Annotated in this window: 41 protein-coding genes and 2 pseudogenes; 32 read left to right on the top strand and 11 right to left on the bottom strand. The window is 54.3% G+C overall.

The window, feature by feature from the left end; all coding sequences use genetic code 11:
* A partial coding sequence (locus tag WLY71_RS10690; protein ID WP_347803521.1) for a caspase family protein occupies nt 1–1703 on the top strand: 1703 nt, incomplete at its 5' end.
* Between the two features lie 6 nt (nt 1704–1709).
* On the top strand, nt 1710–3551 hold the full coding sequence (locus WLY71_RS10685) for a gluzincin family metallopeptidase (protein ID WP_347803520.1): 1842 nt from the start codon (nt 1710–1712) through the stop codon (nt 3549–3551).
* Nucleotides 3552–3599: 48 nt separating this feature from the next.
* Here WLY71_RS10685 and WLY71_RS10680 read toward each other — a convergent pair whose 3' ends face one another.
* From WLY71_RS10680 to dnaA, 10 genes and pseudogenes are all read right to left on the bottom strand, one after another.
* Nucleotides 3600–4646: a hypothetical protein gene (locus tag WLY71_RS10680; protein ID WP_347803519.1), complete on the bottom strand. Its 1047-nt coding sequence runs from the start codon at nt 4644–4646 to the stop codon at nt 3600–3602.
* Nucleotides 4647–4853: 207 nt separating this feature from the next.
* A pseudogene (locus WLY71_RS10675) lies at nt 4854–5051 on the bottom strand (SdiA-regulated domain-containing protein); the annotation flags it as partial.
* A gap of 226 nt (nt 5052–5277) precedes the next feature.
* The gene (locus tag WLY71_RS10670) at nt 5278–7113 is read right to left on the bottom strand and encodes a TniQ family protein (RefSeq protein WP_347803518.1); all 1836 of its coding nucleotides are present in this window, start codon (nt 7111–7113) and stop codon (nt 5278–5280) included.
* 81 nt (nt 7114–7194) lie between these two features.
* On the bottom strand, nt 7195–8136 hold the full coding sequence (locus WLY71_RS10665) for a TniB family NTP-binding protein (RefSeq protein ID WP_347803517.1): 942 nt from the start codon (nt 8134–8136) through the stop codon (nt 7195–7197).
* Nucleotides 8133–10094 (bottom strand): integrase, encoded by a 1962-nt coding sequence (locus tag WLY71_RS10660; RefSeq protein ID WP_347803516.1) that lies wholly within the window; start codon nt 10092–10094, stop codon nt 8133–8135. Before WLY71_RS10660 ends, WLY71_RS10665 begins: the two co-directional genes overlap by 4 nt.
* Nucleotides 10075–10713, bottom strand: coding sequence for a TnsA endonuclease N-terminal domain-containing protein (locus WLY71_RS10655; protein ID WP_347803515.1), 639 nt, complete (start codon nt 10711–10713; stop codon nt 10075–10077). The genes WLY71_RS10660 and WLY71_RS10655 overlap by 20 nt, the downstream gene beginning before the upstream one ends.
* An 833-nt stretch (nt 10714–11546) precedes the next feature.
* On the bottom strand, nt 11547–13970 hold the full coding sequence (gyrB, locus tag WLY71_RS10650) for a DNA topoisomerase (ATP-hydrolyzing) subunit B (protein ID WP_347803514.1): 2424 nt from the start codon (nt 13968–13970) through the stop codon (nt 11547–11549).
* Nucleotides 13971–13975: 5 nt separating this feature from the next.
* Nucleotides 13976–15079, bottom strand: a complete 1104-nt coding sequence (recF, locus tag WLY71_RS10645) for a DNA replication/repair protein RecF (RefSeq protein ID WP_007969883.1) — start codon at nt 15077–15079, stop codon at nt 13976–13978.
* A 20-nt stretch (nt 15080–15099) separates the two neighbouring features.
* Nucleotides 15100–16203 carry a DNA polymerase III subunit beta gene (gene dnaN, locus WLY71_RS10640; protein ID WP_017341709.1) on the bottom strand — a complete coding sequence of 368 codons (1104 nt, stop codon included), beginning with the start codon at nt 16201–16203 and terminating at the stop codon, nt 15100–15102.
* Nucleotides 16204–16242: 39 nt separating this feature from the next.
* Nucleotides 16243–17763 (bottom strand): chromosomal replication initiator protein DnaA, encoded by a 1521-nt coding sequence (dnaA, locus tag WLY71_RS10635; RefSeq protein WP_347803513.1) that lies wholly within the window; start codon nt 17761–17763, stop codon nt 16243–16245.
* Nucleotides 17764–18330: 567 nt separating this feature from the next.
* Between dnaA and rpmH the strand changes: the two genes are divergently transcribed.
* The 25 genes from rpmH to WLY71_RS10510 all read left to right on the top strand — a co-directional run bounded on the left by rpmH (nt 18331) and on the right by WLY71_RS10510 (nt 45124).
* Nucleotides 18331–18465, top strand: coding sequence for a 50S ribosomal protein L34 (rpmH, locus tag WLY71_RS10630; RefSeq protein ID WP_003213577.1), 135 nt, complete (start codon nt 18331–18333; stop codon nt 18463–18465).
* Between the two features lie 16 nt (nt 18466–18481).
* On the top strand, nt 18482–18883 hold the full coding sequence (gene rnpA / locus WLY71_RS10625; RefSeq protein WP_031319201.1) for a ribonuclease P protein component: 402 nt from the start codon (nt 18482–18484) through the stop codon (nt 18881–18883).
* Nucleotides 18876–19121, top strand: a complete 246-nt coding sequence (gene yidD / locus WLY71_RS10620) for a membrane protein insertion efficiency factor YidD (RefSeq protein WP_074872215.1) — start codon at nt 18876–18878, stop codon at nt 19119–19121. The genes rnpA and yidD overlap by 8 nt, the downstream gene beginning before the upstream one ends.
* 2 nt (nt 19122–19123) lie before the next feature.
* Nucleotides 19124–20809, top strand: a complete 1686-nt coding sequence (yidC, locus tag WLY71_RS10615; protein WP_347803512.1) for a membrane protein insertase YidC — start codon at nt 19124–19126, stop codon at nt 20807–20809.
* A 79-nt stretch (nt 20810–20888) separates the two neighbouring features.
* Entirely contained in the window at nt 20889–22259 is a 1371-nt protein-coding gene (gene mnmE / locus WLY71_RS10610; RefSeq protein WP_347803511.1) for a tRNA uridine-5-carboxymethylaminomethyl(34) synthesis GTPase MnmE, read from the top strand.
* A 551-nt stretch (nt 22260–22810) separates the two neighbouring features.
* Nucleotides 22811–24703 carry a tRNA uridine-5-carboxymethylaminomethyl(34) synthesis enzyme MnmG gene (gene mnmG / locus WLY71_RS10605; protein WP_347803510.1) on the top strand — a complete coding sequence of 631 codons (1893 nt, stop codon included), beginning with the start codon at nt 22811–22813 and terminating at the stop codon, nt 24701–24703.
* Entirely contained in the window at nt 24700–25344 is a 645-nt protein-coding gene (gene rsmG / locus WLY71_RS10600; protein WP_347803509.1) for a 16S rRNA (guanine(527)-N(7))-methyltransferase RsmG, read from the top strand. The genes mnmG and rsmG overlap by 4 nt, the downstream gene beginning before the upstream one ends.
* Before the next feature lie 18 nt (nt 25345–25362).
* On the top strand, nt 25363–26160 hold the full coding sequence (locus tag WLY71_RS10595) for a ParA family protein (RefSeq protein ID WP_008155709.1): 798 nt from the start codon (nt 25363–25365) through the stop codon (nt 26158–26160).
* A gap of 9 nt (nt 26161–26169) precedes the next feature.
* Nucleotides 26170–27042: a ParB/RepB/Spo0J family partition protein gene (locus WLY71_RS10590; RefSeq protein ID WP_008027541.1), complete on the top strand. Its 873-nt coding sequence runs from the start codon at nt 26170–26172 to the stop codon at nt 27040–27042.
* A gap of 148 nt (nt 27043–27190) precedes the next feature.
* The gene (locus WLY71_RS10585) at nt 27191–27598 is read left to right on the top strand and encodes a F0F1 ATP synthase subunit I (RefSeq protein ID WP_007948092.1); all 408 of its coding nucleotides are present in this window, start codon (nt 27191–27193) and stop codon (nt 27596–27598) included.
* A 16-nt stretch (nt 27599–27614) separates the two neighbouring features.
* A complete protein-coding gene (gene atpB / locus WLY71_RS10580; protein WP_347803508.1) occupies nt 27615–28484 on the top strand; it encodes a F0F1 ATP synthase subunit A in 870 nt (289 codons plus the stop codon).
* Nucleotides 28485–28617: 133 nt separating this feature from the next.
* Entirely contained in the window at nt 28618–28875 is a 258-nt protein-coding gene (gene atpE, locus WLY71_RS10575; RefSeq protein WP_002555987.1) for a F0F1 ATP synthase subunit C, read from the top strand.
* A gap of 56 nt (nt 28876–28931) precedes the next feature.
* Nucleotides 28932–29402: a F0F1 ATP synthase subunit B gene (locus WLY71_RS10570; protein WP_008027535.1), complete on the top strand. Its 471-nt coding sequence runs from the start codon at nt 28932–28934 to the stop codon at nt 29400–29402.
* A gap of 12 nt (nt 29403–29414) precedes the next feature.
* On the top strand, nt 29415–29951 hold the full coding sequence (locus tag WLY71_RS10565) for a F0F1 ATP synthase subunit delta (RefSeq protein ID WP_008155712.1): 537 nt from the start codon (nt 29415–29417) through the stop codon (nt 29949–29951).
* 21 nt (nt 29952–29972) lie between these two features.
* Entirely contained in the window at nt 29973–31517 is a 1545-nt protein-coding gene (atpA, locus tag WLY71_RS10560) for a F0F1 ATP synthase subunit alpha (protein WP_033059681.1), read from the top strand.
* Between the two features lie 50 nt (nt 31518–31567).
* Complete coding sequence (gene atpG, locus WLY71_RS10555; protein WP_283182329.1) at nt 31568–32428, top strand: F0F1 ATP synthase subunit gamma; 861 nt, start codon at nt 31568–31570, stop codon at nt 32426–32428.
* A 27-nt stretch (nt 32429–32455) separates the two neighbouring features.
* Nucleotides 32456–33835 carry a F0F1 ATP synthase subunit beta gene (gene atpD, locus WLY71_RS10550; protein ID WP_309675973.1) on the top strand — a complete coding sequence of 460 codons (1380 nt, stop codon included), beginning with the start codon at nt 32456–32458 and terminating at the stop codon, nt 33833–33835.
* A gap of 45 nt (nt 33836–33880) precedes the next feature.
* Nucleotides 33881–34306, top strand: coding sequence for a F0F1 ATP synthase subunit epsilon (locus tag WLY71_RS10545; RefSeq protein WP_008155716.1), 426 nt, complete (start codon nt 33881–33883; stop codon nt 34304–34306).
* A 116-nt stretch (nt 34307–34422) separates the two neighbouring features.
* Entirely contained in the window at nt 34423–35790 is a 1368-nt protein-coding gene (gene glmU, locus WLY71_RS10540) for a bifunctional UDP-N-acetylglucosamine diphosphorylase/glucosamine-1-phosphate N-acetyltransferase GlmU (protein WP_347803507.1), read from the top strand.
* 199 nt (nt 35791–35989) lie between these two features.
* The gene (locus WLY71_RS10535; protein WP_178084143.1) at nt 35990–36769 is read left to right on the top strand and encodes a DeoR/GlpR family DNA-binding transcription regulator; all 780 of its coding nucleotides are present in this window, start codon (nt 35990–35992) and stop codon (nt 36767–36769) included.
* A 1-nt stretch (nt 36770) separates the two neighbouring features.
* Entirely contained in the window at nt 36771–38603 is a 1833-nt protein-coding gene (glmS, locus tag WLY71_RS10530) for a glutamine--fructose-6-phosphate transaminase (isomerizing) (RefSeq protein WP_347803506.1), read from the top strand.
* A 294-nt stretch (nt 38604–38897) separates the two neighbouring features.
* Complete coding sequence (locus WLY71_RS10525) at nt 38898–39755, top strand: TnsA endonuclease N-terminal domain-containing protein (RefSeq protein ID WP_347803505.1); 858 nt, start codon at nt 38898–38900, stop codon at nt 39753–39755.
* Between the two features lies 1 nt (nt 39756).
* The gene (locus WLY71_RS10520; RefSeq protein ID WP_347803504.1) at nt 39757–41946 is read left to right on the top strand and encodes a Mu transposase C-terminal domain-containing protein; all 2190 of its coding nucleotides are present in this window, start codon (nt 39757–39759) and stop codon (nt 41944–41946) included.
* Nucleotides 41943–43412 carry an ATP-binding protein gene (locus WLY71_RS10515; protein ID WP_347803503.1) on the top strand — a complete coding sequence of 490 codons (1470 nt, stop codon included), beginning with the start codon at nt 41943–41945 and terminating at the stop codon, nt 43410–43412. Before WLY71_RS10520 ends, WLY71_RS10515 begins: the two co-directional genes overlap by 4 nt.
* A gap of 14 nt (nt 43413–43426) precedes the next feature.
* Entirely contained in the window at nt 43427–45124 is a 1698-nt protein-coding gene (locus tag WLY71_RS10510; protein ID WP_347803502.1) for a TnsD family Tn7-like transposition protein, read from the top strand.
* A gap of 819 nt (nt 45125–45943) precedes the next feature.
* Here WLY71_RS10510 and WLY71_RS10505 read toward each other — a convergent pair.
* Nucleotides 45944–47315, bottom strand: a pseudogene (locus tag WLY71_RS10505) (transposase).
* A 469-nt stretch (nt 47316–47784) separates the two neighbouring features.
* Between WLY71_RS10505 and WLY71_RS10500 the strand changes: the two are divergent.
* From WLY71_RS10500 to WLY71_RS10480, 5 genes are all read left to right on the top strand, one after another.
* The gene (locus WLY71_RS10500) at nt 47785–49125 is read left to right on the top strand and encodes an SAVED domain-containing protein (RefSeq protein WP_347803501.1); all 1341 of its coding nucleotides are present in this window, start codon (nt 47785–47787) and stop codon (nt 49123–49125) included.
* 3 nt (nt 49126–49128) lie between these two features.
* Complete coding sequence (locus WLY71_RS10495) at nt 49129–50697, top strand: nucleotidyltransferase (protein ID WP_347803500.1); 1569 nt, start codon at nt 49129–49131, stop codon at nt 50695–50697.
* Nucleotides 50698–50845: 148 nt separating this feature from the next.
* Entirely contained in the window at nt 50846–52147 is a 1302-nt protein-coding gene (locus WLY71_RS10490; RefSeq protein WP_347803499.1) for a hypothetical protein, read from the top strand.
* Between the two features lie 182 nt (nt 52148–52329).
* Nucleotides 52330–53091 carry a hypothetical protein gene (locus WLY71_RS10485; protein ID WP_347803498.1) on the top strand — a complete coding sequence of 254 codons (762 nt, stop codon included), beginning with the start codon at nt 52330–52332 and terminating at the stop codon, nt 53089–53091.
* A 312-nt stretch (nt 53092–53403) separates the two neighbouring features.
* Nucleotides 53404–54090 carry a trypsin-like peptidase domain-containing protein gene (locus WLY71_RS10480; protein WP_347803497.1) on the top strand — a complete coding sequence of 229 codons (687 nt, stop codon included), beginning with the start codon at nt 53404–53406 and terminating at the stop codon, nt 54088–54090.
* Nucleotides 54091–54836: the final 746 nt, after the last annotated feature.

Below are 54836 nucleotides of genomic sequence, written 5' to 3'. Positions count from 1 at the left end.
GCGCCGAACGGGCAGCCGATCCGGTCGATGGTGGGGCCTGGTACGTGGCCGGCAAGCTCAAGCAATTTTGTGACGCCCATCCAGAGAGTGTCGAGCTGCATGGGATGGGTCACAGTGCCGGGGCGATTTTTCATTGTCATTTCCTGAGCGCCGCGCACCACCTCAGAGTACCGAAATTAGCCACCCTGCAATTCCTCGCACCCGCGGTGCGAGTCGACACCTTCAAGCAGCACCTGCTGGACCTTTTGCACAAGGGTGAGGTGGCGGAGAAGGTGACGATTTTTACCATGAAAAAATACTTCGAGAAGGCCGACGACTGCGCCGGGGTTTATCGCAAGTCGCTGCTTTACCTGATTTTTTATGCATTGGAAGAAAAACGTGGCACGCCGATTCTCGGGCTCGAAGAGAGCCTGCGCGATGATCCTGTGCTCAAGCAGTTATTCTGCCTCGATGGCAAGAACAGCGGGCCGGGTGAAGTCATCTGGTCGCAGTCAGTATCCGACACCGGGCGCTCGGCCAGCCAGTCCACCTCCCATGGCGGCTTCGATGATGACCCGATCACCATGAACAGCGCCTTGTTGCGCATTCTTGGCCTGCCGGATGCCGGTCGGATCACCCCCTATCCACGGGCCAAAGCGCTGTCCCGGACGCGGGCATGGACCGATGAGGTCGATTGGCCTGAGGGCTTCGAACAGTGGCGCCAGAACGCCTCGATTGCACCGCCGACGCGCTACCCGGCGTCGCCGACTACGGTTTCGGTCCAGGCGGTCGGCTCGTCTGCAGTGGCAGGTGGCCGGCGCATGGCGCTGTGCATCGGGATCAATGATTACCCCGAGCCGGAACACCGGCTTGCCGGCTGTGTCGCCGATGCGCAGGTGTGGGCGCAGTCACTGAGCCGGCGCGGCTTTTCCATCCAGATGCTGCTCGACGGCCAGGCCACCCGCGAGGCGATCGATCGAAGTATTCGTGAGTTGGTCACTGAGTCGCGGGCCGGGGATGTCATCGTCATCCAGTATTCGGGTCACGGGACCTTTGTCACCGACCTCAATGGCGATGAAGAGGATAACAATGATGAAGCGCTGTGCCCGGTGGACTTTGCCTCGGGCGCGCTGTACATCGACGATGACATCGCCGAGATCTTCGCCAGTTTGCCGGATGGGGTGAACCTCACTTGCTTCATGGACTGCTGCCATTCGGGCAGCAATACGCGATTTGCGGTCGGGGGAGTCAATCAGCGGCCGCTGGGACGAGACCCCCGCAAGCGTTTCGTACCACCTACCGAGGAGATCAATCGCGCCCATGCGCTGTTTCGCCAGGCCCACGGCGGCGTCTCGCATGCCATGGACAGTGGCGGGGCGCAGGGCATGCGCGACATCAAGTTCGCCGCCTGCCAGGACGATGAAGTGGCGTGGGAAAGCGATGGCCACGGCGAGTTCACCCTGCGCGCCACCCGCGTACTCGACGAGGGCAGTCAGATCACCCATGAGCTGTTCAACCAGCGGGTGGTCAGCGATTTCGGCGCGCAAGCACGTCAGCACCCCAAACTCGACTGCAACGACAACGCCAAAGGTGCGGTGCTGTTGCAACCGCTGCAGAGCATCCTGGTAGCCGGTCCGGGGCGGCAGTCGGGTTCGGAGAATGCCGTGCTGATGCAGATCCTGCAGCTACTGCAACAGCTCTACAGTCAACCGGGCAGGAGGTAACCGATCGTGCCTCAGGAGCCCAAGCGCCCTGGCGAAAGCGTCGACTTTTGCCTGGCGGAGTCATTTGGCTGGCTACCGAGCCCACCCTATCAAAGGGAGCCCGCCGATCCGTTGTATCGACCGCTACGGATCTATACGGTGGACCCTTCGGTACGGCGCCTGGAGGGTTCCATCGGCACCATCAATGTGCCTTTTGAACCACTGACCGCCGGACCCTGCGGTGGTCTGTTCCGGGTCGAACATCGCAATACCGAGCTGGGCCTGGAGTATCGCCAGGCCGACCTGGATGAGCGCGGGGTGCTGATCGCCAACGGTTATGAGCCTTCGCCGTCGGACCCACGCTTTCATCAGCAGATGGTCTATGCCGTCAGCAGCAACGTCTACCTGGCCTTCAAGCTGGCACTGGGACGCGATCCGGGCTGGGGATTTGGCAATGACCAGAAGCGAATGCCGCTGACTTTGCACCCGCATTACGGCGAGAACCGCAATGCGTATTACACCAAAGGCTGCCAGGGTGGCGAGATCCGCTTCGGATATTTCAAAGCCAGCGCCACACCCAGCGATCGATCACTGCCGGGCGGCTACGTCTTCACTTGCCTGTCCCACGACATCATCTCCCACGAAGTCACCCATGCCTTGCTCGATGGCCTGCGCCCATGCTTCAGCCTGCCGATGAGTGCGGACGTGCCGGCCTTCCATGAAGCCTTCGCCGATCTGGTGGCGATTTTTCAACACTTCAGTTACCGGGAAGTACTGATCGCCTCGATCCGTCGGTGCAAAGGCAATCTGATGCAGGCCAGCCTGCTGACTCAGCTGGCTCAGCAGTTTGGTCACACCACCGGCCAGAACGGTCCGCTACGCAGTGCGATAGAGAGCAATCTCGAGCAGCCGCGACAGTACCAGCCGGACATGGAAGTGCACGAACTGGGATCGATTCTGGTCAGTGCGCTGTTCGAAGCCTTTGCGCAGATCTTCGAGCGTAAGAGCGCACGTTATATCCGCCTCGCCACCAACGGCTGCGGGATACTCCCGCCCTATGACATGTCCCACGACTTGCAAGTGCTGCTGTCGGAAAAGGCCAGTAAACTGGCCCGGCAATTCCTCACTATCTGCATCCGCGCCATCGATTATTGCCCACCCACGGCGATCAATTTCGGCGACTACCTGCGGGCGCTGATCACCGCCGACTACGATGTGCTGCCGGATGACCAATGGGACTACCGGGGGGCGATCATCGACAGCTTCCGGCGGCGCAATATTTACCCGCGCAACGTCACCAGTCTCTCGGAAGATGCCTTGTTATGGCGGCCGCCACGGATAACCCTGCCGGACCTGTCAGCCCTGAACTTCGCCTCGCTGCGGTTTGATGGGGATCCGGCGCATTGCGCCAGTCCCCAGGAGCTACGCCGCCAGGCCAGTGTCCTGGGGTTGTATGTCAGCAGACCTGAACACTTGGCCGAGTTCGGCCTGGTAGCTGCCGATGACCCGCGCTTGCAGGGCGACAGCGTCAGCTTGCCGTGCGTGCAGTCGATCCGCACCTTGCGCCGAGTCGGTCCTGATCAGAGCGTGACCTTCGACTTGGTGGCGGAAGTCACTCAGCAACGCCATGTAAAGGCCTGCGAATTGGGCCCGGCGTTTATCTATCAAGGGGGCTCGACCGTGCTCATCAGTCCCCGTGGCGTGGTGCGCTTTGTGGTGTTGAAAGGCGTGACAGGCCGCGACCGGCTGGAACGCCGTCGCCGATTCCTGAGCAGCACCGAGGGCCAGAAATACTGGCGGGTCAGCCAGGACCACTACGTGCAGATCGATGAGGTATTCCGATTGGTGCATGGGGGGCAGGATGCCTGAGCGCCCTCTCAGGATCCTACGCAAGCGTGTTGTGCCCCTTTTGCACTATCAGACGTTTGCCGCAGGCAGGGGAGTGACGTGCGCTGCCCTGAGGAATAGTTCCTTGGATTTTTGATAGCCATAGTCAGTAAGGAAATCGTTGTAGATGTGCAGGTTCAAGGCGATTTTACTCGCGTAATATTTTAGCGGGACCTCTATATCTTCATAGTTGATGTAGTCTATGGAAACAAGATGCTCGATCATCAACACATGATCAAAAAACGATTCGAAGCAGTCGCGTATAAATAGCTCTTTTCTGCTGAAGTTCAGATTATGTGTTCGAAGTCCGGAAATGACGTCTTCGCTCAGGATCGGGACCGAAGTTCCATCTATCATGTAGTAGCGACCTGTCCAGTCAGTCATTTTCATTGCTGCGTGAGACAACGGGTCGCAGAACAGTGATTTAAGTTCATCTTTAGCCGCACTCGCCTGTTTGTGGCGATTCTCCCTATGTTTTTCGGTATTCCCGACCCTGAATTCGACCAGCGCCTTCCAGGCAGCCAGTAGCGCGGCAGGGACGCCAATCACCGTCACGATGATCATTATCAGATCCTTGAGCGTCATGGGCTGTGGGCCCTCTATAATGGGGAATACCGAAGCGGGGAGCTCATTGTTGACAGGGAAATAAATATAGAAAACAAGCCCGAACAGTGCGACAGCCACGTGAGGCAACATTACATGAGGATAAAGCAACACTTTGGCAAAGGTAGATGCGCGATTTGCCTTGTATGCCGTGTTCCAGGCGCGATGTATTTGAAGTGGAACCACTGCCCCGGTTGGCTTCTCGAAATAGGCCTCAAGCACCTTTACCCGTTGGTAATAAGCATCCTGAAATGTTTTCCAGCTGGCCTCAATGCACCAAAATAGCAAGCCGCTGATAAACACAACGAACGAGACAGCAGGTTCTTTGAATATTGCGGAGCCTACAAGGGTGGCGAAGCCGAAGGTAACACTCCAGGCCTTTATCGTCAGGGCGCGGGAGTCGAACGCATCTATGGCGCTCTGCAGGTGGAAATACTCTTGTTGAATGACTTTTGAGTTATCGACGTCTTCCACGTTCACCCCCGCCTGGTTTTCCCGGAGCAACCGAAAAAGTACGGTAATTTCGATAGACCAGTATCGACACGATAGCTGCTTTTTTCAGGGCAAGGATGCAGAAACACGGTTGCCATTTCGGGTACTACCGAGCCCAGCCATCAGTGACCGGCAAAATGTCAGTGAACAGGTTGTCCGGCCCGAGGTGTCAGACGGTGGGTGCGGCGGTTACTTCTTCTGGAACCTGTAGAAAAGATTCGGCTCGCTGACCACATACAGATTGCCCGAACTGTCCATCGTCACGCCTTCGGCTTGCGGTGCATCGTCCTTGAGCTCGGAAATGCCGCGTCTAAGGGGTAGGAAACTGACGAACTTGCCGTCGGCATCCAGTTCGATGAGCGACTTCGATTGATTGCTGAGGAGTAACCGTCCGGCCAACACGCCTTCCTGACCCCGACGCCAAAGGCGATGGTGTCCACCCAATTTAGGTGGACACCATGTCTGGGCTTGGCGGAGCCGGCTAGATGACTTTGCCGGACGCATACCGATTTCGTTACTCTTGCAGTTCCTATCTTAGCGCTCTGAGCTCAGTAAACGCTTGCGCCGATGCAAGGCAACCGGGGGGTAATTGTGGAGATCTGGTCATCATTACTTAGCAATGCTGCGCGGCCTTCCACGACAGGTAGTCGACTAACTTCTTGCTTCGAGGCCAAACGTACTGTCGGCAGGGAGATTTCACTATGGATGGGCCAGCGACTGGCCTGAATCCATTCTCCCAAAGGTGGGGCATGACGTGTTTTGGGGGTAGGCCCAAAAAGACTGACAGCTCGGGGCCAAGTATGTATCTGCGTCTGAACTTCTCAATTGCTTTCGGGAGAACCATTTGCAAGGTACGCCTACCGCTTTTGATGGGGGTACTCCAAAGAATCCCCAGCCGGACCAGCGCGTAAGCGACCTCCTGCTTAACCCCGAGAAGCACCGCCGCTTTGCAGACAGTAATCCCGGGGAAATCCGAAGCCTTCTGAAAGACATTCCAGATCCACTTCTTCAGAGCCTGGGTATTGATTAACCAATGCCCCAACATAACCTTGCCATCACCATCTGAAAAAGCTTGAAGCTGACCGGCCTGAATCGCTTTTATCAGCTCTACCAAGCCTCCACCCGCTGGAAGGTGGTGCTTAGCGAGATAGTTGACCGTAACAAAACCACTTCCCGCTGCAGGCTCAATGCTTTCTGGTCTCAAAGTGCCAATAGAATCGACATCTATCAGCCAGTTTTCGCCATGCTTTGGCCTGCCGCCATAGAACCGGAGCATCCCCGAGCTAATCAACTGTCGAACTCTATCGAGATTGATATGTAGCAGCTTTGCCGCTTGCCTCATGTTGACTGAGCCCTGCATACGCAAAGAAAGCTCTCGAAGCTGGACTACATCAATGACCTTCGATTTACGGCCGCATGAGTGAACGAACTCCCTAGAATCGAGTTCTCCATGATCATGCAATCGCTTGATAAAAGATCTTAGCAAGCCCGTCAATCTTGCAGCCTCGTCGATGGAAACCCAGCGATGATCCTGGATCGTTTTTTCGCTCAGGTAACGATTTCTCCTGGATATCGGTGCGTGCCATTCATCCTTAACGTAAGACTCAAATTCGGTACGAACAAAGTCGAAGCAGGGGGCCACTAAATCATGATGAATGTCTCTGTAGATTGGTCCAAATGCTGATGCAAGCTTCCAATCTTTTTCATTGGATCTTGTATCCCTGAGATCGCTGAGCAAATCCCGAAATGCCCGCGGCCAATTCTCGAGGATTTGGCCGGCCGCCTGCGCTAAATGTCTAGAAACCTCAAGCGACCCAGATCCTGCCACCTTAAGTGGCTTTGTGCAGTCCGATCGCACGCTTCTCACGGCGAGGCGGGACGACAAAACATGAAGCTGTTCATAGGAAAGGGCGTCCAAGCCAGAGTTTCCCAGCTTGAAATTTTCGGACAGCTTTGCTTCAAGTGCAGTGGTCATCCAAGCGCTATGGCTATCTGCAGTGGGGATCTCCACAATCAGTTCAGTGAGGAGATAGCCACAAGACTTACAGCTATTTGCCAACATAGCGCCGTGATTGATCTTGACAGAACAACCTGGGCATTTGTCCTGTAATTGAACCCCATGCAACGAACATGTCGTCACCAGCGTCAGATCCCAGGATTCTTTCCAGTAAGCGCTCTCAGCCAAGCAGCAGGCGCAATACCTCTTGTGACGCAATGACCAGACTTTTAGCGCCTTGGTTTTAGGCTCCCGGAGCTCTTCGGACACCGAAGGCCATGACACAGGCGGCTCAAATCGGCTAAACCAGACAGCTATGTCGCCAGCCTCTGCTTGCTCAAAGGCTTTGATAAGCTCGTCTCCTGCTAAGCCATTGGCACCCGCCAATCGTTGTAAATACCCTAACAAGCTCTCATCGCGCTGAGGGTGTGGGTTGATTAAAAGACCAAACATTCCTGTATATCCGTGAGAACAGTGAGTTACCGAAGGGTTTCTGTAGAGGAGGGAGGCCGGGGTATCTCCCCGGCCTTCTCTTTAGGCCGCGATTAGGTCGAATTTTTCGAACGGCTCATGAAATCCAATCAGAGGCTTGAAGTTAAAGCTGATACTGAATGGATTTCGCTGGTCTGTAGCTTTGCTCCACACCTCATCCAAAAACGCTTCGGCTAGGACATACAGATTTATTCCTTCGAGCTCTCGATGCTGGACGAGCCAAACAGCTCGATCCAGAATTTTGATCAGGTAGTCAATCAAGCCAAATGAAGCCATGTGAAAGCGCCTTAACAACTGAGGCTCTGTAAAGCTGATGGCCTTAACCGGCAATAGGCTAGCAATCACCTCGAGAAGCATTGCAAACTGCGCCGATGTGCATTCGGCATAGCTGAACCGGTTATATTCAACCGTCGCAGAAAACCTTCGTCGTAGTTGCTCGTTTGCCCATAGCAGGCCCTCGGTTCGCTTCAATCCGACGAGTACGAAGGTGATGCTGGTTTCGTTCATCAAGCTCTTGATCCAATCCGCGGCCTCATACGCATCGTTGCGTCGGTAATCCACTAAATGTTGGGCTTCGTCGAGCACCACGACTTCAACCCCCAGATTGGTCATGAGTAGAATGATGCGAGCGAACTTGACCTCCGCAGAATGACCGCGAGCATCCGCGTACGGGTCCTTTAGTGCTGTCAGCATCGCTGTTGCCAAGTTTTTCTTGGTGGGTGACGAGGGAATCTCAACTACCAAGACCGTCCGCTTCCCCGACCCTGGAGGTTCCGTTGCTTTCAATTCCCTAACGTACTCCTTGATCAAGGTGCTTTTTCCCACACCGCTCGGACCTTGGATGACTAAGCCCTTGCTCGCCCCGGTACGCCGGGTATCCCCGTGAACCTCACTCAAGCGCGTCAAGGCTCGCTCAGCCTGCGGGCTGTGAATGAAATGGTGACGCAGAGAGAAGGGAGGGATAATTTGTGCGATAGCGTTCATGGTCGATCACCTGCTGATGGCGGACGGTAGGAAACCTTGAAAGTGGAGGGGGCAGTTGGCGGTGTGAATGACCGATCCACCCACTCCATCTCTGCAACGACTACCGGTGGGGGATTCGCCTCGGCCTTACGACCCTCCCTATCCAACTTGGCCCGTGCTGCTTCCCGTCGCACTCGCAGCTTTTGAGAGCGACGAGCTTCGTCAATGTCTTCTCGCAGCTCTTGGTAGCAACGATGAAGTTCGTCAAAGCTTGGTTGCTCTCCTCCAGCATCTCTAAGCGCTTTCTGGGCCGCCTTCCACATTTCTCGGCTCTTACCAATCAACCGCTTGTCCTTCACCGGTACCTGGAGAAAAACGTTTCTAAACCGGTCATGAACCCAAACATGCCCAGCTTCGTCTCGATAACGAACATTTACCTTCTCATCAGACGTTAAGAGCATTCTCAACTGGGCGAGCTCAGCCGAGTGGTAACCGATGCTGTCAACTTCAATTCCATAGTGATGAACCTTTACGGAGGTTCGTCGAGCAAGAATGCGTTCAAGGGCATCGAGATCCACGGGCAGTCTGACCAAAGTCTGAGCCTCATCAATTGCCCAGGCTTGGGCGGGGGTCATCTTCTTGAGGCCTCGGTGCGGCGTTTGGTGGTAGCCATCCACGATCCATTTAACGACTACGGCTTCCAGTTGCGACAAGGTGAAGCAGGCATGTTTTTCTGACTTGTAATCTCCTTTCTCCTTGATATTGGAGAATGTTGTACCCGGGAGGTTGTGGATAAGTCCCAGATTCTGAGTGCTAAAAAAGCGCTCGACCGCGCCCTTCATTTCAGGTGCCCGGGAGGCGGGATACATAATCTCGATGCCTAGATCGTTGAACCCCAAAATCAAATCATCAGCATGAAATTCGGCAGCATTGTCCGGAACGATCCGCGCCGGCATACCATGGGCTCGCCACTCATTCTTTACTTTCGGAAAGCGTTGCAACAGTTCTGCTTTGGGACGGATCGAACGCTCAATGACTCGTAGAACAGATTCAGTGTTTGGCGCAGACAGGTGGAGGAGGTACCCCATGATCATTCGAGAGTACCTGTCTAACACTATCGTTAGGTAAGGTCGCCCGATAACCAAACCGGTCTCTTCATCCACGAGCAGGACATCCAATAGGGTGTGATCGATCTCCCACCTCTCGAGGATCTGATTTACCTGGAGTACACCCGCAGCTACACGGTGCTTTTTATTAGCGGCATGCTTACCGAGGCGAGCAACATCCACCAAGAAGGGATCTAGCCTGGCAATGTATCTGCGGACGGTCATGCCGCTGGGGAGGATGAACTGTTCAGAGGGCAACCGTTCCCGATTAAGGGCCTCAAGTCTGAGATGGTATTCACCTATGACCTTTGAAACTTTTGGCCGGGTGTCTTTTAGATAAAGTTCATCAATGACTCTCTCCAGTATGCCTTCAAGCTCATCTTTAATGGCGGCTGCCCGGCCTTTTTTATTATGTTTAGGTACCAACCTTATTATGTTGTTTCCAATGTACCTCGATGCCCAACGTCTGACAGTTGATATTGAAGGCGCACATGCATCACCTATTATTTTTGCTATTTTTTTCAATTCTTCCAACATGACTTCTTCACTCGGTAATTTTGATTGGTCCTTCCCCATTACACCCTCAAGATACCGGCGCCGACGTAAGGCTTCTTGGCTGTGATTGGCTGGAAAGCATGTAAGATCAGGGGCTACGTTCCGCACGAATGGCACTTCTCCGAGAAATGGTTGATCCGCGCAAATTTCAATTTCACGCTTTTCATACCCAACGTAGAACTCAGCCTCGGTCAACTTTGTGGGTTCACCTAACTCATCAAAAAAGAGTAGTCGTCGATCAACTAATCTCCGTTGGAGAACCATCAAAACGCCTTTTACGGATACGGCTAATTTTGCTTTAAGCGAAAAAATTTGCATGACGATGCCCTCCTGTTAAGAAGACTTCTGAGTTGTTGCTAATAGTCTGATCAAGACTGATACCAACAATGCCTAAGCCCAATAAACGCCATGCCTCCATATCACCAAAAACCGCAATAAATTCACTAAAAGTCTTCGGCTCGTGGGCATCAAGAAGTTCTCGAACCTCGTCGACTTGGGAATTCGAAAGCATGGGCCCGCGACGGTGGTACATAAGCTTTTGAAGGTTCCTAGCCAACGGTTCGCTATGAATCAGATCATTCGTGACAACAGTAAAATTGCGATTACTGGCGGCAAAATGAACCTTTGCAGCTTCCAGCCGTTGATCGACACTGGCGATCAAAAGCCGCTTTTGCGGCTTCACTTCGAACCACCACTCACTGCCATCCGTAAGAAATACATGGAGGTCAGGAAAATATTTTATGGTTGCCGAGTCGAGCGATACGCTCTCTCGGCTGGGCTGTATGGTGTAGCTGAGAACCTGCGGTGACAGCTCCAGAAGCCGGAAAAACCCACCTTCCAGCTGGGATTCCCAAGGCGTAGGTTTGCCATTTTTCAGGGAGGGAAAGTAGCCTCTGAAATGGCAAGAACGCCGGGTTACAACCTTTCGCACTGACATTGAACACCTCCACAAATCTTTGAGACGAGCACCTGCGCTGCACCCGATAACTCAGGCGCAGAGCGGGCTCCAGAGGGGCTTTCGACAGGCAACACTTCCCCGTCGAGGGCCCTCGCTGAAGTCGATTTTTTGGGAGAGGATTGACAAGCGCCGAAAAAAGGCAGAAATTGCGCGGGTTCGTCTACGCAAGATATACTTGGTTGTAGGCGCTGTCAGAGCCTCTGATTAAGCGTTTCTACATTTCTCGATGCCTCCTTATAGGGTCGTCGACGAAAGCAGCCATGCCGTGAGCTCTATTTTCCAGATAGATGCTCAAAGCAGAAGCTGTTACCGGTGGCCGTTAGGAACTTGCTTCAACAAGTTTACGTAACCGGCTGATTTTATTGGTGCGCTCTTACGGCGTAAGAGCGTGCCAGATTTTACTCCCACCATTCGTCTTTCTCCACGAAAATTTTCGCCATTAAGCTTGACTTTTAATTACACATTCGTGTTATTTAGATTTGAATTCGATACTTCCAGTATTATTCGCGCATGTGCGTTCTCCTTCCTTCATCTCCTCTGTACCACTTTCATCCCAGTCCATCGAATTCCTCTCCAGCCCAATGTCCCGGCGCATTTACTTCATGTGGAGGTCCACTAGTAGGCGCCTTCCTCGGGCGGGCCCAAGATGTATTGCCCCCCAAGCATCTTGCCTGCAGGGTAGAGGGGCGTAATTTTCGAGCGCACAAAAAAGGCCAATTCAGAGAATTGGCCTTTTTTTCGCTTTCCTTTCGGAAGGCGTCTGATCATCTATTTGTGAAAATGATCAACTATTTTGTGAACCTACAGCTGGATCAGAAGTCCAGGTTGGAAACCGCCAAGGCGTTGCTTTCGATGAAGTCACGACGAGGCTCGACCGCATCACCCATCAGGGTGTTGAAGATCTGGTCCGCGCCAATGGCGTCTTCGATGGTCACTTTGAGCATCCGGCGCTGTGCTGGGTCCATGGTGGTTTCCCACAGCTGATCCGGGTTCATCTCCCCCAGGCCTTTGTATCGCTGGATGGTGTGACGCTTGGTGCTTTCGGCCATCAGCCATTCAAGGGCTTCCTTGAACTCGGTGACTGGCTTCTTGCGCTCGCCACGCTGGATATACGCGCCGTCGTCCAGCAAGGTGCTCAGTTGAGCGCCCAGAGAAACAACCGTCTTGTAATCGTTGCTGCCGAAGAAGTCGCGGTTGAAGGTGACGTAGTTCGACAAGCCGTGGGAGATCAGTTCGACCTCAGGCAGCCAGACGTTCCGTTCACGGTCTTCACGCAGGCTGGCTTTGTAAACCAGGCCGGACTTCTCTACGGTGCGCAGGCGAACTTCGTACTGGGCCATCCAATCCTGCATCGCAGCGTGATCGGACAATTGCTCCAGGCTAACGGCAGGAAGGTAGATGAAGTGCTCGGTCAGCTCCTGTGGGTACAGGCGCGACAGACGCTTGAGCGTCTTCATTACCAGACGGAAGTCATTCACCAGACGTTCGAGGGCTGGTCCGGAAATGCCCGGGGCTTCCTCGTTCAGGTGCAGGCTCGCATCTTCCAGGGCCGACTGCGTCATGTACTCTTCCATGGCGTCGTCGTCTTTGATGTATTGCTCTTGCTTGCCTTTCTTGACCTTGTACAGCGGTGGCTGGGCGATGTAGATGTAGCCGCGCTCGATCAGCTCCGGCAACTGGCGGAAGAAGAAGGTCAGCAGCAGGGTACGGATGTGCGAACCGTCGACGTCAGCATCGGTCATGATGATGATGTTGTGGTAACGCAGCTTCGCGATGTTGTACTCGTCGCGGCCAATGCCGCAGCCCAGCGCGGTGATCAAGGTGCCCACTTCTTGCGAAGAGATCATCTTGTCGAAACGCGCCTTCTCGACGTTCAGGATCTTGCCCTTCAACGGCAGGATGGCCTGGGTTCTACGATTGCGTCCCTGCTTGGCGGAGCCGCCAGCAGAGTCACCTTCCACGAGGTACAGTTCGGAAAGGGCAGGGTCTTTTTCCTGGCAGTCAGCCAGTTTGCCCGGCAGACCGGCAATATCCAGTGCGCCTTTACGACGTGTCATCTCACGGGCTTTACGCGCCGCTTCACGCGCACGCGCCGCGTCGATCATCTTGCCGACAACCAACTTGGCTTCGTTCGGGTTTTCCAGCAGGAAGTCGGAGAAGTACTTACCCATTTCCTGTTCGACCGCGGTCTTCACTTCGGAAGAAACCAGCTTGTCTTTGGTCTGGGAGCTGAACTTCGGATCCGGCACTTTTACCGAGATGATCGCGGTCAGGCCTTCACGGGCGTCGTCACCGGTGGTCGCGACTTTGTGTTTCTTCGCCAGACCTTCAGCTTCGATGTAGGTGTTCAGGTTCCGCGTCAGAGCGGAACGGAAACCCACCAAGTGAGTACCGCCATCGCGCTGTGGAATGTTGTTGGTGAAGCACAACAGGTTCTCGTTGAAGCTGTCGTTCCACTGCAAGGCGATTTCCACGCCGATGCCGTCTTCGCGCTGGATGTTGAAGTGGAACACCTGGTTGACCGGGGTCTTGTTGGTGTTCAGGTATTCAACGAACGCACGCAGGCCACCCTCGTACTTGAACAGCTCTTCCTTGCCGCTACGCTCATCCTTAAGGACGATGCCGACACCGGAGTTGAGGAAGGACAGTTCACGAATCCGCTTGGCCAGGATGTCCCAGCTGAAGTGGATGTTCTTGAACGTCAGGTCGGACGGTTTGAAGTGGATCTGGGTGCCGGTGGTTTCACTCTCACCGACGATTTTCATCGGTTCTTTTGGAACACCGTGAATGTAGGTCTGTTCCCAGATTTTGCCGCTGCGGCGAACGGTCAAGACCAGCTCTTCGGATAGGGCGTTCACAACCGACACACCTACACCGTGCAGGCCGCCGGATACTTTGTAGGAGTTGTCGTCGAATTTACCACCAGCGTGCATCACGGTCATGATGACCTCGGCTGCCGAGACGCCTTCTTCTTTGTGCACATCTACCGGGATACCACGACCGTTGTCGCGAACGGTGATGGATTCGTCCGGGTGGATGATGATGCTGATGTCGTCGCAGTGGCCAGCGAGCGCTTCATCGATGGAGTTGTCGACTACCTCGAAGACCATGTGGTGCAGACCGCTACCATCGTCGGTGTCACCAATGTACATACCGGGACGTTTGCGTACGGCATCCAGGCCTTTCAGCACTTTAATGCTCGTTGAGTCGTAGGTATTCGTATTTTCTTCGCTCAATGCCTTCACTCCCGATGGTCGTGGGTCTGGGTGATACGGCCCTGTTCCACGTGGAACAGAGCGACTGGCGTTTCCGTCTGCCAGCCTTCCCTCAATAATTCGTGATCTACACAGGTTATAAACACCTGGCAGCGTAAGTCTTCCAGCAAGCGGCAAAGCGCGCGGCGGTGGTGCTCGTCCAGTTCGGACGGCAGGTCATCCACCAGATAAATACACTGGCCGCGTCGGGCCTGGCTAACCAAGTGCCCTTGGGCAATCCGCAATGCACAGACCACCAGCTTCTGCTGACCGCGAGACAAGATGTCCGCGGCGTTGTGTGCGCCCAATCTAAGACGCAAATCAGCGCGCTGCGGTCCGGCCTGGGTATGACCCATTTGCTGATCCCGCTGAAGGGACCCGGCGAGCACTGCACTCAGCTCTCGGTCTTTGTCCCAACCTCGGTAATAGCTGAGCGTTAAGCCCTCGAGCTCAACCAGTTCGCTCAAGGTCTGTTCAAAGACTGGTTTCAAGGCTTTGATATAAGCGCGGCGGTATTCATCAATTTCAGCGCTGGCCTGGCACAGTTCCCTGTCCCAAACCGCTTGCGAAACGGCGTCAAGTGTACCATGCCGCAGCCAAGAGTTTCTCTGGCGCAGGGCCTTCTGCAAGCGCTGCCAGGTGGACATGAATCGTGGTTCCACGTGGAACACGCCCCAGTCGAGAAACTGCCGGCGAATCTTCGGTGCGCCTTCCAGCAATCGGAAACTGTCAGGGTTGATCAACTGCAGCGGCAGAATTTCCGCCAGTTGCGCCGCGCTGCGAGCGTTCTGCCCGTCGATGCGAATCTGGAACTCGCCTTGACGGTCGCGGGATATCCCCAAGGCGCTGTGCCCACCCTCGGCCAACTCCACCTGCCCAAACACCGTACAGGCGAGCTGCTCGTACTGGATGACCGGTAACAGGCGGGTGCTACGAAACGAACGGGCAAGCCCTAGCAGATGAATGGCTTCCAGAACACTGGTTTTGCCGCTGCCGTTGGCGCCGTAAAGAATGTTGATTCGGGGGGAGGGGGAAAAGGTCACCGGGTGCAGATTGCGCACCGCGGTGACCGAGACGCGACTTAAGGACATCTAGCTTCTGCTGAGCATGATTACAGACGCATCGGCATGACAACGTAGGCCGAGTCGTCGTTGTCAGACTCTTGCACCAACGCACTGCTGTTGGAGTCGGACAGGATCAGGCGAACTTGTTCAGTGGTCATCACGCCCAGCACGTCGAGCAGGTAACTCACGTTGAAACCGATTTCCAGATTGCCGCCGTTGTACTCGACGCCCACTTCTTCTTCCGCTTCTTCCTGTTCAGGGTTGTTCGCCTGGATCTTCAGCTGACCGTTGGCCAGTTGCAGACGGATGCCGCGGTATTTCTCGTTGGACAGAATCGCGGTACGGCTGAAGGCTTCACGCAGGGCCTGACGATCGCCGAGGACCAGCTTGTCGCCACCTTTGGGCAGAACACGCTCGTAGTCCGGGAATTTGCCGTCGACCAGTTTCGACGTGAAGGTGAACTCGCCAGTGGTTGCACGGATGTGGTGCTGACCCAGTACGATACTGACGATGCCGTCCGGCTCAGTCAGCAGGCGCGCCAGCTCAAGGATACCTTTACGTGGCACGATGACCTGGTGGCGATCCGGCTGACCGATATCAGCCTGCATCGAGCACATGGCCAGACGGTGACCGTCGGTGGCCACGGCGCGGATGATGCCCGCCGAGACTTCCAGCAGCATGCCGTTGAGGTAGTAACGCACGTCCTGCTGGGCCATGGCGAAGCTGGTCCGTTCAATCAGACGGCGCAATTTGCTTTGCTCAAGGCTGCACGTCAACGAGCCTGGGCCTTCTTCCACAGTCGGGAAGTCATTGGCCGGCAGGGTCGACAGGGTGAAGCGGCTACGGCCGGCCTTCACCACGAGCTTCTGCTCGTCGACCTTGATGTCGATCAGCGCATCGTTCGGCAAGCTCTTGCAGATATCCATCAGCTTGCGCGCAGGCACAGTGATGGAACCTGGATCGGCAGGCTCTTCGAGTTGTACACGACCGACCAGCTCGACTTCCAGGTCGGTACCGGTCAGCGACAATTGCTGGCCTTCGACAACCAGCAGCACGTTGGAGAGCACCGGCAAGGTCTGTCGGCGCTCGACGACGCCTGCGACCAGTTGCAGGGGTTTCAACAGGGCTTCGCGTTGAATGGTGAAATGCATGGTCTAGTCCCTTGCCTTAATAAGCTGCGCTGGTGTTCATCAAGTGGTCAGTGTACGCAGCAGGTTCTTGTAGTCCTCGCGGATGTCCGCGTCGGATTCCTTAAGTTCGTTGATCTTGCGGCAGGCGTGCAAAACAGTGGTGTGGTCCCGGCCGCCAAACACGTCGCCGATTTCCGGCAGGCTGTGGTTGGTCAGTTCTTTGGACAACGCCATGGCGACCTGACGCGGACGAGCTACCGAACGCGAACGACGTTTGGACAACAAGTCGGAGATCTTGATCTTGTAGTACTCGGCGACAGTGCGCTGAATGTTATCCACAGAGACCAGTTTGTCTTGCAGTGCCAACAGATCTTTCAGGGATTCGCGAATCAACTCGATGGTGATATCGCGGCCCATGAAGTGCGAGTGGGCGATCACGCGTTTGAGCGCGCCTTCCAGCTCACGGACGTTGGAACGAATACGCTGGGCAATGAAGAACGCCGCGTCATGGGGCAGATCGACTTTGGCCTGATCGGCCTTTTTCATCAGGATCGCCACGCGGGTTTCCAGTTCCGGCGGCTCGACGGCTACCGTCAGGCCCCAGCCGAAGCGGGATTTCAGGCGCTCTTCAAGGCCTTCGATTTCTTTCGGGTAGCGGTCACTGGTGAGAATGACCTGCTGGCCACCTTCAAGCAGGGCGTTGAAGGTGTGGAAAAACTCTTCCTGGGAACGTTCCTTGCGGGCGAAAAACTGAATGTCATCGATCAACAATGCATCCACCGAGCGGTAGAAGCGCTTGAACTCGTTGATCGCATTCAGCTGCAAGGCCTTGACCATGTCCGCAACGAAACGCTCGGAATGCAGGTACACAACCTTGGCATTCGGATTCTTCTTTAATAGGTGGTTACCCACAGCGTGCATCAAGTGGGTTTTACCCAAGCCTACGCCACCATAAAGGAAGAGCGGGTTGTAACCGTGCTTGGGATTGTCCGCCACTTGCCAGGCCGCAGCCCGAGCGAGTTGGTTGGACTTGCCCTCGACGAAGTTTTCGAAGGTGAAGGTACGGTTCAGGTAGCTGGTGTGCTTAAGCGCGCCTTCGACCTGCACCGTACGCTGTTCGGCGCGAATCGGAGCTTGTTGCGAACTGGCCCCGGCCATCGGGTCGAAGCTGTCGCGCGATGGCTCTTCATTAACCTCGGCAACTTTTTGCGTCGCACGCTTGGTCGGAGCGGCTACCTGGGCTGGCGCCGTGGCGCTGACAGGTGCTTGAGCGGCCTGAGCCTGTGAAGCAGCGGCGGCCAACGGAGCATTCGGGGCAGCACGCGGTGCCGAACTGCGTTTGCTGCCTATTAATAAGGACAGCGCCGGCGCCATGCCATTGCCATGCTCATCCAGCAGTTCAAGGACGCGGCCCAGGTACTTTTCGTTGACCCAGTCGAGAACAAAACGATTCGGTGCGTAGACACGCAACTCGTCGCCTTCGGCTTCGACCTGTAGTGGACGGATCCAAGTGTTGAATTGTTGGGCAGGCAGCTCATCGCGCAAAAGCTCCACGCACTGCTGCCAAAGTTCCACTGACACGGATATCCCCTAAGTTGAAAGCCGGTGAGGCAAAAACAAGCCGCCATTGTAGCCGACCAAGCCCCGACTTATCCACACGAAGGTTGTGCACCTCCCATGAAGAATCAGTGATTTATACGAAAAAAAGACGACCAGCGGTCTGTGCATAAGCTCTGTGGATAACCGGGTCTAAGGTCGTTGTACAAGTGGGGGGGAAACTCGGTGGATAACCACCCTGTGGGTAAGTACCTCTTTCACACACAGCTTATCCGACAGCGCAGCACAGGCTTACCACCGTTTTCCACCGTAGTTGTCATTCTCTGTACATCACGACTTTAAAGGGCTGATGGCAGTTATCCACAGATGATCGTGTCCCTAGCTTTTATAAGCTTTACAGAAAAGCTTTAAATACTTTCCTTCTTAATTTCTATATCTAGCCAAGGAGCTCGGCAGGAAAAACGTCTGTAGATCTATTTATAAGGAAACGCTGGTTGGAAATTGACCTAGAGGCTTGCTTTCTCTAGAATCCCCGGTCTCTTAAAACGGGGGCCATTCCGGCCCGTTGTGGACGAACCAGGTAACACGACAATGAAACGTACTTTCCAACCAAGCACTATCAAACGCGCTCGTACCCACGGTTTCCGTGCTCGCATGGCTACCAAAAACGGTCGTGCCGTCCTGTCGCGTCGTCGCGCCAAAGGTCGTGCGCGTCTGGCAGTTTGATAATCCGGCACTGGAGGTGAGTCAGGACTTCAGTCGGGAAAAGCGTCTGCTTACTCCCCGGCATTTCAAGGCAGTCTTTGACTCCCCTACCGGCAAGGTTCCGGGGAAAAATCTCCTGCTCCTTGCGCGCAACAACGATCTTGATCACCCCCGTCTCGGGCTGGTTATCGGGAAAAAGAGCGTAAAGCTCTCCGTCGAGCGCAATCGCCTCAAACGTCTGATGCGCGAATCGTTCCGTCTGAACCAGGACTCACTGGCCGGCTGGGACATCGTTATCGTCGCGCGCAAAGGTTTGGGTGACGTAGAAAACCCCGAATTGATTCAGCATTTCGGCAAACTCTGGAAGCGTCTGGCACGCAGCACGCCGGTACCAGCAGTCAAAACCGAAACTGTAGGGGTAGACAGTCCCGATGCGTAAACTGGCACTCGTTCCGATCCAGTTTTATCGCTATGCCATTAGTCCTCTGATGGCCAGTCACTGTCGTTTCTACCCCAGTTGTTCCTGCTACGCGTATGAAGCCATAGAAAATCATGGCCTTCTGCGCGGTGGCTGGCTGGCCTTTCGTCGTTTAGGTCGCTGTCATCCGTGGAATCCCGGTGGTTATGACCCGGTTCCATCTATCCCTACCTCCCGTTCTTCTTCGATGGCCGAGTAATCATGGATATCAAACGCACGATCCTGATCGTCGCCCTGGCAATCGTGTCCTACGTTATGGTTCTTAAATGGAACCAGGACTATGGCCAGGCTGCCCTGCCGACTCAGAATGTTGCTTCCAGTACTACCGCACCGGGCCTACCGGATACGGCGACTGGCAATAATGCTTCTGTCAGTGACGACATTCCACGCGCCGCAAGCGATACCAGTGCAACTGCCCCTGCTGAAACACCAGTAGCTGCAAGCAAAGACCTCATCCAGATCAAAACGGATGTGCTCAACCTGGCAATCGATCCACAAGGTGGCGATGTTGCCCAGTTGACGCTGCCGCTGTATCCACGTCGCCAGGACCATCCGGAAATTCCATTCCAGTTGTTCGATAACGGCAACGAGCGGACTTATCTGGCTCAAAGCGGTTTGATCGGCACCAACGGTCCGGACGCCAGTCCTGCCGGTCGTCCGGTTTACTCCTCGGAGAAGAAGATTTACCAACTGGCTGACGGTCAGGACCAATTGGTCGCAGACCTGAAGTTCAGCAAGGACGGCGTCAACTACATCAAGCGTTTCACCCTGAAACGTGGGCTGTATGACGTAACCGTTTCCTACCTGATCGATAACCAGAGTGCTCAGCCTTGGTCCGGTGCAATGTTCGCGCAATTGAAGCGTGACGCCAGCTCCGATCCTTCTTCCAGCACCGCCACCGGCACCGCGACTTACCTGGGCGCCGCCCTGTGGACAAGTAACGAGCCGTACAAGAAAGTGTCGATGAGCGACATGGACAAGGCTCAGCTGAAAGAAACCGTAACCGGTGGTTGGGTTGCCTGGTTGCAGCACTACTTCGTGACCGCATGGATTCCGGCGAAAGGCGAAAACAACCTCGTCCAGACCCGTAAAGACAGCAAAGGCAACTACATCATCGGCTACACCGCACCGGCAATGACTGTCGCGCCAGGTGCAAAAGACGAGACCAGCGCCGTTCTATACGCCGGTCCGAAAAGCCAGGCTGTGTTGAAAGAGTTGTCCCCAGGTCTGGAACTGACCGTCGACTACGGCATTCTGTGGTTCATTGCCCAGCCAATTTTCTGGCTGCTGCAACATATCCACGCGCTGATCGGCAACTGGGGCTGGTCAATCATCTTCCTGACTATGCTGATCAAAGGGATCTTCTTCCCGCTGTCGGCAGCCAGCTACAAATCCATGGCGCGCATGCGTGCAGTGGCACCGAAACTGGCCGCGCTGAAAGAGCAACATGGCGACGACCGGCAGAAAATGTCGCAAGCCATGATGGAGCTGTACAAGAAAGAGAAGATCAATCCGCTGGGTGGTTGCTTGCCAATCCTCGTGCAGATGCCGGTTTTCCTTTCGCTGTACTGGGTTCTGCTGGAAAGCGTTGAAATGCGCCAAGCGCCGTTCATGCTGTGGATTACTGACCTGTCGATCAAGGATCCGTTCTTCATTCTGCCGATCATCATGGGTGTAACCATGTTCATCCAGCAGCAATTGAACCCGACGCCTCCGGATCCGATGCAGGCCAAGGTGATGAAGCTGATGCCTATCATCTTCACCTTCTTCTTCCTGTGGTTCCCGGCTGGTCTGGTTCTGTACTGGGTAGTGAACAACGTTTTGTCGATCGCCCAACAGTGGTACATCACTCGTAAGGTCGAAGCGGCTACCAAAGCAGCTGCCTGACTTACACTGTGGATAACCACTCAAAACGCCCCCTAGTGGGGCGTTTTGCTATCTGTCACTTTTGTCTGGATACCGGTTTATGAGCGTTCCTCGTGAAACCATCGCAGCCGTCGCCACCGCTCAAGGTCGCGGTGGTGTTGGCATCGTCCGTATTTCCGGGCCGCTGGCGAGTGTTGCGGCCAAGGCCTTCAGCGGTCGTGAACTCAAGCCGCGATTCGCCCACTACGGCCCGTTTCTCAGTGAAAACGATGAGGTGCTGGATCAAGGCATTGCCCTGTATTTTCCCGGCCCGAACTCATTCACCGGTGAAGATGTGCTGGAACTCCAGGGCCATGGCGGTCCGATAGTTCTGGATATGCTGCTCAAGCGTTGCCTGGAACTGGGCTGTCGGTTGGCCCGGCCGGGTGAATTCAGCGAGCGCGCGTTCCTCAATGACAAACTCGACCTGGCTCAGGCCGAGGCCATCGCTGACTTGATCGAAGCGAGTTCTGCACAGGCTGCACGAAATGCCCTGCGTTCCTTGCAGGGCGCATTCTCCGAGCGTGTGCATAACCTCACCGAGCAATTGATTGGCCTGCGCATCTATGTCGAAGCGGCGATCGACTTCCCTGAAGAAGAAATCGACTTCCTCGCTGATGGTCACGTACTGAGCATGCTCGACAAAGTGCGTGACGAGTTATCCACCGTACTACGGGAAGCCGGGCAGGGTGCCTTGCTGCGTGACGGGATGACCGTGGTGATCGCCGGCCGGCCGAATGCCGGTAAATCCAGCCTGTTGAATGCACTGGCCGGTCGTGAAGCCGCGATCGTCACCGAGATTGCCGGCACCACCCGGGACATTCTTCGTGAACATATCCACATCGATGGTATGCCGCTGCACGTGGTCGACACCGCAGGTCTGCGAGATACCGAAGACCAGGTGGAAAAAATCGGCGTCGAACGGGCGTTGAAAGCGATCGGCGAGGCTGATCGCGTGCTGTTGGTGGTCGATGCTACTGGTCCTGAGGCACTTGATCCGTTCGCGTTATGGCCAGAATTCCTGGAAATCCGTCCCGATCCGGCGAAAGTCACGCTGATCCGAAACAAGGCTGACCTCACTGGCGAAGCCATTGCCCTGGAAGTCAGCGAGGATGGCCACGTCACCATTAGCCTGAGCGCCAAATCTGCAGGTGAAGGACTGGAATTGCTGCGCGACCACCTCAAGGCCTGCATGGGCTACGAACAGACCTCGGAGAGCAGCTTCAGCGCTCGCAGGCGTCATCTTGACGCGTTGCGTCATGCCAGTGCTTCCCTCGAGCATGGCCGTGCGCAGTTGACCTTGGCCGGAGCCGGTGAACTGTTGGCTGAAGATTTGCGCCAGGCTCAGCACTGTTTGGGTGAAATCACCGGTGCATTCAGCTCCGATGACCTGCTGGGACGGATCTTTTCCAGCTTCTGTATCGGTAAATAGCCCTCCCCGTTATCCACAGACAGGCCATTCGCGCCTGTCTGTTCCCTCCTATTCTTGAATTCTTTTCCAGTGCTGAGCAGATTCTTTCTGCTTGAGCGGATTTCCCGTGCCCTGGATTTGCTTATTCAGCAGTTTTCTGTGGATTAAGCCCTGTGAATAACTGCCTCTAAGGGCAGTTGATAACAGGGCCTCAAAACTGAAGATAACTGCCCCTGTGGATAAGCACCTCTTTCATCCACAGGCTTAAACCGGTTATCCAAGGGCCTCCTTGCCACATGACCACAGGGTTTTGAATCTCTGTACATATTGAATATAAAGGCCTGTAGAGATCTATCCACAGAAATGTGCCTCAGTAGAAATAAACATAAAAACAAAGATTTAATAAATTTCTCTCTTTTTAATTTCTATAACCGCGACTTCTCCACAGCTGGTTAAATTTTGTGCAAAGGGTTCTTTAGGAAGGGCGAAGTCCCTATACTTGCCGACCAGGTCCAAAAACCTGAGATCAACCTATTCCGGATTACCTAACTGAAGCAGGCACGAGGTGCGTGGTGAATTTCCCTTCCCGTTTTGAAGTGATCGTCATCGGCGGCGGTCATGCCGGTACCGAGGCAGCACTGGCCTCAGCACGTATGGGTGCAAAAACCCTGTTGCTGACGCATAACGTGGAAACCCTCGGTGCCATGAGTTGCAACCCCGCTATCGGTGGGATCGGCAAAAGCCATCTGGTCAAGGAAATCGATGCCCTCGGCGGCGCGATGGCCATGGCTACCGATAAAGGCGGTATTCAATTTCGCGTATTGAACAGCCGCAAAGGCCCGGCCGTGCGTGCAACCCGCGCTCAGGCTGATCGGGTTCTGTACAAGGCCGCTGTCCGCGAAATCCTAGAAAACCAGCCGAACCTGTGGATATTTCAACAGGCTGCTGACGACCTGATCGTCGAGCAGGAACAAGTGCGCGGTGTTGTCACCCAAATGGGCCTGCGTTTCTTCGCGGATTCCGTGGTGTTGACTACTGGCACCTTCCTCGGTGGACTTATCCACATCGGAATGCAGAATTTTTCCGGTGGCCGTGCCGGTGATCCGCCATCGATCGCCCTGGCTCACCGTTTACGCGAATTGCCACTGCGCGTTGGTCGCCTGAAAACCGGCACTCCACCGCGTATTGACGGTCGTTCTGTGGATTTCTCGGTGATGACCGAGCAAGCCGGCGATACACCGATCCCGGTGATGTCATTCATGGGTTCCAAAGAGCAGCACCCGAAACAGGTCAGCTGCTGGATTACCCACACCAACGCCCGCACCCACGAAATCATTGCCGCCAACCTTGATCGTTCGCCGATGTATTCCGGTGTGATCGAAGGTATCGGCCCGCGTTACTGCCCGTCGATCGAAGACAAGATCCATCGCTTTGCCGACAAGGAAAGCCATCAGGTCTTCATCGAACCGGAAGGCCTGACGACCAACGAGCTGTACCCGAACGGGATATCCACATCCCTGCCGTTCGACGTGCAACTGCAGATCGTGCAATCGATCCGCGGCATGGAAAACGCGCACATCGTTCGTCCGGGTTACGCCATCGAGTACGACTACTTCGACCCGCGTGACCTGAAGTACAACCTGGAAACCAAAGTCATTGGCGGTCTGTTCTTCGCCGGGCAAATCAACGGCACCACCGGTTACGAAGAAGCCGGCGCCCAGGGTTTGCTGGCCGGGGCCAACGCCGCACTGCGTGCTCAGGGCAAAGATGCCTGGTGCCCGCGTCGCGACGAGGCATACATCGGAGTGTTGGTCGACGACCTGATTACTCTGGGTACCCAGGAACCGTATCGGATGTTCACGTCCCGCGCCGAATACCGTCTGATCCTGCGCGAAGACAACGCCGACCTGCGCTTGACCGAAAAAGGTCGCGAACTGGGACTGGTGGACGACGCACGTTGGGCTGCGTTCTGCACCAAACGCGAAAGCATCACGCTGGAAGAGCAACGCCTGAAAAGTACCTGGGTTCGCCCGGGCACCGAGCAAGGCGATGCGATTTCCGAGAAATTCGGTACACCACTGACCCACGAATACAATTTGCTCAACCTGCTGAGCCGTCCGGAAATCGACTACGCTGGTCTGATCGCCGTGACCGGTGGCGGTGCAGGAGATCCTCAAGTCGCCGAGCAGGTCGAAATCAAGACCAAATACGCCGGTTACATCGATCGCCAGCAGGATGAAATCGCACGGCTGCGGGCCAGCGAAGACACAAAACTGCCTGTGGATATCGATTACACGAATATTTCCGGTCTCTCCAAAGAGATCCAGAGCAAGCTCAGTGCGACCCGTCCAGAGACCTTGGGCCAGGCGTCGCGTATCCCGGGTGTGACGCCGGCAGCGATTTCGCTGTTGATGATTCATTTGAAAAAACGCGGCGCGGGCCGTCAGTTGGAGCAAAGCGCTTGAGTTCGTTGGTCACCTCGCAACACGCAGAAGAGTTATCCACAGGTGCTCGCCAGCTCGGGGTCATGCTGACAGAAACCCAGCACGCCCAGTTGCTGGGTTATCTGGCCCTGTTGATCAAATGGAACAAGGCTTACAACCTGACCGCCGTACGCGATCCGGATGAAATGGTTTCCCGTCACTTGCTCGATAGTTTGAGCGTGATGTCGTTCGTCGAAAACGGCCGCTGGCTGGACGTTGGCAGCGGTGGTGGCATGCCGGGTATTCCGTTGGCCATCCTGTTTCCAGAGTCCCAAGTGACTTGCCTGGACAGCAACGGCAAGAAAACCCGCTTCCTGACCCAGGTCAAACTCGAACTCAAACTGGATAACCTGCAAGTTATCCACAGTCGCGTCGAAGCTTTTCAGCCTGATCAGCCATTCGACGGGATCATCTCCCGGGCGTTCAGCAGCATGGAGAACTTCAGCAACTGGACTCGCCACCTCGGTGACACCGAAACACGTTGGCTGGCAATGAAGGGCGTTCATCCCGCCGATGAGCTGGTAGCATTGCCGGCAGACTTCCACCTCGATAGCGAACACGCCCTGGCCGTACCCGGTTGCCAAGGCCAACGCCATCTGCTGATACTGCGCCGCACGGCATGATTGGGAACACAAGCAAGAATGGCTAAGGTATTCGCGATAGCGAACCAAAAGGGTGGTGTGGGCAAGACCACCACCTGTATCAACCTCGCAGCTTCCCTGGTCGCTACCAAGCGTCGGGTGCTGTTGATCGATCTCGATCCACAGGGCAACGCCACCATGGGTAGCGGTGTGGATAAACACGGCCTGGAAAACTCGGTCTACGACCTGCTGATCGGCGAATGCGATCTGGCCCAGGCCATGCACTATTCCGAACACGGTGGTTACCAACTGCTGCCGGCCAACCGCGACCTGACCGCGGCCGAAGTGGTTCTGCTGGAAATGCAGATGAAGGAAAGCCGCCTGCGCAGCGCGTTGGCGCCGATCCGTGAAAACTACGATTACATTTTGATCGACTGTCCGCCGTCGTTGTCGATGCTCACGCTTAACGCGCTGGTTGCGGCTGACGGGGTGATTATCCCCATGCAGTGCGAGTACTTCGCGCTCGAAGGCTTGAGCGACCTTGTGGATAACATCAAGCGCATCGCTGAGTTGTTGAACCCGAACCTGAAAGTCGAAGGCCTGTTGCGGACCATGTATGACCCGCGCCTGAGCCTGATGAACGATGTTTCGGCGCAGCTCAAGGAACACTTCGGCGAGCAGCTCTACGACACGGTGATTCCGCGCAACATCCGCCTGGCCGAAGCACCAAGCTATGGCATGCCGGCGCTGGCGTACGACAAATCATCGCGGGGTGCCATTGCCTATCTGGCATTGGCGGGCGAGATGGTTCGTCGTCAACGCAAAAACTCACGCACTGCCGCTGCTCAGGCAACTTAAGGAATCCCCATGGCCGTCAAGAAACGAGGTCTCGGACGTGGACTGGATGCACTGCTGAGTGGTCCGACTGTCAGCTCGCTGGAAGAACAAGCGGTGCAGGCAGATCAGCGTGAGCTGCAGCACCTGCCCCTCGACCTGATCCAGCGCGGCAAGTACCAGCCGCGTCGGGACATGGACCCACAGGCGCTGGAAGAGCTGGCGCAGTCGATCAAGGCTCAGGGCGTGATGCAGCCGATCGTGGTTCGGCCGATCGGCAGCGGCCGATTCGAAATCATCGCCGGCGAACGCCGTTGGCGCGCCAGTCAGCAGGCTGGTCAGGAAACCATCCCGGCAATGGTTCGCGATGTACCGGATGAAACCGCGATCGCCATGGCGCTGATCGAGAACATCCAGCGCGAAGACCTCAATCCGATCGAAGAAGCGGTGGCTTTGCAGCGTTTGCAGCAGGAATTCCAGCTGACGCAGCAACAAGTGGCCGAAGCGGTGGGCAAATCCCGCGTGACCGTGGCCAACCTGCTACGCTTGATCGCGTTGCCGGAAGTCATCAAAACCATGCTGTCCCACGGCGACCTGGAAATGGGTCATGCACGTGCTTTGCTCGGTTTACCGGAAAATCAACAGGTTGAAGGGGCGCGACACGTTGTCGCACGGGGGCTGACTGTACGCCAGACTGAAGCACTGGTTCGCCAGTGGTTGAGTGGTAAACAGGAACCTGCTGAACCGGTAAAGCCGGACCCGGATATTGCTCGACTCGAACAGCGTCTGGCTGAGCGCCTAGGCTCTGCGGTGCAGATCCGCCACGGTAAAAAGGGGAAGGGGCAGTTGGTGATCGGTTACAACTCCCTCGATGAGCTTCAAGGTGTGCTTGCACACATTCGTTGAAACATTTCCTCATGTAGTGTGCAGTCGGAAATCACTACCTGACAGTTGAATAGGGGCAGAACCGCCCCTATACTCTGCGCGCATTTTGTCGGCACAAATTATGCCAAGTTATTGAATTCTGGCAGCCGATCATTGGGGAGCAAAAACGATGGAGAGCCGCACGCCAAACCGCTTGCCGTTCCATCGCCTGGCAGTTTTTCCAGTCTTACTGGCTCAATTTGTCGTTTTGGTACTGGCCGCTTTGGCGCTCTGGTACTGGCATGGAGTCGTAGCCGGGTACTCAGGACTCTGCGGAGGCCTGATAGCCTTGCTACCCAATGTTTATTTCGCTCACAGGGCATTTCGGTTTTCCGGCGCCCGAGCAGCTCAAGCCATCGTCCGGTCTTTTTATGCCGGCGAGGCGGGCAAACTAATTTTGACGGCAGTGCTCTTTGCATTGACGTTTGCAGGTGTGAAGCCATTGGCGCCGCTAGCTGTATTCGGCGTCTTCGTGTTGACCCAACTGGTCAGCTGGTTCGCGCCCCTGCTGATGAGAACAAGACTTTCGAGACCTTAGGGCGTTTGAGGCAACCATGGCAGAGACAACCGCTTCGGGCTATATCCAGCACCACTTGCAGAACCTGACCTTCGGTCAGCACCCAACTGGCGGGTGGGGTTTTGCCCACACCGCAGCAGAAGCCAAAGAAATGGGCTTCTGGGCTTTCCACGTCGATACTCTCGGCTGGTCGGTCGCGTTGGGTCTGATCTTCGTTCTTCTTTTCCGCATGGCGGCAAAGAAGGCGACTTCCGGTCAGCCTGGTGCTTTGCAGAACTTCGTTGAAGTATTGGTCGAATTCGTCGATGGCAGCGTGAAAGACAGCTTCCATGGCCGTAGCCCGGTGATTGCACCGCTGGCACTGACCATCTTCGTCTGGGTCTTCCTGATGAACGCCGTCGACCTGATCCCGGTCGACTGGATTCCTCAGCTGGCCATCTTGATCACTGGCGATTCGCACATTCCGTTCCGTGCTGTATCGACCACTGACCCGAACGCTACCCTGGGCATGGCCCTGTCGGTGTTCGCGTTGATCATTTTCTACAGCATCAAGGTCAAGGGCATCGGCGGCTTCATCGGCGAACTGACCCTGCACCCGTTCGGCAGCAAGAACATCTTTCTTCAAGCCCTGCTGATCCCGGTGAACTTCCTGCTGGAGTTCGTGACACTGATCGCCAAGCCAATCTCCCTGGCACTGCGTCTGTTCGGCAACATGTACGCCGGCGAACTGGTCTTCATTCTGATCGCTGTGATGTTCGGCAGTGGTCTGCTCTGGCTTAGCGGCCTGGGCGTAGTTCTGCAGTGGGCGTGGGCTGTGTTCCACATCCTGATCATCACCCTGCAGGCGTTTATCTTCATGATGCTGACCATCGTTTACCTGTCGATGGCGCACGAAGAGAACCATTAAGACCAGTCTCGACTAGTCTGATGTCCCACTCGGTCAAACGAGTGGGTGCCCGAACAGGGCTATGAAACGATTTGTTTTACCGCTTTAAAATCTAAAAAACCTAAACCATACGACGTAAAAGTCGGGAGGAAAGATGGAAACTGTAGTTGGTCTAACCGCTATCGCTGTTGCACTGTTGATCGGCCTGGGCGCACTGGGTACCGCAATTGGTTTCGGCCTGTTGGGTGGCAAGTTCCTGGAAGGCGCAGCGCGTCAGCCAGAGATGGTTCCAATGCTGCAAGTCAAAATGTTCATCGTTGCCGGTCTGCTCGACGCCGTAACCATGATCGGTGTTGGTATCGCTCTGTTCTTCACCTTCGCGAACCCATTCGTTGGTCAACTCGCTGGCTAATTACTCGAACCTTCGAGTAATTGGTGTGATGTGCAACGAACGAGCGAGGTGTTGGCGTGAACATTAATGCAACCCTGATTGGCCAGTCCGTTGCGTTCTTCATTTTTGTACTGTTTTGCATGAAGTTCGTGTGGCCTCCGGTCATCGCGGCTTTGCACGAACGTCAGAAGAAGATCGCGGATGGACTGGACGCTGCCGCCCGAGCAGCTCGCGACCTGGAGTTGGCCCAAGATAAAGCGGGTCAACAACTGCGCGAAGCAAAAGCTCAGGCAGCCGAAATCATTGAGCAAGCCAAGAAACGCGGTAACCAGATCGTCGAAGAGGCTGTTGAAAAAGCCCGTATCGACGCTGACCGTGTGAAGGTTCAGGCTCAGGCCGAGATCGAGCAGGAACTGAACAGTGTCAAAGACGCGCTGCGTGCCCAATTGGGTGCTCTGGCCGTTGGCGGCGCCGAGAAGATCCTGGGTGCCACAATCGATCAAAACGCGCACGCGGAGCTAGTAAACAAACTGGCTGCTGAAATTTAAGCGAGGGCGATCATGGCAGAATTGACCACGTTGGCCCGACCTTACGCTAAGGCAGCCTTCGAGCACGCCCAGGCCCACCAGCAACTGGCCTCTTGGTCAGCCATGCTCGGCCTGGCTGCAGCAGTGTCGCAAGACGACACCATGCAGCGCGTGCTCAAGGCCCCGCGACTGACGAGCGCAGACAAGGCCGCCACGTTTATTGACGTGTGCGGCGACAAGTTTGATGTGAAGGCACAGAACTTCATTAACGTCGTTGCCGAAAACGACCGTCTCCCGCTGTTGCCGGAGATCGCCGCTCTGTTTGACCTGTACAAGGCCGAACAAGAGAAATCGGTAGACGTTGAAGTCACCAGTGCTTTTGCATTGAACCAAGAACAGCAAGACAAACTCGCCAAGGTTCTCAGTGCACGACTCAACCGGGAAGTGCGCCTGCAAGTCGAGGAAGACAAATCCCTTATTGGGGGCATTGTCATCCGCGCCGGCGACCTGGTAATCGATGGCTCGGTTCGCGGCAAACTCGCGAACCTTGCCGAAGCATTGAAATCTTGAGTTTGAAGGGGCAGCAGAGCAATGCAGCAACTCAATCCTTCCGAAATAAGTGAAATTATCAAGGGCCGCATCGACAAGCTCGATGTGACCTCCCAAGCCCGTAACGAAGGCACTGTCGTCAGCGTATCTGACGGTATCGTGCGGATTCACGGTCTGGCCGACGTAATGTACGGCGAGATGATCGAGTTTCCGGGCGGCGTCTTCGGTATGGCTCTCAACCTGGAGCAAGACTCTGTAGGTGCCGTTGTATTGGGCTCTTACCAGTCTCTGGCTGAAGGCATGAGCGCCAAGTGCACTGGCCGCATCCTCGAAGTTCCGGTTGGTAAGGAACTGCTGGGTCGTGTAGTCGACGCACTGGGTAACCCAGTTGACGGCAAAGGTCCGCTGAACAACACCGAGACCGATGCGGTCGAGAAAGTTGCTCCAGGCGTGATCTGGCGTAAGTCGGTAGACCAGCCTGTACAGACTGGCTACAAGGCTGTCGATGCCATGATTCCTGTCGGCCGTGGCCAGCGTGAGCTGATCATCGGTGACCGTCAGATCGGTAAAACCGCTCTGGCGATCGACGCGATCATCAACCAGAAAAACAGCGGTATTTTCTGCGTCTACGTAGCGATCGGTCAGAAACAATCGACCATCGCTAACGTGGTTCGCAAACTGGAAGAAAACGGCGCGCTGGCTAACACCATCGTCGTTGCCGCGAGCGCTTCGGAATCTGCAGCACTGCAGTTCCTGGCACCGTACTCCGGTTGCACCATGGGTGAATTCTTCCGCGACCGCGGTGAAGACGCGCTGATCGTTTATGACGATCTGTCCAAGCAAGCAGTGGCTTACCGCCAGATTTCCCTGCTGCTGCGCCGTCCACCAGGCCGTGAAGCTTACCCAGGCGACGTGTTCTATCTCCACTCCCGTCTGCTGGAGCGCGCATCCCGCGTTTCGGAAGAGTACGTAGAGAAGTTCACCAACGGCGCAGTGACCGGCAAAACCGGTTCCCTGACCGCACTGCCGATCATCGAAACCCAGGCTGGCGACGTTTCCGCGTTCGTTCCGACCAACGTGATTTCCATCACCGACGGTCAGATCTTCCTGGAATCGGCCATGTTCAACTCCGGGATCCGTCCTGCTGTGAACGCCGGTGTTTCGGTATCCCGTGTGGGTGGTGCCGCTCAGACCAAGATCATCAAGAAGCTCTCCGGTGGTATCCGTACCGCTCTGGCTCAGTACCGTGAACTGGCGGCATTCGCCCAGTTCGCTTCTGACCTGGACGAAGCGACCCGTAAGCAACTTGAGCATGGTCAGCGCGTTACCGAGCTGATGAAGCAGAAGCAATACGCACCTATGTCGATCGCTGACATGGCGCTGTCGCTGTATGCCGCTGAGCGTGGGTTCCTGACTGACGTTGAAATCGCCAAGATCGGCAGCTTCGAACAAGCGCTGATTGCTTTCTTCAACCGCGATCACGCCGAATTGATGGCGAAGATCAACGTGAAGGGTGACTTCAATGACGAAATCGACGCTGGCATGAAAGCCGGTATCGAGAAGTTCAAGGCCACCCAAACCTGGTAAGCCGCAGCGGGAGCCGCAAGGCTCCCGCTTGCTAACCTGATAGGTGTTACATGGCAGGCGCAAAAGAGATTCGCAGTAAGATTGCGAGCATCAAAAGCACGCAAAAGATTACCAGCGCCATGGAAAAAGTGGCGGTCAGTAAAATGCGCAAGGCACAAATGCGCATGGCTGCTAGCCGTCCTTACGCGGAGCGCATCCGCCAGGTTATTGGTCATTTGGCCAACGCTAACCCGGAATATCGCCACCCCTTCATGATCGAGCGAGAAATCAAGCGCGTCGGTTATGTCGTAGTGAGCAGTGACCGTGGTTTGTGTGGTGGCTTGAACACCAACCTGTTCAAGGCCTTGGTCAAGGACATGGCGGTAAACCGCGATAACGGCGTCGAGATTGATCTGTGTGTTGTTGGTAGCAAGGGTGCGGCTTTCTTCCGCAACTTCGGCGGTAACGTCGTTGCAGCTATCAGCCACCTAGGTGAAGAGCCGTCGATCAATGATCTGATTGGCAGCGTCAAGGTGATGCTGGATGCCTACCTGGACGGCCGTATTGATCGCCTGTCCGTGGTGTCCAACAAGTTCATCAACACCATGACGCAACAGCCTACTGTGGAGCAGTTGATTCCACTGGAGGCAACCGCGGATCAATCACTCAAGCATCACTGGGACTATCTCTACGAACCGGATGCCAAAGAGCTGCTTGACGGCTTGATGGTCCGCTACGTTGAGTCGCAGGTCTACCAGGCGGTGGTCGAGAACAACGCGGCTGAACAAGCTGCGCGGATGATCGCGATGAAGAACGCTACCGACAACGCCGGTGATTTGATCAGCGATTTGCAGCTGGTCTACAACAAGGCGCGTCAGGCTGCGATCACCCAAGAGATCTCGGAAATCGTCGGCGGCGCTGCCGCGGTTTAACGGTTCAAATATTCAGAGGATCCAGCTATGAGTAGCGGACGTATCGTTCAAATCATCGGCGCCGTTATCGACGTGGAATTTCCACGCGACAGCGTACCGAGCATCTATAACGCGCTGTTGGTACAAAGCGCGGCAGGGACCACTCTGGAAGTTCAGCAACAGCTGGGCGACGGCGTGGTTCGTACCATTGCGATGGGTTCCACCGAAGGCTTGAAGCGCGGTCTGGAAGTCAAGGACTCCGGCGCAGCCATCTCCGTACCGGTCGGTAAAGCGACCCTGGGCCGGATCATGGACGTACTGGGCAACCCGATCGACGAAGCTGGCCCGATTGACACCGAAGAGCGCTGGGGCATTCACCGTCCTGCGCCAACCTTCGCTGAACAAGCGGGCGGCAACGACCTGCTGGAAACCGGCATCAAGGTTATCGACCTGGTTTGCCCGTTCGCCAAGGGTGGTAAAGTCGGTCTGTTCGGTGGTGCCGGTGTAGGCAAAACCGTAAACATGATGGAACTGATCCGTAACATCGCCATCGAGCACGCCGGTTATTCCGTGTTCGCCGGTGTGGGTGAGCGTACTCGTGAGGGTAACGACTTCTACCACGAGATGAAGGATTCCAACGTTCTGGACAAAGTGGCACTGGTTTACGGTCAGATGAACGAGCCGCCGGGTAACCGTCTGCGCGTAGCACTGACCGGCCTGACCATGGCCGAGAAGTTCCGTGACGAAGGTAACGACGTTCTGCTGTTCGTCGACAACATCTATCGTTACACCCTGGCCGGTACTGAAGTATCCGCACTGCTGGGCCGTATGCCTTCCGCAGTAGGTTACCAGCCGACCCTGGCCGAAGAGATGGGTACTCTGCAAGAGCGTATCACTTCGACCAAAAACGGTTCGATCACTTCGATCCAAGCGGTATACGTACCTGCGGATGACTTGACTGACCCGTCGCCAGCGACCACTTTCGCCCACTTGGACGCCACCGTCGTTCTGTCCCGTGACATCGCTTCCCTGGGTATCTACCCAGCGGTCGATCCACTCGACTCGACTTCGCGCCAGCTGGACCCGAACGTAATCGGCCAGGACCACTACGACACCGCTCGCGGCGTACAGTATGTTCTGCAACGTTACAAAGAACTGAAGGACATCATTGCGATCCTGGGTATGGACGAGCTGTCGGAAGCCGACAAGCAGTTGGTAAACCGTGCTCGTAAGATCCAGCGTTTCTTGTCGCAGCCGTTCTTCGTGGCTGAAGTCTTCACCGGTGCTTCGGGTAAATACGTTTCCCTGAAAGACACCATTGCTGGCTTCAAAGGCATCCTCAACGGTGACTACGACCACTTGCCAGAACAAGCGTTCTACATGGTCGGCGGCATCGAAGAAGCGATCGAGAAAGCCAAGAAACTGTAATCCCGGCGCCCGGCAACGGGCGCTAATTTAGGTTGAGGCAATCAGATGGCTATGACAGTCCATTGCGATATCGTCAGCGCGGAAGGGGAAATCTTCTCCGGCCTGGTCGAGATGGTGGTTGCGCACGGTGCACTGGGTGATCTTGGTATCGCCCTGGGTCACGCGCCGCTGATCACTAATCTCAAGCCGGGCCCGATCCGCCTGATCAAGCAGGGCGGGGAAGAGGAGGTGTATTACATCTCCGGCGGTTTCCTCGAGGTTCAGCCGAACATGGTCAAGGTACTTGCCGACACTGTGCAACGTGCTGCCGACCTGGACGAAGCCTCCGCTCAGGAAGCCGTTAAGGCTGCCGAGAAGGCCTTGCATGACCGTGGTGCAGAATTCGATTACGGTTCTGCTGCCGCACGTCTGGCCGAGGCCGCAGCTCAGCTGCGCACCGTCCAGCAGATCCGCAAAAAGTTCGGCCACTAATAGGCCACCGCTTGTTGTGCGATTGATTAAAAAGGGTAGCCTCGGCTACCCTTTTTTCTTTTTAGATATTCATAACCTGGTCGCAGCCGCTGACCACCCAGGATTGGTAGCCAGTCATGTCTTTAGAAATCGTTATCCTCGCTGCTGGTCAGGGCACTCGCATGCGTTCGGCACTGCCGAAAGTTCTGCATCCGATTGCCGGCAACTCGATGCTCGGCCATGTTATCCACAGCGCCCGGCAACTTGATCCACAGCGCATCCACGTAGTGATCGGCCATGGCGCCGATGCAGTGCGCGAGCGTCTGGCGGCTGATGATCTGAATTTCGTCCTGCAGGACAAACAGCTTGGGACTGGCCACGCGGTTGCTCAAGCGGTGCCTTTCATTCAGTCCGACACCGTCCTGATTCTTTATGGTGACGTGCCATTGATCGAAGTCGAGACCCTGCAGCGTCTGCTCAAGCAAGTAGCGCCGCAGCAACTGGGTTTGTTGACAGTAGAGCTGGACGACCCGACCGGCTATGGCCGCATCGTCCGCAACGCCGACGGCAAGGTGACAGCCATCGTCGAGCAGAAAGACGCCAACGAAGCCGAACGAGCGATCACTGAAGGCAACACCGGCATTCTTGCGCTGCCGTTCGCGCAATTGGGTGGCTGGATGAGCCGTCTATCGAACAACAACGCCCAGGGCGAGTATTACCTGACCGACGTGATCGCGATGGCAGTCAGCGACGGTCTGGTAGTGGCCACCGAGCAACCGCATGACGCCATGGAAGTGCAGGGCGCTAACGACCGCAAGCAGCTTTCCGAGCTTGAGCGTCACTATCAGCTGCGCGCCGGTCGTCGTTTGATGGCTCAAGGCGTGACCCTGCGTGACCCGGCTCGTTTCGATGTGCGCGGTGAAATCACCGTCGGCCGCGACGTGCTGATCGACATCAACGTGATCCTCGAAGGCAAGGTCGTTATCGAGGACGACGTGGTGATCGGCCCGAACTGCGTGATCAAGGACAGCACCCTGCACAAAGGTGTGGTGATCAAGGCCAACAGTCACATCGAAGGCGCGATTCTCGGCGAAGGCAGCGATGCCGGCCCGTTCGCCCGTTTGCGTCCAGGTACCGTGCTGGAAGCACGAGCACATGTGGGTAACTTTGTTGAGTTGAAAAACGCTCATCTCGGCGAGGGCGCCAAGGCCGGTCATCTGACCTATCTGGGTGACGCCGAGATCGGCGCGCGTACCAACATCGGCGCGGGCACCATTACCTGCAACTACGATGGTGCCAATAAGTGGAAAACCGTGCTGGGTGAAGATGTGTTCATCGGTTCCAACAACTCGTTGGTTGCGCCTGTGGATATCTCTTCGGGTGCGACCACTGCTGCTGGTTCGACCATTACGCATAATGTGGATAACGCGCAGTTGGCCGTGGGCCGTGCGCGGCAGAAGAACATCGATGGCTGGAAGCGGCCTGAGAAAATCAAGAAGAGCTGAGTTATCCACAGATTGAAAAGATCAAAGATCGCAGCCTTCGGCAGCTCCTACAGGGTGAGCACAAATGCCCTGTAGGAGCTGCCGAAGGCTGCGATCTTTTTATGGGTTATCCACAAATCTTTTTTCTGATGCTGGCTTGACGAAGTTTCGGCAATAGGTTTTGATTACTTCCGTTATCTTTCGGATCGAAACTTACCAAATCATGTCGAAACGCAATACACCTCAACGCCGTCACAACATCCTCGCCTTGCTCAATGAGCAGGGCGAAGTCAGTGTGGATGAGCTGGCCAAGCGCTTCGAAACGTCAGAAGTTACAATCCGCAAGGATCTCGCGGCGCTTGAGACCAATGGTTTGCTGCTGCGCCGTTATGGCGGAGCGATTACCCTGCCTCAAGAGCTGGTGGCCGACCTTGGTCAACCGGTGTCCAAATACAAGCAAGCCATCGCCCGCGCTGCCGTCACACGAATTCGTGAGCATGCGCGGATCATCATCGACAGCGGCAGCACCACGGCGGCGATGATTCCGGAACTCGGCCAGCAGCCGGGCCTGGTCGTGATGACCAACTCCCTGCATGTCGCCAATGCCTTGAGTGAACTTGAGCATGAGCCGGTGCTGTTGATGACCGGCGGCACCTGGGACCCGCATTCCGAGTCCTTTCAGGGGCAGGTGGCCGAGCAGGTACTACGCTCTTACGATTTCGACCAGTTGTTCATCGGTGCCGATGGCATCGATCTGGTTCGCGGTACCACCACCTTCAACGAACTGCTGGGACTGAGCCGGGTCATGGCTGAAGTCGCCCGGGAAGTGGTTGTCATGGTGGAGGCCGACAAGATCGGCCGCAAGATTCCCAACCTGGAGCTGCCCTGGAGCAGCGTCCATACCCTTATTACCGATGATCGCCTGCCGCTTGAGGCACGGGATCAGATTCAGGCCCGCGGAATCAACTTGATCCTCGCGGCTGTCAATCAGGAGAAATAGCATGTGTGGAATTGTCGGCGCAGTTGCAGAACGTAATATCACCGCCATCCTGCTCGAAGGCCTGAAGCGCCTTGAATACCGTGGCTATGACAGTGCCGGTGTAGCGGTCTACACCAATGACCAAAAGCTTGAGCGCCTGCGGCGCCCGGGCAAGGTCAGTGAATTGGAACTGGCGCTGGCCGAAGAACCGCTGGCCGGCCGCCTGGGTATCGCCCACACCCGCTGGGCCACTCACGGTGCGCCGTGCGAGCGCAACGCTCACCCGCATTTCTCCGGTGATCTGGCGGTGGTGCACAACGGCATCATCGAGAACCACGAAGCCCTGCGCGAGCAACTGAAAGCCTTGGGTTACGTGTTCACCTCGGACACCGACACCGAAGTCATTGCTCACCTGTTGAACCATAAACTCAAGGATCTGCCTGATCTGACCGTGGCCCTGAAGGCTACTGTCAAAGAGCTGCACGGTGCTTACGGTTTGGCGGTCATCAGCGCTCAGCAGCCGGATCGTCTGGTCGCCGCCCGCAGCGGCAGCCCGCTGGTCATCGGTCTGGGTATGGGTGAAAACTTCCTGGCTTCCGATCAGTTGGCCCTGCGCCAGGTCACTGACCGCTTCATGTACCTGGAAGAAGGCGATATCGCCGAAATTCGCCGCGACAGCGTGCAGATCTGGGACGTGAGCGGCCAAGTGGTCGAACGTGAATCGGTGCAGTACCGCGATGGCGCCGAAGCCGCCGACAAGGGCGAATTCCGCCACTTCATGCTCAAGGAAATTCACGAGCAACCGGCCGTGGTGCAGCGCACTCTGGAAGGTCGCATTAGCCAGAATCAAGTGCTTGTGCAAGCGTTCGGTCCACAGGCTGCCGAGCTGTTCGCCAAAGTGCGCAACGTGCAGATCGTCGCGTGCGGCACCAGTTACCACGCGGGCATGGTTGCCCGGTACTGGCTCGAAGAACTGGCCGGCGTCCCGTGCCAGGTCGAAGTCGCCAGCGAGTTCCGCTACCGCAAGGTGGTGGTGCAGGCCGACACCCTGTTCGTGACCATCTCCCAGTCCGGCGAAACCGCTGACACCCTGGCTGCCCTGCGTAACGCCAAAGAGTTGGGTTACCTCGCCAGCCTGGCGATTTGCAACGTCGGCATCAGCTCACTGGTGCGTGAATCCGATCTGACTCTGCTGACCCAGGCCGGTCGCGAAATCGGCGTGGCCTCGACCAAAGCCTTTACCACTCAGTTGGTCGGTCTGCTGTTGCTGACCTTGTCCCTGGGTCAGGTTCACGGCACGTTGGCCAAAGGCGTCGAAGCCACATTGGTTGAAGAACTGCGTCGCCTGCCAACCCGCCTCGGCGAAGCCCTGGCCATGGACGGCACCGTCGAAAAAATCGCCGAGCTGTTCGCCGAGAAAAACCACACCCTGTTCCTCGGTCGTGGTGCGCAATTCCCGGTGGCAATGGAAGGGGCGCTCAAGCTTAAGGAAATCTCCTACATCCATGCTGAAGCCTATCCGGCCGGCGAGCTGAAACACGGCCCGTTGGCGCTTGTGGATAACGATATGCCGGTGGTCACCGTGGCACCGAACAACGAGCTGCTGGAGAAGTTGAAATCCAACCTCCAGGAAGTCCGCGCCCGTGGCGGCGAGCTGATCGTCTTTGCAGACGAGCAGGCCGGCATGACCAATGGCGAAGGCACTCATGTTGTGCAAATGCCGCACATTCACGACATTCTGTCGCCGATCCTCTACACCATTCCCCTGCAGTTGCTCTCGTACTACGTTGCCGTGTTGAAGGGTACCGACGTTGACCAACCGCGTAACCTGGCGAAGTCGGTGACGGTAGAGTGAGTTATCCACAGACCTGAAAAGCCTGTTGGTTTTTGACAATAGATTTTGACAACAGACAAAATATTCTGACACCAGACAATATATTTTGACACAATGCCCAAAGCCCCTGATTTCAGGGGATTTTTCTTTTTTATGTCCTCCACCATATGTCCGATTTTGGGTTGTGATCTTGCTAGAAGGTTAGTCTGTATAGGTACTCAGACTTATTCACAGCACTGATATTTTCCTAGGACTTTTTATGCACATTCCATTTTCGAGGATATGTGGAGGTCGCAGAAGGCATGGGAGGTTGGCTTGCGTGGTCGTAGCTTTAAGACGCAGTCCGATATTGATCGGCATATCGAAAAAGGCTTTGGGCAAGGAAGTCAGGAGCTGTATGTGCCGTGGCTGCGCGTGCAGGACGTTCCATCTCACGGCCGCTCACGTAAGGTGCAGGGGGCAAAGGTTGATCGGATCCATCACCTGCTGTCTGATCTTGAGTACTGGTATTTACTCATAGCCGAGTTTTCCCCGGAGGTGTTGGACATACGTGAGCAATATCCCCTCCTGCCGGTATCTACAGTTCAGTCGATTGCCCATGCTTTGAATATTCGCTATCCCGTTTATTTGGGCACGAAGGTGCCTTATGTGATGACGACGGATTTTCTGCTCACCATCCTAGAGCCCGATGGAAGCACGCGATTAGCGGCACGCACGCTCAAATACACAGAGTCGCTGAAGTCTGGCAAAGGACTTGAACGTACCCTGGAAAAGTTTGAGATCGAACGAGCCTACTGGAGCGGTAGAGGTGTGGACTGGAACATCGTCACTGAGAAAGACCTCCCTACCACCCTGATCCAGAATCTCGACTGGCTACGTAAAGCAGCGACCCTCCAACGGCATCTTCAGCAACGTCCACTGACCGAATCATTTCTGGAGGAGCTCGCTCGTGTGCGTGAGTATCAATGGCCAATTGACCGTGTATTACGGCAAATAGCGGGCGCATTGTTCATTCCGTACACCGACGCCAAAGCAATGTTCATGCATTTGGTTTGGCATAAACACATCGTTTTGGACCTGACTGCTGAACGGTTTTCCATGAAAAGTACGTTGCCGGCAATCAAAGTCGTATGGCCCTCCAAAAATCATGACCACGAATTGAAGGTCGGTTGATATGGCAGATCTTGGGAAGAATGATGTCCTTGAGGCAGTGACCGAACCCAATCTACTGAAGGGCCCAGTGAGGGTTCTATGGGTTGATAAACGCAGCGATCAGATTGTGTTGATGACTATTGAGCGTTCGCCCAAACGGCCATGGGTTATGCGGTTGTCTGAGCTGAAAAGCTGGCTAACCTCCGGCAATATCAAGTCCCTCTCGGTTACTCCCCCAACCTACATGTTGAAGGCCGAGGAAGACCTTTCGGATAAAGAGAAGGCTTTCCGGGATAACAACTGGGCCCGTATTCAATCGCTGGTCGACTCTGATTCTCCTGATGAGATTTTTCAGCCGGATTCCATGGGGCGAATGGTGAGCGATCAGTCTGTAAAACTTGGAATACCAAAGAAGACCATCTATCGCTTGTTGTATCGATACTGGATGAGTGGGCAGGTGCGTAACGCACTGCTGGCAGACAGAGTTAATGCAGGGGCCCCCGGCAAGCCGCGACAGTATCGTGAGGGACAAAAGCCCGGACGTCCCGCTGTGTTTCAGGGAGTGAAAGCTTCTACGCAATCGAAGGTGCTCGATGAGGCCGACAAAAGTTGCATCAAGACAGGGTTCGCTTTATTTGCAAAAGGAGCTGTAGGGACCATCTCTGATGCCTACATAAAAATGCTCCGACGGTTTTATACGGTAAAACCGATGCTGGGCGACGAAGGCGACGACGCTCCATTGCTTCCCGCCAGCGAGCTGCCCACAGCCAGGCAGTTTGCTTACTGGGGTCACAAAGCGTTTGACGATATCGCTGTTTTGAGAGGTCGCAGTGGTGAGCGTAACTGGCAAAAAGATCACCGGCCTCTGACTGGTACGGTTTGGCAAGGCTTGCGAGGGCCATGTCATTTATTTGAGATCGATGCCACGGTTGCAGATGTCTATCTCGTCAGTCGTTATAATCGCAACTGGATCATTGGCCGTCCAGTTGTGTACGTCGTTATCGACACTTTTTCGGGAATGATCGCTGGCGTATTTGTGGGGCTGGAGGGGCCAAGTTGGAACGGTGCCCGCCAAGCTCTCTACAACGCGTTCACATCAAAGGTAGATTTTTGTGCAGCTAATGGCGTTGAAATTGAAGCTGCCGACTGGCCTTGTCACCATCTGCCACATGAAGTTTTTGCGGATCGTGGTGAGATGCTTGGCCAAGCAGCGGAGGGGCTCGTCTCAGGTTTACGCATCAATTTGGGCATAGCACCTCCTTATCGTCCAGATTGGAAAGCGATCGTGGAAAGCTCCTTCAAGGTTCTAAATACCACGACGCAAATTCACTGGATTCCTGGAGCTGTGCGTAAGCGGATTCTAGAAAGGGGTGAGCGTGACTACCGACTCGATGCCACGCTGAATCTAGCCGAATTTACGAAGATCGTTATTGAAGGGATTCTTCATTACAACAACCATAACCGTCAGCCAGCTCGACTCCTTAAAGAGATGATTGCTGATCAGGTCGAGCCTACCCCGATGGGGATATGGGGTTGGGCACTGAAAAATGACCGAATTGAAGCCAATACTCAGACGGAGGAGCTGATTTATCTGCACCTGCTGCCCCGAGACAATGGTTCAGTTCAGAAAGGCGGAGTCAATTTTAAGGGAATGTTCTACGTTTGCGATTGGGCCATTGAACAGAACTGGTTTGCTCGTGCGCGACATAGGGGCGTCAGCAGCATCATTTGCTGGTACGACCCCAATAGTACTCAACATATTTGGATTCAAGGCCCAGATCGCCACTTCATACGTTGTGATCTTCGAAACTCTGAGGAGCGTTATCACGGCGTTCGCTTCGAGGAAGTAATCGACATGTTGGCGGTTGTTAAACAGGAATCTCCTGAGCGCAAGTACACCAAACTGGCGAGTCGTGTCGCTCTTGACGCGACAATTTCAGGCGTTGTGGCTAATGCGGAGAAAGAGAAGAAATCAACGATCGAAACAGGACCGAAATCGCAGAAGCTTGGCAACATTCGGAACAACAGGTCCCACGAGCGCATGCAGGAACGCTCGGAGTCGGTAGTGCCTGAAGACTTGAGAGCAGCTAACGCAAATCAGAATGGTCTGGCCTCGAAAGCGGGTGTTGGTGTTGCTGAAAATTATGCCGGTACCCGCGGTGCTGAAGTAATTGATCTGCTCAGTCGGCTCCGCCCGGGAGGTAGCAAATGAATCGGAGTGTCCAGGATTTCGCGAAGTACGAAGGCTCTCCTGTTCTGGAGTTTCAGGGGAACCCGCTTATCGAGGCGTTGCCTCCAATTCTTTGCGAGACTGATGCCGCCTCGCTGATTTCGCATTTCCCTCCGGTGGTAGATGAGGAGCGGCAGCTCGACAAATCCGTCAGACTTCATTGCATCGATCGTCTGCGTTCCGTGGTGCAACCACTCCCGATTCATCTTGAATTGGAGTCTGCATTTTCATCATTGATTCGGAGTGGTTATGTGGGGCGCAATCCAATGTCTACGACGACGGTCAGACATTTGCACTCACTCTCCACGAGTCGAGGAGGCTCAGACGGGTTTCGCTCTACCGCGACCACCTTCAGTCTTGTTGGGTTGAGCGGAATTGGTAAATCCACTGCGCTTGAGTCGATCCTCCGGCTGTACCCACAAACGATTCTCCATCAGCGCTATGACGGGCGTTCTTTTGTGCAGACACAAATAACATGGCTGAAACTGGACTGCCCTTTCGATGGTTCGCTCAGTGGTTTGTGTCGGGCGTTCTTTCGTGCTGTAGATCAGGCTATCGGGCAGGATCGATATGCAAACAGCTATCGTGCTCGGAATGGATTGCCTGATCTCATTCAGCGCATGGAGCAGGTGGCGAGTACGTATTTCGTCGGCGCCTTGCTGATTGATGAAATTCAGCATCTGCGCTCCGCCCGAACAGGCGGTAAAGACAACATGCTCAATTTCTTCGTCAATCTGATCAATTCCATTGGTATCCCGGTAGTGTTCATCGGCACCAACTCGATGATTAGCCTCTTCTCTGATGTGCTTCGAAATGCCAGGCGAGGGTGTGGTCTCGGCGTGATCGAATTTCAGCGGTTTGAGAAAGATGATCCGGCTTGGAAAATGTTGGTTGAGTCTTTATGGGCGTACCAGTGGTGCCGTGAAGTCAGCCCCCTGACTGATGAATTGTTCGAGGTACTCTACGATTTGACTCAGGGTGTTACTGACTTCCTAGTGAAGCTGCTGATACTTGGACAGCGCTTAGCCATTCAGAGACGTGAGGAGTGTCTTACGGCCAGTACGTTTAGACGCGTGTCTGACACCAAGATGCAGATCCTGAAGCCGGCACTTTCGGCTTTGCGTAGCAGAGATCCTCGTCAGCTAAGTCGTTTTGAGGATCTACTACCGATTGATGATCAGTTGCAAGGCATGATGACTCTGGACGCGAACGAGGTAATGGATCGATTGGCGTTATTGCGCAGTATTACACCCGTCCCTCGTTTGGATACTCCCTCAGAGACAGTCTTGAACACACCAAAAACCAAACCGGCTGCGGTGGACTCCTCGAGGTCATCAACAAAATCGGCTGAGATTGCACAGGATGAGGATCCGTTGCAGAAGTTAAAGGAAGAAGGTTGGTTGAACACTGATGTGTTCGAATTCTGTCCACAGTATCGAAAGGTGTAGTTTGTGAGGTTGAAATGGATCATGTATTTCATTTCTTTCCTGCTGCCTGCCCCGATGAAACGCTACACAGCCTTCTTTCGAGGTACGTTCGTCTATCTGGATTAGGATCCTGGGCTGCTGTGTTCGACGCAGCCCAAGGCGACGGTAGCTTTGCACGTGACCTCCCATTTCCGTGCCATTTGGTTGACCTGGTGCAGGCGTTGCCATCGGGCGCGAACCTTGGCCTAGATTCAATCATTGCGCGTCATACGCAACTGCCGTACTACCAACCCTTTCTAACTGAGCATCAGCTCGTCAACGCCCAGCTTCAAATGGCCTATCAGGGAGGGATTGGTCTTAAGCTCAAACTAGGGCTCATCGCCAGCCGCTTGGAAATAACTTCAAGAACGCGCTTTTGCCCAACCTGTTTGACTACAGATGTCAGTGACTACGGCACGGCATATTGGCATCGCGTGCACCAATTGCCAGGCGTATGGATCTGTCCTCATGACCAGAGCTCTCTAATGGCAGTAGATCATCACTGGCTGGCCAGAGGGCCTAGGAAGCTCTATTTACCTCAGGATGAGGATATTCAAGCGCACGCACTTCCATTACAGGTCACCGACCGTCAACGTCGCAGCCTACTCGCCATTTCCCAGAACTCTCTGCGTGTACTTCAAGCAAATGCTCCACCTCAATCTGTAAGCCTGATTCGCGAAATTTTTTTGAGGGGGGCCATTGAGCTCGGATTAGCTTCAACTTCGGGTCGGCTGCGCCTGGGCCAATTAGGACGCCACTTAGGTAGCTATTTGGAAACTTTCCCCGCGAGTGGAGAGTTCCTCATATTGAGAGAGACGTTGGATAGCCTGCCAGCATGTTGGGTAACCAAGATTTTGCGCAAGCCGAGGGGAACGCATCATCCCCTCAAATATTTGATGCTTGCGAGTGCTTTCGGTCTCGACCTTTCCAGTGTTCTACGTGCCAATGGAGTGCCGTCATGCATCCCTCCGAGGTGTTTAAAAAAGGCGCCTTGCACTGAGGGGCTGCACGCGAGCGTCACCAAAGATTCGGCACGGCAATCGACACAAAGCCCGCATGTTTCAAAGCGAACTGAACAGGCTGTCTGGGAGAGAGCCATTACAGGATCTGGAACTGAGGAAATAGCGCGCGCAACAAGGTTGTCAGTAGCAACAGTCTACCGCTCGATTCGAGCTGTTTCAGGAGGGCCCGAGAGGTGGAAGCAGCTGAAATTCGTGAGGGTTCGCGAGACGAGACGTGAGCGGTTTGCGAGCCACTACCTGACATCCCTTGCACATGAATGCCAAGATTACAGTTGGTTGTACCGCAACGATCTGCATTGGCTTAAGGCTCATTTAGGCAAGATTGACGCTCATAGGGGACACCGGCAACCAGGTAATCCGTTCACTGAGTTGGATACGCTTCTCGCAGAAAAAATCATTGGGTGCGCCCGTTCAATTCGAGCACTACCTGGCAAACCAGTACGTGTCTGCAAAACTCGGATCGGCCGCGAACTCGATGCCCTATCTCGCTTTGAGAAGCAGCTGGATCGACTTCCGCTTTGTGCCGATGCATTGGCCTCAGTGTGTGAAAGTACCGAAGATTTTCATCGCCGCCGCTTGGTATGGGCAACGGAAAAGCTTGTACGACTTGGAAGGCCAATCACGCGCTCTGCAATATACAGATCAGCCTCGATCAGACCACCAGTTGGTTGACCGTTGCGTAATTGCATGGACTTGGCCACCCATTTGTATTGCCACTGACCAGTCAATCGCATCCGTGCTGACCAACCGTTTACATTCGATTTGACCAGCACACGCCGTAGTGATGACCGGCAGAGAACGACCCTAAGCTGACATTGGTGACTTTTGCACCTGGCCGAAAGCTGCGGATCAGACGGCACAAATCCCCGCCAATCACCTGCAAACTGTAGTGAGTGGTTGGAATCGTTTAGGCTCTAACCAAAATGCAATGAGGAATGATTGTGAAAGGGAAATCAATGGGGTGGTTTGGCGTGCTGACTTTGCTCTCTATCTTCGCGGGCGCGTCGCTATATGGGCGTGGAGCGGTCGGCTTCTGGGGGATGTTTTTAATAATGATGCTGCCGCACGCGGGGTCTACTCTGTGGGTCTTATGGCGTAAGTCTCTGGCTAAGGCACGGGCAGGTTAGTTCATCACGGCATCGCCCCCAATCACCGGCACTCTTGAGGTCCAGCCGCTTAGGCAACGACCTATAGAGCGATCACTCCGACGTCATTTGGGATGCTCAGCAGAGTGATTGGTATATGTATTATTGGAAAGGTGAGGCGGGATTTCGAAGGCTAACCGCCCGCCCTTGGCCGTCTGCTGCCTGTCTCGAAGGGCTGCAATCGACCGATTCTGTTGAAAAAGTCGGATTTTCAGATCGCCTGAACCCAGGCACGACCACCACCGGAGAACCGACTCACCACATTGAGTGGTTTTTCGGACCTTCGTTGGCCTTTGCTGCTCTGTTAGTGGGTTAGTTTGAGGTATTTTGCTTGGTGCAGGCGCACCTATCCCGTGACTGGTGGCCCTTGAGATGAAAATTTGGCCAGCCGTCGCAGGTTCTGCACCGCAGCCGCCAGCGTGAATTCATCCGTCGCGCCACTCATGCCACGTAGCCGCAGGCGATCCAATTTCAGGATGCGCTTGAGGTGGGCAAACAACATTTCGACCTTTTTACGTTCGTGGCGAGAGCGCTGATATGCCGGCGTTGCTGCAATGCGCCGAGCCACATCGCGAGCGGCTTCATGGACGCTGCGAGCGATCTTGCGGAACGCAGTGTTCGGGCAGCACTTGGCTTTCATCGGACACGTAGCGCAGTCGGTCTGCCGGGATCGGAAGATGATGGTGTTGGCTTTGGTGACGTGTGAACACTCATTCTTGAAGGCTCGCCATTCGCTGCGCAATGGGTTGCCGGCCGGGCAGCGGTATTCCTCAGCCTCTTCATTCCAGTGGAAATCGTTGCTCGAAAAACTGTCGTTCTTGCGCTCGGTTTTGTCCCACACCGGCACATGCGGCTCGATGTCTTTTTCCTCCACCATCCAGGCCAGCATCGGAGCTGTACCGTAAGCGGTATCGCCAATGAGGCGCTCCGGCTTGATGTCGAACTGCGCTTCGACCCGATCGATCATCGTCTTGGTGCTCTCAACCTCCGCCGTTCGATGAGCCGGTGTGGGTTTCACATCCACAATCACGCCGTGTTCGGTATCGATCAGATAGTTCGTGGAATAGGCGAAGAACGCTGGGCCGCCTGGAGCAGCGGTCCAGCGGGCTTGAGGATCAGTCAGCGATAGGCGCTTCGGTAGCGTTTCGGCCAGAGCCTCTTCATCGAGGGCTTCAAGGTACTCACGCACGGCGCGGGTGCTCAGGGCCGGATCGCTCCAGTTGACCGGTTCATCTCCCGGTACGCCGCGCTGTCGACTCGCATCCGCTTTGATAATGCTGGCGTCCACGGCAAAGCCTTCGCCCTTGACCAGACCGGCGTCCATGCAGCGACGCAGCACTTCATTGAACAACCAGCGAAACAGATCACTGTCCCGAAAACGGCCGTGTCGATTTTTGGAAAAGGTCGAGTGGTTGGGGATTTCGTCTTCAAGGCTCAACCGGCAGAACCAGCGATACGCCAGGTTCAAATGGGCCTTCGCACAACCGCCGCTCTGAGCGAATGCCGTAGCAATAGCCTACGATCAGCATGCGAATCATCAGTTCGGGATCAATCGACGGACGCCCAATCGGGCTATAGAAATCGGCGAGGTAATGGCGCAGGTCGCTCAGATCGAGACACCGATCAATGCTGCGCAGAAGGTGAGTGGCTGGAATGTGATCTTCAAGGTTGAACGAGTAAAACAGCCGCTCCTGCCCACTCGATAACTGTCCCATCATGTTGCGTGCTTCCCTGCTGGCCAATGCTGAGATTTTGCCGAAGGTCAGACGGGGGAGCTACTTTTTCAACAGAATCGGTCGGTAGTTGCCCTTCGCGAAAGGCAGCATTCGGCCAAGTGACGAGTCGGATAGAGTCGCGACACGGCGCATCGCAACAACCATGGTTTTGGTCATTTAAATCAGGGACCTTCCTATTCTACTCGACCGAACACTAGCTGGTTTATCAATCAGTCCGTCGAGCCAAACCAACGGAAAGTGTGGACACCAGATGGTGATCTTCGGATAAGAAAAAACTGGTCAGTCCTGCATGCAATCTCTTTGCGGTCTTTGCGCACGACGCAATACAACAGCCATGCCTTCGCCAGATTTTGGACGTTCAGTATCTGGATCTGCCGCGACTTTTCCTGTTCGGCCTCTACATTATGCAGGGTTCCCATATCACCCGCAGTAGGTGCTACGATGTGCCATCATGTTTTTATATACAGGTCATGGAGTGGAAGCTGTGCAGGATAACCCACTGACAAAGACAGGTAGGACTCCTCGCAAGAGTTCTGCGAAAACACCAGTTGGAAAAGGTCGAAACGGAGATCTGAAGCAGGGCGATGAGCGATTGCTATGGGGGCGCGCTGGCGGGCGTTGCCAACGCTGCAATGTCGATCTGAGCCGTGACCCTTCTGGGTGGCGAGCTTACAACCTAGCCGAAAATGCCCATGTGATTGCGTCTTCAACTGGCGGGGTGCGCGGCGATTCCAAACAGTCTGCCTCTCTAGCCGAAAAGATCGAGAATCACCTGCTGCTATGTAGGGATTGTCACAAGATCATCGACGATCGACAGCGTGGGGATAAGCTGTTTCCCACCGATGCGTTGATGAAGCTTAAGCACGACCATGAGGTGTTAGTACAACGCCTCATGGATCTCGCGAAAAAGCCTCAAAGTGTTGCCGTTTACATCAGCGCAGCCGTTGGCATGTCGCGACTGCAACCGTTGGATATCAACGATATCAACATGGCAATTGTCAACGCCGACATGGTGCCAGCCCTCAACCATCCTATTCATATAGATCTGCTCAGCCTGTTGGAGGTTGACACGCTCGATAGCTCGCCAGAGTTCTGGACGATGGCAAGAAAGAAGGTTCAACGTGAGTTGGAAAGCAAAGTCCTTGAGAGCACTCTCGTAAGGCTCAATCAGGTCGAGCATTTCAGTCTCTTTGGGCTTGCTTCTATTCCTGTCCTAGCACTTTTGGGCAACCTGATTCCTGATACCCGCAAAGCGATGCCCTTCGAACCCTATATGCTCGAGCTCAATCCTGGCCGGGTTCCTCTGTCCGATGAAATCGAAGCGCAAATCCGGCAGTACGATCGAGATGCAGCGACATGGTCTTGGCCCAAGAATCGCCGCTTTCCTGCACCTGCCTTTAGCTATCAGCATTTGTCCGGTTCCTACGAGCAGCGAGGGGGCGATATTGCGGTGCTATGTGAGCTGTCCTTTCCCACTCACGAAGACCTCGTGCGCAATTCATTGCCTGCAGCTCCGCTCTATAAATTCTCCGCAGCAGAGGTAAATCCCAATCTGATCCAGGCGCACGACGATGTAGAGGACTTCATGCGGTCTTTCCGGGAACTGTTGAGTCATATCGAGCGCGTACATGGGCATGAGGCCCATGTCCATTTGTTTGGCACGCTGCCGGTATCGTGTGCCATTGCGTTGGGGCGGGTTCAGGTCAAAGGTGCGTTATCTATGACCCTGTACAACCGGCAGCAAAACCCTAGCCGCTATGAGCGTGGCTTAACCCTGTCGCATGAGGCCTAAGTCATGAAGCTAGAGACATTCACGCCAGTAGCTCCCACCACTCAAGCAGAGCAGATGCTTAATGACTTGGCGAATGCGCTGGAGATTCCCCCCAGCCATTATGAAGCCGCCGAGCGAAGCTATAAGTCTGTTGGCAAATGGCTGGATCGGCCAGGCTCTCGCTTCGCTCAGCAAGAAACTACGATTTACCCCCAAGGCTCATTTCGACTGGGGACAGTGATCAAACCTCTGGATGAAAAGGAAGACTACGACCTCGATATTGTTTGTGAAGTGGATGCATCCAAGCGCCAATACACTCAATTCCAGCTGAAAGAGTTACTCGGCCTTGAGCTCAAGGATTATGCCCGGTCCAAAAACATGGAATCACCAGAGGAAGCGCGTCGGTGCTGGACATTGAACTATGCAGATGATGCCCAGTTTCACATGGATGTTTTGCCAGCGCTCCCTGATGGAGTCAGGCAGCGATCTCTGATTGAGGCCGCAGGCCGTAGCATTACACTAGCCGATCAAGCGATGGCAATTACTGATCGGGAGCACCACAACTACCACCAGCACAGCGAGGATTGGCCTGGTAGCAACCCAAAGGGCTACTCTGAGTGGTTTCGATCTAGGATGAAGATTGTCTTCAATGCCAGGCGACAGGCCATGGCGTTGAACGAGCGGGCCTCGATAGAGGAAATTCCCGAGCATAGGGTCAGGACGCCTCTGCAGGCTGCAATCAAGATACTGAAACGCCACCGAGACATGCGCTTCAGCGAAGAGCCTGAGATTCGGCCTATCTCGATCATCCTCACAACTTTGGCAGCGCATGCGTATAACCAGGAAGTCACGACTGGTGGAGCTTTGCAGAGCATTCTACTAGGCATGGACAGCTATATCGCTATCAAAGACGGCGTGTACTGGATCGAGAATCCCACTGACCCACGCGAGAATTTCGCTGACAAATGGGAGGAGACTCCGGAGAAGAAAGATGCCTTCTATGATTGGCTCGCCATGGCGCGAACCGACTTTGAAGCTGCGGCCCGGACGATGGATGCGGACTCTTTTGTAGATACCCTTGCACCGCGAATGGGGCGTTCTCTTATGGAGTCGGCAGTAGCCAAACAGACGGCGACAGGCAGTCTCCTGGGGGGCTTAAGCAAGGCGAAAGGCTGTATCAGCAACAAGGTTAGAAGGATTCTGGATGCGCCACATCGTAAGCCAATGGTCTGGCGCGAGTTGGCTCAAGGTTCCGTGGCAGTATCAGGCATGACGGTTACGCGCAACGGCCACCGTCCATATACGGTTGGAAGTGACGACTCCGCGTTACCTAAACACGCTCAGCTCGTCTTCCATGCTCAGACCGATATCCAGTATCCATATAAAGTTTACTGGCAGGTAGTGAACACTGGTCTTGATGCTCGCAAACTTCGTGGGTTACGCGGCGGCTTCGAGGAAGGTGTCGTGCAGGCCGGACGTTTGGAAAAACAGGAAAGCACCCTGTATGCGGGCAGCCACAGCATGGAGTGTTTCATCGTCAAAGATGGGTACTGCGTTGCCCGCAGCGGCCCTTTTATCGTCAACATTATGTGAATTTTGTTTCGGGTTGCGGAGGGGGCTTCGGGCTGTCGCTATGGTTTCGGAGCGACAGTCGGAGTGGGAGATTTTGAGTTGGCGAATGGTATCAACCGACCAGATTAATAATCTGTCTGAGTTTTGCGCAGGAGCGGCGCGAGTATATATGAACTTTTTGATTGATTTTTTTAGACCTTGCTATGAGGTCGCTCGGCTTGTTGCGTATTGGTTAAGTATTAATCTTGAGGGAGTTCATCTTTTTGGCGCTCTTAATAATATCTATGATCCTAACCTCCCCTATCTTATATTGAATCTGGATCCCACTCAGGGTCTTAATATTCTGAATGGGGGGTGCTTTTTAATGGTGCTGGCTACTTTTTTGGCTGCGATTCGTGCAGGTTTTGTGTTGGGAAGAGTTCCTGGCTTTATAACAATAACAGTGCTTCTGGTGCCGGGAGTGGCCTCTGTACTTGGGTATATGCCGAATATGCCTGACCCTCCAAGGGTATTTCACTATGGCCTGCAAGGGGATTTGGGGTCGCCGTATATTGCGGCCATTGTATTTTTCTTGTTATTTATTTTTGGCTGGGCGGTGATGATCATAATTGCCAGTTTTTTTAAAAGCCATAAATTCAAGTTCTATTATGAGCATGTGTGGTGTGCTGTTGCGTTGGTTGGGTGTGTTTATTTGGTTGTGGATAACCAAGTGCGAGTGAGTAAGGATGCATTGACTAGTGCGGGTGGCAATTTTGATGTACAGATAAGTTACTACCAAGATTCGTATCGAAAGGCTAAGGAGATCTGTCACTCTGATTCTGTTGTTTTGTCCCAAGAATTATGTGGGAAGATAGGCGCAGTGTTGGGGGAGATTGCTAGAGTACATTATGATAAAAATTATATGCTGGGCGTTTCCAGTTTTGAGCTATCTAATTTGATTGGCTTATCTGATATAGACGCGATTAACAATATAGTATGCGGCAAGCAAGGCGAGTTGTCAGATATGTGTGCTTCTTTGCCAGTATCATTTTATGTAGATGCGAGTGACATTGGCAAGAAGGTGCTTATTCCTGGTGAGAAACAAAATAAGCGGATGGAAAATTATTATCAAAGAATGGTAGGCTTGACTGAGAGGGTAAAGCTTAATAAGGAGAAGGAGCATTACAAGTTGTTTGTGTTTTTTTTGATTGCTTTTCTTGCGGGAGGAAAGGCTTCAATTGCTTCGATTTCAATAGTTGGTGAGGCGGCTCTTAATTCGAGGTCTTGGCTGCTCTGGTTTTTACAAATTTCTTTTCGCGGCGTTTCTTTCGTTGCACAGAATCTTTGGTGGCTTCTTAAGGGCTTGAAAGTGGTGGGTTGTAAAATTTTGGATCTAATCGTTTTGGGGTTATTAGAGGTTTACGCTGTTCACTCTCGTATAAGAAAAGCTCTTGCTGCTGAAGGTGTCGAGGGAGAGGGGAAGGCTGGGTGAGTTTGTGAGATGTTTCTTCGGAGGGGGATTCTGTGAGCGAACTCTTAACGTGTAGTGACTTTTCAACCGGATCGGCCACAAGTGGAAATTGAGGCAGGTGTCTACTTAGTGGTTTAACTTAGATTCAGTCTTCTCATAAGCCCGAAAGTGGCCTTAAAATTTTCTCTACACCGAAGGTCTCAATGGAAATAATAAAAGACGATGAAGTTTGCAAACTCACCCGTGAGCGCTTGGAACACGTTGAGCTGATTTTTGAACTACGTCACCACTTCAATGACCTTAAACGTTTACAGCATGTAGGCGAGAGGGGGTGGACACATCCATGGCGTTATTTTGACGCACTAATGTACTACCTCTTGCTCACCTGCTTCGATTTGTTGGGGCAGCCTGCTGAATGGGTGCCATTTTCAGAATGGATCGTATCCAAAAAGACGGCTGATGAGCGTGAAAAAGCGGTAGATTCTACTCCACCAAACGCCGACCCTGTAGCGATTGCTCAGCATTTCAATGCTGAATATCAGTCGATCTATGGGGTGAGAATGTCATTCTATAATTTTGTAAGGAATATATTAACGCCAGATGAACGTGCCGAATTGTATGGCAGTATCTTGATTGTAAGGGGAGTTAAAGGTGGCGATCCGAACACTGCTTACCCAGCTCTTGGTTATATAGCGGACGATAGAAAAAAGTTGGACTTCTTGTTTGGCCTTCGAAATAAATTCACTCATGGTGCTGTAACAATGGGCTCGCCCAATGCAGGCGTTTTCCAAGGATCCTATGACCCCTTTGTAATCGATGGAAAAATTATAAAAGGATACGTCGAGATTCATCGGGAACCGAAAAGTGGCGAGTGGATAATCTACCAGGTTCGGGATTGGCCTTTTACGCTACAGCGACTTATCTCGGCTGTATTAACCAGGCGAGAGATTGATGCGCAAAAATAAGACGAAGGGTTGAAGGTCGGCAGCGAACAGATGAGTTCGTCTTTCCTGCCATCTCAAGGAGGAACTGGCTGGGGTGGCAGCAAGACGAGCGAATAGGCATTAGCTCAATATAAGGTTAAACAAATGGGAGTTCGACTAAGAGTAATCATGGACGAAGTGGTGGCGTTAAGCTACTCTGGCGCGAGTTGACGTTGAGTGTCAGCTTGTCAAGCTCGAAGCGGTCTCTGCACAGCATCGAATTAACATGCACAAGAAATTTTCTAACACCCTACCACCAGCAAAATTATTAAAATCCCATTCTCAGGTTGATACATGAAGAAAGCTTTCTTGTTTGTTGCCTTACTCATTATTGGCGGTTGCAGCTCAACTCGTGACATTTCCAATGTCGATATTTCGGAATCTGACCTGCTGGCTGGAGAACGGTTGTTAAAAATACAGATCGTTGCACCAGGAATTAAGGCCGAAGGTTCAGGCTCATGGATTTCAAACGATCTGGTGATCACAGCCTCCCACTTATTCAGCGACATGCCACTTGACAGCATAGTCCGCGTCGGGAACGGCCGGCACTGGTTAAGTGCGAAGGTAGTGGCTGGCAACGATCCGGCAACACTGGATCTGGTAGTACTTCGAGTGATTGGAGATGAATCAGTAGCGTCCCCACTCAAGACCCTCATTCCTGTTTGCAGCAAGCCGGTTAAACCTGGTGAAATGGTTTCTGTGTCGTCCGCGTTGCCAAAAGGTACGACCTATACTTATGGGTCGCCAAATTTTGCAGTGCAAGCGGACAGTGAACGTAGAGAATCGACTGAATTTTTAACAGGATTCTACGATAAGGGAACGAGTGGGGGACCGGTATACCAAGTACCTGGAGGCTGCTTGGCGGGCGTTATTAGTCTTGGCATAAAACGAAAGAACGGCGCATCAGATATCTACGCTACCAAGTTTGTCACAGCTCATGAGATCAAGCGTTTCCTGGATGATAATAAAATAACATATTAGTGAAAAAGGGAACAGATTTGTTTTTACGTGACACGTCCGCACGGGACAACCGATCTGTTCCTTTTTAAATCTATTGTGCTCTTACTTTGAAGCTAACTAACCACCTGAAGGCCAGAACTGTGGCGCAACACTCCTATAGGTAGCGGTGGGATTTCAATTTTGGCCAAAATAGTTGTCGAGCCTTCAGGGCCAATGTCAATGTCATAACGTAGCCCTCCTTGTTCTGCGGTATTCAGTAACCGCCGGCACATCAACTCTGCTAGAGCAGAATCCTCCATTGCACAAACAACTTGGTGCCCGTCGAGTCGGAAAGCGGCAAGAACCTCTACAAGCTGAAGAGCTCGAAAGTCATCTATATGCTTCACGGGGTCATCAAGGAGCAATGTGCGCCAAGGAGACCACGGCGAAATACTCAACAAACGCTATAAATCGCGATTGAGGGGAGATCCGCCAGGCATTTCCACATTCGACTTTGAAATGGCGCGTCAGGATGGGTGGCTCCCGCAAGACGAAGATTACGAAAAATGGCTATCTGGTTTCTCCTCTGCCCCCCGGAAAGCACGCAATCGGTGGAGCCGCATTAATCCGAGGAGTTGGTTCAACTGAATGTGCTTTTGCCCGGTGATTTGTAACCGCTCCATGAACCCCACATTCAAAGCCAGCAGTTGATCCCCGAAGCTGTACTCCGTTTTCTCTCTGGAGCCAGCACGTCATGATGCGACCCGACGCTAAAGTCGAAAAAGTGT

The sequence above is a fragment of the Pseudomonas rossensis genome (assembly GCF_039888995.1).
Classification (GTDB): domain Bacteria; phylum Pseudomonadota; class Gammaproteobacteria; order Pseudomonadales; family Pseudomonadaceae; genus Aquipseudomonas; species Aquipseudomonas rossensis.
This window is presented reverse-complemented; position numbering and strand designations above follow the sequence as displayed.

What these genes read in the sequence shown, in the direction of transcription:
- atpG (WP_283182329.1), top strand. Translation starts at nt 31,568, where the DNA reads ATGGCAGGCGCAAAAGAGATTCGCAGTAAGATTGCGAGCATCAAAAGC.
- WLY71_RS10595 (WP_008155709.1), top strand. Translation starts at nt 25,363, where the DNA reads ATGGCTAAGGTATTCGCGATAGCGAACCAAAAGGGTGGTGTGGGCAAG.
- atpE (WP_002555987.1), top strand. Translation starts at nt 28,618, where the DNA reads ATGGAAACTGTAGTTGGTCTAACCGCTATCGCTGTTGCACTGTTGATC.
- WLY71_RS10655 (WP_347803515.1), bottom strand. Translation starts at nt 10,713, where the DNA reads ATGTCAGTGCGAAAGGTTGTAACCCGGCGTTCTTGCCATTTCAGAGGC.
- glmS (WP_347803506.1), top strand. Translation starts at nt 36,771, where the DNA reads ATGTGTGGAATTGTCGGCGCAGTTGCAGAACGTAATATCACCGCCATC.
- WLY71_RS10480 (WP_347803497.1), top strand. Translation starts at nt 53,404, where the DNA reads ATGAAGAAAGCTTTCTTGTTTGTTGCCTTACTCATTATTGGCGGTTGC.
- yidC (WP_347803512.1), top strand. Translation starts at nt 19,124, where the DNA reads ATGGATATCAAACGCACGATCCTGATCGTCGCCCTGGCAATCGTGTCC.
- glmU (WP_347803507.1), top strand. Translation starts at nt 34,423, where the DNA reads ATGTCTTTAGAAATCGTTATCCTCGCTGCTGGTCAGGGCACTCGCATG.
- yidD (WP_074872215.1), top strand. Translation starts at nt 18,876, where the DNA reads ATGCGTAAACTGGCACTCGTTCCGATCCAGTTTTATCGCTATGCCATT.
- WLY71_RS10485 (WP_347803498.1), top strand. Translation starts at nt 52,330, where the DNA reads ATGGAAATAATAAAAGACGATGAAGTTTGCAAACTCACCCGTGAGCGC.
- WLY71_RS10590 (WP_008027541.1), top strand. Translation starts at nt 26,170, where the DNA reads ATGGCCGTCAAGAAACGAGGTCTCGGACGTGGACTGGATGCACTGCTG.
- WLY71_RS10515 (WP_347803503.1), top strand. Translation starts at nt 41,943, where the DNA reads ATGAATCGGAGTGTCCAGGATTTCGCGAAGTACGAAGGCTCTCCTGTT.
- WLY71_RS10500 (WP_347803501.1), top strand. Translation starts at nt 47,785, where the DNA reads ATGTTTTTATATACAGGTCATGGAGTGGAAGCTGTGCAGGATAACCCA.
- WLY71_RS10490 (WP_347803499.1), top strand. Translation starts at nt 50,846, where the DNA reads ATGAACTTTTTGATTGATTTTTTTAGACCTTGCTATGAGGTCGCTCGG.
- WLY71_RS10665 (WP_347803517.1), bottom strand. Translation starts at nt 8,136, where the DNA reads ATGAACGCTATCGCACAAATTATCCCTCCCTTCTCTCTGCGTCACCAT.
- WLY71_RS10565 (WP_008155712.1), top strand. Translation starts at nt 29,415, where the DNA reads ATGGCAGAATTGACCACGTTGGCCCGACCTTACGCTAAGGCAGCCTTC.
- atpA (WP_033059681.1), top strand. Translation starts at nt 29,973, where the DNA reads ATGCAGCAACTCAATCCTTCCGAAATAAGTGAAATTATCAAGGGCCGC.
- rpmH (WP_003213577.1), top strand. Translation starts at nt 18,331, where the DNA reads ATGAAACGTACTTTCCAACCAAGCACTATCAAACGCGCTCGTACCCAC.
- dnaN (WP_017341709.1), bottom strand. Translation starts at nt 16,203, where the DNA reads ATGCATTTCACCATTCAACGCGAAGCCCTGTTGAAACCCCTGCAACTG.
- WLY71_RS10660 (WP_347803516.1), bottom strand. Translation starts at nt 10,094, where the DNA reads ATGCAAATTTTTTCGCTTAAAGCAAAATTAGCCGTATCCGTAAAAGGC.
- recF (WP_007969883.1), bottom strand. Translation starts at nt 15,079, where the DNA reads ATGTCCTTAAGTCGCGTCTCGGTCACCGCGGTGCGCAATCTGCACCCG.
- WLY71_RS10495 (WP_347803500.1), top strand. Translation starts at nt 49,129, where the DNA reads ATGAAGCTAGAGACATTCACGCCAGTAGCTCCCACCACTCAAGCAGAG.
- WLY71_RS10545 (WP_008155716.1), top strand. Translation starts at nt 33,881, where the DNA reads ATGGCTATGACAGTCCATTGCGATATCGTCAGCGCGGAAGGGGAAATC.
- WLY71_RS10510 (WP_347803502.1), top strand. Translation starts at nt 43,427, where the DNA reads ATGGATCATGTATTTCATTTCTTTCCTGCTGCCTGCCCCGATGAAACG.
- WLY71_RS10520 (WP_347803504.1), top strand. Translation starts at nt 39,757, where the DNA reads ATGGCAGATCTTGGGAAGAATGATGTCCTTGAGGCAGTGACCGAACCC.
- mnmE (WP_347803511.1), top strand. Translation starts at nt 20,889, where the DNA reads ATGAGCGTTCCTCGTGAAACCATCGCAGCCGTCGCCACCGCTCAAGGT.
- WLY71_RS10670 (WP_347803518.1), bottom strand. Translation starts at nt 7,113, where the DNA reads ATGTTTGGTCTTTTAATCAACCCACACCCTCAGCGCGATGAGAGCTTG.
- atpB (WP_347803508.1), top strand. Translation starts at nt 27,615, where the DNA reads ATGGCAGAGACAACCGCTTCGGGCTATATCCAGCACCACTTGCAGAAC.
- WLY71_RS10585 (WP_007948092.1), top strand. Translation starts at nt 27,191, where the DNA reads ATGGAGAGCCGCACGCCAAACCGCTTGCCGTTCCATCGCCTGGCAGTT.
- atpD (WP_309675973.1), top strand. Translation starts at nt 32,456, where the DNA reads ATGAGTAGCGGACGTATCGTTCAAATCATCGGCGCCGTTATCGACGTG.